This window comes from Kitasatospora sp. NPDC086009, from assembly GCF_044540385.1.
Taxonomy (GTDB): Bacteria; Actinomycetota; Actinomycetes; order Streptomycetales; family Streptomycetaceae; genus Kitasatospora.
The window spans coordinates 1-55,323 of record NZ_JBITSA010000029.1; the positions used below are offsets into that span (position 1 = coordinate 1).

Genomic DNA, 55,323 nt, shown 5'->3' on the forward strand with positions numbered 1-55,323 from the left:
GCAGGACGCGCAGGTCAGAACGGGTCTGCCGGACCCGGCCGCCGGGGTGAACCAGCTGAGCCGGCTCACCCACGTCGCCGGGCCCGGAACCCCCCCCCCCCCCCCCCCCCCCCCCCCCCCCCCGCCCCCCCCCCCCCCCCCCGCCCCCCCCCCCCCCCCCCCCCCCCCCCCCCGGCGGGGGCCCCCCCCCCCCCCCGCCGCGCCCCCCCCGGGGGGGGGGGCGGGGGGGGCCCCCGCGCCGGGGCGGCGGCGGAGGCGGCGCGGGGCGCCGCCCGGGCTGGGTCAGCGGGAGGCGCGCAGCTCCGGGAGCTGGAGCAGCTCGGTCTCCTCGTCCGGGGTCAGGTCCACCACGGTCGGCTCGACGCCCTCCGGCTCGGCGTCCTGGTCCGCGTCGGCCGGTACGGCGTCGGCCAGCCCGGCCTCGGGGTCGAGGTCGGCCGGCTCGACCGAGGGCCGCACCCGGTCCGGGAGGGCGGCCGGCGGCACGGCCCTGACCGCGGCCACCGCCTCGTCGCCCACCACGTCCGCCAGGTCGGCGCGCTCGCCCAGCTCGGCGACGCTGCCCAGGGCCGGCGCCGGGGCCGCCGGACGGCCGGCCGCTCCCGAGCGGCCGAAGAAGCTGAAGCCCTGCCCACGGGCCTGCTGCGGGCGCGGGCGCTGCCGCTCGGCCGCCACCACGGGAGCGCTGGGCGTCCCACCCAGCTGGCCCACCGTCGCCGTCAGCGCGGGCCGCGGCGCGGGCGCCGGAGCGACGGCTGCCGGGGCGGCCGCCGCGGGCACCGACGCGGCCGGCGTGGGGACGGCCGGAGCCACCGGAGCCGGCACCGGACGGGCGGGCGCCACCGGCGCGGACGCCGGGACGGTCGCCGGCGCGGTGCGGGCCCGCAGCGCGACCTCCGCACCGGCCGCGCGCTCACGCTGGGCGTCCCGGGCCGCCGCCTGCCGCTGCAGCTGCCGCAGCACGGCCGCGGCGCGGACGAACGCGGCCGGACTGGCCGGGTACTTGGGGCGGGCGGCGGCGAGGGCCCGCTGGGCCGCCTCGGCCTCCTTGAGCGCCTGCTCGGCGACCGCCACGGCGCGCTCGCGCAGCAGCCTGGCGATCTCCGTCTCGGCCTTGGCCAGCCGCGACTTCTCGGCCGTCAGCCGCCGCCCGAAGCGGGTGGCCCGCTCCTCGGCGACCTCCGCCGCGTACTCGGCCTCGGCGAGCTGCTCCTCGAAGCGCTCCTCGGCCCGGAGCCGCTGCGCGACGGACACCTCGGCGGCCGCCCGGGCGGCCCGGTCGCGCTGGCGCAGCAGCACGGCGATCCCGAGCGAGGCCAGCACGGCGGCGACGCCCACCGAGCGGACCAGGACGGTGTCCTGACTGAAGAGCAGCGCGGCCACCGCGGCGACGATGAGCACGCCGGCGGCGGTGGGAGGAAGGATCCGGCCGAGGACGGAGGAATGACGGTGGCGTCCGCGAGACATGCCAAGAAACTAGCGTGCGAATTGGGGCCGTGTCAGCCCAGGGTCCGCTTTGGCCCTTGACACTGCGCAAGCTTTACCGCTCGTACCCGGGCCCTCACCCAAGATCACCGAAGCGGGTCCGCTCAGCGGTGCGAGGTCGCCGCCGGCCCGCTCGGGTCGTCGTGGTCCTCCGGCAGCTTGCACACGTGCTGCAGCCAGAGCGCCGCCGCGATCACCGCCACCCCGGCCAGCACCGCGAAGCCGGCCGTGACGGCCTGGTCCTGGCGGGCCTGCACGTCCAGTTCGCCGAGCAGGTAGATGCCCGCGCCCGCGTAGACGCCGGTGACCACCGACGAGACCAGCGCGCTCGCCTGCGCCAGCACCACCGCCCGGGCGGCGCCCAGCGGGTCGACGCCCTTCGCCCCGGGCTGGCGCTCGCGCGCCGCCTTCAGCCGGGAGCGCAGCGAGATCGCCGTGGCGAGCAGGATCACCGCCACCGCGGCCAGCACCACCGGAGCCGCACCCGGCACCGCGGGCAGGGTGTCCAGGGAGGCCCACAGCTTGGCACCGGCCCAGGACAGCGCCGTGGTCGCGGCGGTGATGCCGACCAGCAGACGGAGGCGAAGCAGCTTCACTCGGACGTGGTCCTTCCCGGGGTTGCGGTGTCGGGCGGCCGCCCCCGGGCCCGGCCCTGCTCCCCCCGGCCGACGGCTGGGAGGCGCCCCGACCCGGCGACGGGGCGGGGCGGACGGTACGACGGCGCCAGGCCACCGTACCGGGCCCGGGCGGGCGGGCACCCGCGCGGATGGCGGACACCTACTCGTACGGCCGGGACCTCGTCCGAGTTCCCGGCCGTACGGGCCGGCGGGGCCTACTCCGGCAGGGTCAGCCCGATGTCCTCGCGCCGCCGGACGCCCTGGGCGTCGGCGCCGCCGAGCGCCTGGAGCAGCGCGGCGACCTGGCCGTGGCCGGGCACCTCGGCCTCCGGCTGGGCGTCCAGCCAGGGGGCGAGCACGAAGGCCCGCTCGTGCGAGCGCGGGTGCGGCAGCAGCAGCTGCGGGTCGTCGCTGGTGACGCCCTCGTAGGCCAGGATGTCGACGTCCAGCGTCCGCGGGCCCCAGCGCACGGTGCGGACCCGGCCGAAGGCGTCCTCGATCGCGTTGCCGCGCTCCAGCAGGTCGCGCGGGGGCAGGGTGGTGCGCAGCACCACCACCGCGTTGTAGTAGTTGGGCTGCTCGTCGGGGCCGCCGAGGGCCTCTGTCTCGTACACGCCGGAGACGGCCTTGATCTTGAGCCCGGGGGTGTCGGCGAGGGCGTCCACGGCGCCCTGGAGGGTGTCCAGGCGGTTGCCCAGGTTGGAGCCGAGGGCGATCACGGCGCAGCGCTGGCTGTGCAGCGTGGCGTCGGCCGAGTCCACCCGGTTCTCCAGGTCGAACGTGCTCGGCGAGGCGGTCGGGTCGCTGGTGCTCATCGGGCTTCCCCTACAACTGGAACGGGCTCTGCGGCTGGCACGGGGTACGCGGTGCGGGTCATGCGCGGCCCCGGTGGATGGTCACGGTCACGTCGTCGAACGGCACGGTGATCGGGGCGTCGGGCTTGTGCACGGTGACCTCGACCTCCTCGACCGCCTCGTGCGCCAGGCACTGGTCCGCGATGCGCTGCGCCAGGGTCTCGATCAGGTCGACCGGCTCGCCGGCGATGATCGCGGTGACCTCCTCGGCCACGACGCCGTAGTGCGCCGTGCGGGTGAGGTCGTCGCCGGACGCGGCGGGGCGGGTGTCCAGGTGGAGCACGAGGTCCACCACGAAGGTCTGGCCCTCGACGCGCTCGCGCTCGAAGACACCGTGGTGACCCCGGGCACGCAGGCCCCGCAGGGTGACGCGGTCCAGCAAACGAATCACTGCTCCCACTCGGACGGGCCCTGCCCCGGAAAGCGGGGGGAAGGCAGGGCGGAGGCGGACACGACGGCCGCCACTGCGTTTCGAATCTACCCGCGAGCGCCGACAACGCCTGACCGTCCTACCCGGCACGAACCGACGCCACGCACGCCGGATCGGCGATTGACGTGAACGTTCGGTGGCTCTCCGGGAATTCCCGGGCCGCCTCCGGCGGGCATTTCGCCGGCGGCCCCCGGTTCAGTCCTCGTCCTCGTCGTCCCCGCTGGTCAGAACGGGTGAACCGTGGTGGGACCAGAGCTTCCAGCCCGCCGGGGTGCGGCGGAAGAGATTGGTCGAGACGACCTTTCCGCCGACCAGCGGGCCGAGTTCGCCCTCCTCCTCCGCCTCGCCGCCGGAAAGGATGTTCTCGGTGCACGTGACAAGGGCCACATCCCCCTGAACCTCGGCCTCGACGTCGGTCAGGATGAACTGGATGTACTCCGTGTTCGCCATGATCAACATGTAGGAGCGGGTCACCTGGGCCCGCCCGCGCAGCACCGGCCAGCCGGGGTGCACGCAGACCACGCCGCCCTTGTCGTCGGCCTCGTCGGCCCCCAGCCAGGCCTCCTCGACGGCCTCCAGATCGCCGTTCTCCAACGCCTCGTACAGCGCCCGGTTGGCCTCCAGTACGGCCTCCCGGTCCGCTTCCCGGGCGCGCTGACCCGCGGTCTCGCCGCTCACCCTGCCGTCACCTGCCACAGACCCTCCCGTTTCACCTGCCGCTCCGGCCCGCCGACGGGCCGGAGGGGTCCTGCCGGGCCGCCCGCTGCCAGGCGGCGACCACCCGGACGGCGTCCGCCGTGCCGGCCACGTCGTGCACCCGCACCGCCCAGGCCCCGGCCCCGGCCGACAGCACCGACACCGCGGCGGTCGCGTCGTCGCGCTCCCTGGCCGGGCGCAGTTCCCCGGTTTCCGGGTCGGCGAGCAGCGTACCCAGGAACCGCTTGCGCGATGCGGCGACGAGGACGGGACGGCCGAGCGCGGTGAGCGCCGGGAGCCCGCCGAGCAGGGCCCAGTTGTGCTCGGCGGTCTTGGCGAAGCCCAGGCCCGGGTCCAGGATCAGCTGCTCCTCCTTGACGCCGGCCGCCAGCAGCGCGTCCATCCGGGCCGTGAGCTCGCCGACCACGTCCGCGACCACGTCGCCGTAGACGGCCAGGCTGTCCATGTCGGCGGACTGCCCGCGCCAGTGCATCACCACGAAGGGCACGCCGGTCTCGGCCACCACCCGGGCCATCGCGGGGTCGGCCAGGCCACCGGAGACGTCGTTGATGATCCGGGCACCGGCCGCGACGGCCCGCTCCGCGACGGAGGCGCGCATGGTGTCGACCGAGACGACCACCCCGGAGTCGGCCAGCTCGCGCACCACCGGCAGCACCCGGCCCAGCTCCTCCTCCTCGGGCACCCGCTGCGAGCCGGGGCGGGTGGACTCGCCGCCGACGTCCACCAGGTCCGCGCCGCGGGCCCGGAGCGCCAGGCCGTGGGCGATGGCCCGGGCGGGGTCGTGCCACATCCCGCCGTCCGAGAAGGAGTCGGGGGTCACATTGACCACGCCCATCACGGAGCAGCGGTCGAGCCGCGGCAGTCCGGCAGGCAGCGAGAAGGACAGCGAAGTGCTCATAACCCCATTATCAGTTCAAGTCCCCGCTCCCCCGGAGACGACCGGACCCCCGCCGGGTCTCCGACGGGGGTCCGGGGGCGGGCGCCGGCCTACGCGGCCTCGGTGACCTCAGGGCGGCCCGGGGCCGGCAGCGGGCCCTGGCGCTGCGGCTTGCGGCCGAAGCGCGGCATGCCGAGGGTGATGAAGGCCTCCGCCTGCATCGCGGCGAACCCGATCCGGGGCAGGTCCCGGGTGTTCGGGAAGACCAGGAACCGCGGCTCCCACTCGGGCTGGAACTTGGCGTTGAACTTGTACAGCGACTCGATCTGGAACCAGCGCGACAGGAACACCAGCAGCCCGCGCCAGGCCCGCAGCACCGGGCCGGCGCCGATCCGCTCACCGCGCGCCAGGGCCGAGCGGAACATCGCGAAGTTGAGCGAGACCCGGCGCACGCCCATCGCCGGCACCGCCTGCAGCGCGGCGACGATCAGCAGCTCGTTCAGACCGGGGTCGGCGGCGCGGTCGCGACGCATCAGCTCCAGCGAGATGCCGTCCGGCCCCCAGGGCACGAAGTGCAGCACGGCCTTCAGGTCGTCGCCGTCCTCGCCCTCCTCCGGCGCCTTGTGCGCGGTGACCACCACGCAGGCGTCGTCGCCCGGGTCGCCGAAGCGGCCGAGGGCCATCGAGAAGCCGCGCTCGGTGTCGGTGCCGCGCCAGCGGGAGGCGGCGTCGGCGATCCGGTACTTCTCGTCCGGCGTGAGGTCGGCGACCCGCCGCACCTGGCAGGAGTAGCCGTTGCGCTCGATCCGCTTGACCATCTGGCGCACGTTGCGCATCGCCCGGCCTGCGAGTGAGAACGTCCCGGTGTCGACGATCGCCTCGTCACCCAGCTCCAGCGCGTCCAGCCCCGCCTCGCGGGTCCAGACCTCGCCGCCCACCTCGCTGCAGCCCATCACGGCCGGCACCCAGGCGTGCTCGCGGGCCTCGGTCATGAAGACCTTGATCGCACCCGGCCAGGCCTCGACGTCGCCGACCGGGTCACCGGAGGCGAGCATCACGCCGGAGACCACCCGGTAGGAGATCGCCGCCTTGCCGGAGGGCGAGAACAGCACGCTCTTGTCCCGGCGCAGCGCGAAGTAGCCGAGCGAGTCGCGCTCGCCGTGCCGGTCGAGCAGCGCGCGGACCTTCTCCTCGTCCTCGGCGGTCAGCTCCGGCTTGGGCTTCTCCGGCCGCAGCGCCAGGTAGGCGGTGGTGAAGGCGGTGATCAGGCCCAGCCCGCCGAGCAGGTAGGCGACCTGGTCGGAGACCCGGTCCGAGCTGTAGTCGACCGGCCCTTCGAAGCCGAACAGTCCGTACCCGACGTGCTCAAGCCGGTGGAACAGGCTCGGGTCACCGATCTCGTACCCGGTCCGGGTGGAGACCACCAGCAGGCCGAGCGCGACGCTGATCGCCCCCATCACGACCAGGTTGACCACCGCCCGCCAGCGGGTCCGGGGGTCGGCCTTGGCGTAGAACTCGCGCCGGTGCACCAGCATCACCGCGAACAGCACCAGCGAGACGACCGCCGGGCCGATCTGGTGCCAGCGCAGGATGTGCAGCGCCGCGCCGACCGGCAGCAGCACGCAGACGGCCCGCCAGGCCCGCCGCTTGCGGCGGCGCAGGGCGTGGGCGAGCAGCACCAGCAGCAGGCCGACCATCAGCGTGCCGGCCGCGGCCAGGGTCGTGGTGCCGCCGGGCAGCTGCCCCGCGAAGTCGTGCACCTTGGTGTGCCGGAGCTTGGGGAACACCGCGCTGGCGGTGTCCACCAGACCGATCAGCAGACAGGCGTAGCCGACCGCGCCGGGGAGCCAGGCCCGGGGGACGGAGGCCGCTTGGGTACGAAGCGTCTGCAGGCCGCGGCGGCGGGGCGGCTGCTCGGGGCTCGGCTCAACGGACACGGGAACGCTCATGGAAGCTCAGCGTAGAGGCTGCGGACTGCAGTCCTGTCACTCCGGGGGAGGAGTTGTGAGGGACCTTCATGCCTTTTCCTTCATCGGGCAATGCGCACACCAAACATCCGGCAACGGAGGGTAAACCGGTGTTCGGCGGACGCTGTGGTTGAGCCGAGGGGTGGGCGCCGGAGCCTTCCCGCCGCGTGGCGCGACGGACCCCCGCATACCCGGTACGTACGGTGGACGCCGCGTTCCGGGGGACCGGTTGCGTCGGATCGCCCCGGACTCCGCCTGCCCCGACGTCCGGACAGCCTAGCCGCGATGGCCGTGGCTGACGCACCGCCAGACGATGAAGCCTGCACCGAGAGTTTCCCACCGGAAGGCCGACGGCATGGAACTGACCAGCGACGCGCTGGTGAACTCGCTGCTCGCGCTCGGCGCGGCGGCCCTGCTCACCACCCTCTGGCTCTGGCCCCGGCTGGCCCGGCAGCGCCCGCTCCCGGTGCTCGGGCGGATCGGTCTGCTGACCGTCACTCAGGTCTCGGTGCTCGCGGTGCTGGCGCTGTCGGTCAACAACTCGTTCGGCTTCTACACCTCATGGGACGACCTGCTCAGCCCCGGCGGCGCCAAGCTCGCGCTCACCAGCAGCGAGCGCCACCACAGCGGCACCCCGGTCTCCGACGCGCTGGTCCAGCCGACCGAGGAGGGCGGCCTGGAGACCGTGACCGATCTGCCCAAGGGCCCCCCGGAGGAGGTCGGCAAGATCGAATCGGTCCGGGTGGCGGGCAAGGAGACCGGCCTCTCCGACCAGATGTTCGTCTACCTGCCGCCCGAGTACTTCGACCCGAACCTCGCCATGGTGCGCTTCCCGGTGCTGCTGACCATCGCCGGCTTCCCCGGCACCACCATGCACCTGCTCAAGGACCTGCCCGTCCCGCAGACCGCCTGGGAGCTGCGCAAGGGCGGCAAGATGGCCCCCACGATCATCGTGATGGCCCGGCCGAGCGTCGCCCCGCCGCGCGACACCGAGTGCGTCGACGTCCCCGGCGGCCCGCGCGCCGAGTCCTGGTTCGCCAAGGACGTGCCCGAGGCGCTGCGCTCGGCGTACCGGGTCAGCCGCTCGCCCTCGTCCTGGGGCGTGCTCGGCTTCTCGACCGGCGGCAGCTGCGCGATGCGGCTCGCGATGCGATACCCGGACGTCTACGGCAACGGCGTGGGGATGCACGGCGACTTCAAGGTCGCCGAGGACCAATTCACCGGCGGCAACCTCTTCGGCGGCGACAAGGCGCTGGCCGACCAGAGCGACCTCGGCTGGCGGCTGCAGAACCTCCCCGCGCCGAACCTCTCGCTGCTGGTGATCAGCACCCGCAAGGAGACCGACTACCCGGAGACGGTGAAGTTCGTCGACCTCGCCCAGCAGGTCGCGGCCGCCAATCCGCAGTTCAAGGTCGAGTCGCTCTACCTGGACGACGGCGGCCACAACTTCGACAGCTGGATCCGCGAGCTCCCGGCCGCACTGGAGTGGATGAGCGCCCGGCTCACCTGGACCTGACCGCCGGCGGCGACGGCCGCCGGACGAGTGGTTACCGGCCGGTCGGGCCGGTCCGCCGCCACCACGGGGAACGTATCGCGACCGCCCGGCCGAACGGCCCGGGTGGACACCTGATCCGTGCAGGAGGCCCCATGCTCAGCACCCGATCGCTCTTCGCCGAGATCTACCGCAACGACGAGGCCTATCAGCTCTTCTGCAGCATCGCGGCCGGCGGCGAGGACCAGGGCGGCTGGGAGAACGAGCGGATCACCGCCCTCACCCGCGACCCGGTCCTCGCCCCCAAGATCGCCCGGCACGGCGCCGACGAGCGCAAGCACGGCCGGATCTTCACCCAGCTGCTGCACAAGCGCGGCCTGCCCAGGATCGACGTCCCCGCCGAGGCCGACTACTGCATGCTGCTGGAGCGCCAGGGCGTCGGCCTCTCGCACGAGCGGCTGAACAGCGAGGTGCCGCTGGCCGAGCGGGAGATCATCACCTACCTGGCGCACAGCCGGGTGACCGAGCAGCGCGCGGCCGAGCAGATGCGCCAGCTGGTCAAGGTGTACGGCGACGATCCGGATCTCGGCCGGGCGATGCGGATGATCTCCGCGGACGAGGACAACCACCTCGCCTACTGCCACGAGGAGCTGCTGCGGCTGGTCGCCGAGGGCCACGGCCCGTACGTCCGGCACACCCTGGAGACCAGCGCGCGCGGCGAGATCCGCACCCACCGGGACGTCGGGCTCGCCGTGACGGCCCGGATGGCGCGGATCCTCGGGTGGCCGCGCTGGCAGCGCGCCGTGGTGACGGCGGGCGTCCACGTGCTCTACCTGTACGACCGGGCGTTCGGCTGGCGGCGGATGGTGACCCTGCGGATGCCCCGGCGCCGCAACGCCCTGGGCACCCCGGCCCCGCCGCACGCGGAGCACCAGCTGCTCTGAGCCGACGGGGCCGCAGGGCCGCTAGCGACCGATGATCAGGCTCATCGCCTCGGCCCGGGTGGCCGGGTCGCGCAGCTGGCCCCGCACGCAGGAGGTGATGGTCTTGGCGCCGGGCTTGCGGATGCCGCGCATCGACATGCACATGTGCTCGCACTCGATCACGACGATCGCGCCGCGCGGTTCGAGGATCCGCATCAGCGCGTCCGCGACCTGGCTGGTGAGCCGCTCCTGCACCTGCGGACGGCGGGCGTAGACGTCGACCAGCCGGGCCAGCTTGGACAGGCCGGTGATCTTGCCGTTGACCGACGGGATGTAGCCGACGTGCGCGACGCCCCGGAACGGCACCAGGTGGTGCTCGCAGACCGAGGTCAGCTCGATGTCCTTGACCAGCACCATCTCGTCGTGGCCGAGGTCGAAGGTGGTGGTGAGGACGTCCTCCGGCTCCTGCCAGAGGCCCGCGAATATCTCCTTGTACGCCCTGGCGACCCGGGCCGGGGTCTCCAGCAGACCCTCGCGGTCCGGGTCCTCGCCCACCGCGAGGAGCAGCTCGCGGATGGCGTTCTCGGCCCGCTTCTGGTCGAAGGTCCCGACGGCGGACGGACCGTCGAGCGTCACCGGGTCGATCATGCGGGCCTCGCTAACTAGGGGGACGACTTGGCTGAACAGCACGGATGCCGCGCCTCCAGAGTACAAACCCTGGTGGCGCGGCATCCATTCCGTCCCTGTGCTGGCGCGATCAGCCCTCGGCGGGCGGCTCCACCGGCAGCGGCGGGAGCTTCACCACGTCGACCGGAGCGGCCTCGACGGCGGCGGCGCCGTTGGTCAGCGCCAGCTCCTTCGGGGACTGCACCGGCGGCCGGGTGGACGGCGTACGACGGGACGAGCCCGTCCAGGCCGGCCGGGCCGGGCGCTTGACGATCGGGGCGAAGATCTCGGCGATCTGCTCCTTGTTCAGGGTCTCCTTCTCCAGGAGCTCCAGAACCAGGTTGTCGAGCACGTCGCGGTTCTCGACCAGGATCTCCCAGGCCTCGTTGTGCGCGTTCTCGATGAGCTTCTTCACCTCTTCGTCCACCAGCCCGGCGACCTCTTCCGAGTAGTCGCGCTGGTGGCCCATCTCGCGGCCCAGGAACGGCTCCGAGTTGTCCGAACCGAACTTGATCGCGCCGAGCCGCTCGGTCATCCCGTACTGGGTGACCATGGCCCGCGCGGTCGCGGTGGCCTTCTCGATGTCGTTCGAGGCGCCGGTGGTCGGGTCGTGGAAGACCAGCTCCTCCGCCGCGCGCCCGCCCAGCATGTACGCCAGCTGGTCGAGCATCTCGTTGCGGGTGGTGGAGTACTTGTCCTCGTCCGGCAGCACCATGGTGTAGCCGAGCGCCCGGCCGCGGGACAGGATGGTGATCTTGTGCACCGGGTCCGCGTTGGGAGAAGCCGCCGCGACCAGGGCGTGACCGCCCTCGTGGTACGCGGTGATCTTCTTCTCCTTCTCGGACATGATCCGGGTCCGCTTCTGCGGTCCGGCCACGACGCGGTCGATCGCCTCGTCCAGCGTGAAGTTGTCGACCAGCTTCTTGTCCGAGCGGGCGGTCAGCAGCGCCGCCTCGTTCAGGACGTTGGCCAGGTCGGCACCGGTGAAGCCGGGGGTGCGCTTGGCGACGGCCCTGAGGTCGACGTCCGGCGCGACCGGCTTGCCCTTCTGGTGCACCTTGAGGATGTCCAGACGGCCCTGGAGGTCGGGGCGCTCGACCGCGATCTGCCGGTCGAAGCGGCCCGGGCGCAGCAGCGCCGGGTCCAGGATGTCGGGGCGGTTGGTGGCCGCGATGAGGATCACGCCGCCCTTGACGTCGAAGCCGTCCATCTCGACCAGCAGCTGGTTGAGGGTCTGCTCGCGCTCGTCGTGACCGCCGCCGAGACCCGCACCGCGGTGCCGGCCGACGGCGTCGATCTCGTCGACGAAGACGATCGCCGGAGCGTTCGCCTTGGCCTGCTCGAAGAGGTCGCGGACGCGGCTGGCGCCGACACCCACGAACATCTCCACGAAGTCCGAGCCGGAGATCGAGTAGAACGGGACCCCGGCCTCGCCCGCGACGGCACGCGCCAGCAGGGTCTTGCCGGTACCGGGCGGGCCGTAGAGCAGCACGCCCTTCGGGATCTTGGCGCCGACCGCCTGGAACTTGGCCGGCTCCTGCAGGAACTCCTTGATCTCGTGGAGCTCCTCCACCGCCTCGTCCGCACCGGCGACGTCCGAGAACGTCGTCTTCGGCGTGTCCTTGGTGAGCAGCTTGGCCTTCGACTTGCCGAACTGCATGACGCGGGACCCGCCGCCCTGCATCTGGTTCATCAGGAACAGGAAGACCAGAACGATGATCACGATGGGCAGCATCGACAGCAGGAGGCTGACGAAGGTGCTCTGCTTCTCCGGGCTGACGGTGTAGCCCTCGGAGAGCGAGTTCTGGTCGTTGTCGTTGATCTGGGCCTGGAGCTTGTCGGCGAGCGCGACACCCTGGTCGCCGATGTACGAGGCCTGGAACTTGCTGCCGGACGGGGTCTTGCCCGTGCCGGCGTTGGACAGCGTGGCGCCGTCCTTCAGTTGGATCTTGATCGTGTTCGAGTCACCAGTGGTGATCTGCGCCGACTTGACCTGCTTGGCGTCGATCGCTGCGACGACCTGCCCGGTGTCCACCGTCTTGTAGCCGTTCGAGTCAGAAACGACCTGCATCAGCACGATGACGGCGAGGACGGCCAGCACGATCCACATGATCGGCGCACGGAAGTATCGCTTGACGTCCATCCATGCGGGGCGTTGCCGCCCCGTCCCTCCTGCCACTCGACGGCGCCGCGGGGCCTGGGCCGCCGGCGCATCCGGTTCTGCTCATGTGAAGAGCGGTTTTATTGGACCGTACCGCAGTCCGACCCGCCGGTGGCGGGAGCACAGCGACACGACCTACTTCTATTTCCCCCGATGCAACGGGCGGGAACGGTCCACTGTTCCCGTCCGTAGCCCGAACGGGCCCCGAAACCCTCAGCCGCCGTAGACGTGCGGGGCGAGGGTGCCGATGAAGGGGAGGTTGCGCAGCTTCTCCGCGTAGTCGAGCCCGTAGCCGACCACGAACTCGTTGGGAATGTCGAACCCGACGTACTTGACGTCGATCTCGACCTTGGCCGCGTCGGGCTTGCGCAGCAGCGTGCAGACCTCGAGCGAGGCCGGGCCGCGCGAGCCCAGGTTGCCCAGCAGCCAGGACAGCGTCAGCCCGGAGTCGATGATGTCCTCGACGATCAGGACGTCACGGCCGGCGATGTCGGTGTCGAGGTCCTTGAGGATCCGCACCACACCGGAGGACTTGGTGCCCATCCCGTACGAGGAGACGGCCATCCAGTCCATGGTCACCTGCGAGTGCAGGGCCCGGGCGAGGTCGGCCATCACCATCACGGCACCCTTGAGGACGCCGACGATCAGCAGGTCCTTGCCTGCGTAGTCCCGGTCGATGCGCTCGGCCAGCTCCAGGAGCTTGGCGTCGATCTCGTCCTTGCTGATGAGCACCTTCGCGAGGTCAGCGCCCATGTCGTTCTGGTCCACCGGGGATACGTCCTCAAACGTTCGGGGTCTGGATGGCCGGCGGCCCGGCGCCCCGGGAGCATGCCTGCCCGTCAGTCGCCCTGCCGCCGAAAGACCAGCGTGCCACACCTACGGGTGGCTTCGACGCCCCCGGGTAGGTGCAACGGCCCCTGGCCGCGCCAACCGGTGACCAGCAGATCGATCGTTTCGAGGTGGCGCGCGAAGAGGTCCCCGGCCGGGCAGCCCGCCCGCAGCGCGGCCCTGCGCAGTACCCGGCGGCGCACCGCGGGCGGCAGTTCGGCCAGCTTCCCGACGTCCAGGGTGCCCTCGCCGGTACGGAGATCGCGCTCGGCGAGCGCGGCCCACTGGTCCAGCGCGTCGGCGTCGTCGCGGAACAGCCGGGCGGTCCGGGCCAGCGCCTCGACCACGCCGCCGCCCAGGTGCTTCTCCAGCACCGGCAGGACCTCGTGCCGCACCCGGGAGCGGGTGTAGGCGGGGTCACAGTTGTGCGGGTCGTCCCAGACCGGGATCGCCTGGGCGGAACAGGCCTGGCGGGTGGCGGCCCGGTCGAGCTCCAGCAGCGGGCGGCGGTAGCGGCCCTTCTGGGCCGGCATGCCGGCCAGCGAGCGGGCACCGGAGCCGCGGGCGAGGCCCAGCAGGACCGTCTCCGCCTGGTCGTCGCGGGTGTGGCCGAGCAGGACGGCCACGGCGCCGTGACGCTCGGCGGCGGCGTCCAGGGCGGCGTAGCGGGCGTCCCGGGCGGCGGCCTCGGGGCCGCCGGCGCGGCCGACCCGGACCGGCACGGCCTCGACCGGGTCGAGCCCGAGCGAGCGGAGCCGCTCGGCGACCTGGGCGGCGCGGTCGGCGGAGCCGTTCTGGAGACCGTGGTCGACGGTGACGGCGCCGACCCGCAGGCCCAGCTTGGGGGCCTCGAAGGCGGCCGCGATGGCCAGCGCCATCGAGTCGGCGCCGCCGCTGACGGCGACCAGGACCAGCGGCGAGCCGGGCGCGGCCGGGGTGCGCGGCAGACCGGACGGGTGGCGGTGGGCGTTGCCGATCAGGGTGGTCCCGACGGCGGCGCCGACCAGCGGCGCACCGCTGGGGCGCTCGCGGGGCTCGCGGGGTGCGGCGAAGGTGGTGCCGGCCTCGGCGGCGAGGTCGGTGAGCGTGCGGCGTACGGCCAGGCGTATCGCGGCGACAGCGGGGTGTGGGCCCACGGCGGACGACTCCTTGACGGAGGGGACAGGACGGCGGTGGGCGCGGCGGGGGCCGCGCATCTGTGAGCGCCGTGTTACCGGGCGCTCACAGATGGTGGCAGAAAGGAGGCACCCGCTACGCCACCCGCGCCACCGGTACGACCACCGTCCCACGTACGGGTGAATGGAGAAACGTATCTTCACCCGCCATCTGCACGATTGGACCACTCGTACGAACGGCTTTGACCGCTGCCGACCGCCTCCGGCCCCGCCCGGAGCGCGCGCACGGAGAGCGACCGGGGCGAGTCCCCCGGCCGCCCGGGCCGAAGGGACGCTCCGGCGGGCGAGTCACCTCGCGACGCGGGCCACCCAGGCGGCGGGGTCGTGGATCTCGTCCTTGGTGGGCAGGGTGTTCGGGGACGTCCAGACCCGGTTGAAGCCGTCCATCCCGACCTGCTCCACCACGCCCCGCACGAAGACCGCGCCGTCCTGGTACTGGCGGAGCTTGGCGTCCATGCCGAGCAGTCGGCGCAGCACCAGGTCGAGCCGGTTGGCACCGCGGTCCCGGCGCTGCTGGAACTTCTCCCGGATCTCGGCCACGCTCGGCACCACGGCCGGGCCCACGCCGTCCATCACCACGTCCGCATGGCCCTCCAGCAGCGACATCACGGCCGTCAGACGGCCGAGGATCTCGCGCTGGGACGGCGACTGGACGATCTCCAGCAGTCCGGTCGATCCGGCCCCCTCGCCCCGCCCGCCGAGGCCGGGCAGGCCGCCGAGCGTGCCCGCCGCGTCCCGCAGCCGGTCCAGCAGCGCCCCCGGGTCGACGTCCGTCTCGGCCAGGAAGGACTGCACCTCGGACTGGATGTGGTCGCGCAGCCACGGCACCGCGGTGAACTGGGTGCGGTGGGTCTCCTCGTGCAGGCAGACCCAGAGCCGGAAGTCGGCCGGGTTCACGTCCAGCTCCCGCTCGACGTGCACGATGTTCGGCGCCACCAGCAGCAGCCGGCCCGGGCCGGGGCCCTCGGGGCCCAGCCGGGGCTTGTCGAAGAGCGCGGCCGGGCTGTCCGGCGCCTCCAGCGAGGACTCGGCCGGGGCGAAGGTCTCGTACTGGCCGAGCACCTTGGTCGCCAGGAACGCCAGCAGGGCGCCGACCTCGATGCCGGTGGCCTTCTCCCCCACCGCGCCGAGGACCCCGGCCGCGGCGCTGCCGCTCCGGCGGGCCTGGAGCTTCTCCACCAGGGGCTGGACCACCGTCCGGAAGCCCGCGACGTTGGCCCGCACCCAACCGGGGCGGTCCACGATGAGCACCGGGGTCGCGGTGGCCGCACCGAGGCTGCTGGAGCGCATGCCCGTGAACGCCCGGACGTGCTCCTCCGCCTCCAGGGCGTGCCTGCGCAGTTCGGCGACCACGGCCGCCGCCTCCGCGCGGCTCACCTCCGGCCCCGGCCGTACCAGCCTGGTCGCGGTTGCGACCGCGAGATTCCAGTCGACCATGTCAGCACCGCCGCTCGCGCTCGTCATGCCCTCACCGTACGTGCTCCGGCCCATCGGGGGGAGCCACGGGAGCCCACGTCCTGCCGGACGGGTGCCCGGGACGGCCGGACTCCGGGCGGCGGCCGTACGGGGCCGAACCCCCCGCCGGTGCACGGGGATCGGCCCCGGTCGACGTCGCCGCGGGTGACTCAGTGGCAGCCGCAGGCCGCCAGTCTGGCCACGACGCGGTCCATCGCGGCGCGGGCGGTGTCGGCGGCCGCGGTGGTCTTCGTCATCACGGCGAAGGCGAGCAGCCGGCCTTCGGCGTCCACCACCGTGCCGGCCAGGGTGTTGACGCCGTTCAGGCTGCCGGTCTTGGCCCGGACCAGGCCGGCCGCCTCGGCCGCGCCGGAGCCGGCGCCGAAGCGCTTGCCGAGGGTGCCGGTGAATCCGGCGATCGGCAGGCCGGTGAGCACCGGACGCAGCGTCGGGTGCTGCTCCGAGGAGGCCAGCGCGAGCAGCTGGACGAGGACGGCGGGCGGGATCGCGTTGCCCGTGCTCAGCCCGCTGCCGTCGCCCAGCACCACCCCGGTCATCGGCACGCCGAGCCGGGCGAGTTCCTGGGTGACGGCGGTGGCGGCGCCCTCGAAGCTGGCCGGCTGGTGCGCGGCGAGCGCGGCCTGACGGGCGATCGCCTCGGCGAGGGTGTTGTCGGAGGTGGTGAGCAGGCGCTCGACCAGCCGGGCGACGGTCGGCGAATCGACCCGGCCGAGGACCGGCGCGGTGGCGGCCGCGGGGGCGGCGGCGGGCTTGGCCTTGCCGTCCACGGTGATGCCCTGGGCCCTCAGTTGGGCGGCGAAGGCGTCGGCGGCCTGGCCGGCCGGGTCGGCCACCCGGGCCGGCGCGTCCTCACGGCTCTTCGGGTCGACCTTGCCCTCGTCGATCATCAGCGGGGTGACCAGCGCGATGTTGGCGGCGTCGTAGTTCTTGTGCTGGGGGCTGCCCGCGTAGAGCGAGAGGTCGTAGTCCAGCTTGACGGCGGTGGTGCCGGCGGCCTTGAGGGCGGCGGCGGTCTGCCGGGCCAGGGCCTCCAGGGAGGCGGGGGCGGTGTCGGCGTCGGCGGGCGCGCCGCCGATCTGCACCTGGTCGGCGGGCAGCGCGGTGAGGGTCGGGTCACCACCACCCACGAGGGTGATCTCGCCGGGGTTCGCACCCTTGACGACCCGGGTGGCCAACCGGGTGTCCCCCGGGATCAGCGAGAGCGCCGCGACGGTGGTCGCCAGCTTGGTGGTGGAGGCCGGGGTGGCGGGCGCGTTCTCCCCCGAGCCGTAGAGCACCCGGCCGTCCGCCGCGTCCGCGACGGCGAAGCTGACGGTGCCCAGGTTGCGGTCCGCGAGCGCGGCGGCGAGCGCCTGCTGGAGCCCCTGGGCGGTCGGCAGCGCGGCGCCCGGTCCGGCCTCGGCCGAGGCCAGGACGGCCCCCGCGACCGGGGCCGGGCGGCCGGCGGCCGGGGTGGCGGGCGTCCCCGTGGGCGAACCGGCGGGCCCGGCGGGCGGGGTGCCGGGCGGCGGGGTGGTGGACGGCCCGGCGGCCCCGGTCGGGCCGGTCGGCTCCGCCGCTCCCACCCGGTTCCGGCCCTGGTCGCCGCCGCGGTCGTGCCCGCGGTCACCGTCCCCGCCGCCGTGCTTCTTCCCGTCCTCGCCGTGGCCCGCGCTGTGCCCGCCGGCCGGAGGGGAGGGCTGGGCGTACGCGCCGCCGCCCGAACCCAGCACCGTGCCGGCGACCAGTAGTGCCGCCCCGAACAACCCTGCGGCCGTCCCCCTGCGGCGGTCTCCCGCCCCGACCACTGCTCCCACCGACCGGCCCCTTTCCTGAGCACCCGCTCCCGTAGGAGACACTTGGATTCTGTCAGTCCCTACCTTGGAGGAACCGTTGGAGTTCGACGTCCTTATCGAAATCCCTAAGGGCTCGCGCAACAAGTACGAGGTCGACCACGAGAGCGGTCGCCTTCGTCTTGACCGGATGCTGTTCACCTCGACGCGCTACCCGGCCGACTACGGCTATGTCGAGGGCACCCTGGCGGACGACGGCGACCCCCTGGACGCCCTGGTCATCCTGGAGGAGCCGACCTTCCCCGGTTGCCTGATCAAGTGCCGCGTCATCGGCATGTTCAAGATGACGGACGAGGCCGGCGGCGACGACAAGCTGCTCTGCGTCCCGGCGACCGACCCCCGCTGGGAGCACCTGCAGGACATCCACCACGTGTCGGAGTTCGACCGTCTGGAGATCCAGCACTTCTTCGAGGTCTACAAGGACCTGGAGCCCGGCAAGTCCGTCGAGGGCGCCAACTGGGTCGGCCGCGCCGAGGCCGAGGCCGAGGTCACCGCGTCGATCAAGCGGCTTGCGGAGCAGGGCGGTCACTGAGCCCTCGTACCGATCTCGTTCGCAGGGCGGTTCGAGGTAGGTCGGGGCGGTCGGAGGCCGGGGTTCGCGGATTCGTCCGCGACCCCGGCCTTCGCCGTTCCCGGCCGCGCCCGGAGGCTCCCGCGCCGCTCCCGGACCGGCTTTGCCGACACTCTGTCGGCATGACGGGAACTCAGGTTAGGCTAACCGGGGCCCGTTCCGATCCCTGGAGGCCGCATGCCCACGCCCGAGCAGCCCGTCCCGTTCTCCACCGTGCTCCGCACCGCCAGCAGCGAGGAGCACGAGGCCGCGGAGCAGTCGCCCTTCATGAGCCGCCTGCTGGGCGGACGGCTCGGCGTCGACGCCTACGCCGACCTCACGGGCCAGCTCTGGTACGTCTACCGGGCCCTGGAGGGCCGGACCGCCGAGCTGGCGGACCACCCGGTGGCCGGACCGTTCATCGACCGGGCCCTGCTGCGCACCGCCGCCATCGAGCGCGACCTGGAGCACCTGCGCGGGCCCGGCTGGCGCGAGGGGCTGGCGCCGCTGCCCGCCACCGCCGCGTACGTGGCCCGGGTGGAGGAGCTGGCGGCCGAGTGGCCGGCCGGGTACATCGCGCACCACTACACCCGCTACCTCGGCGACCTGTCGGGCGGTCAGATCATCCGCGGCATCGCCGAGAAGACCTGGGGCTTCGAGCGCAAGGGCGACGGCGTGCGCTTCTACGTGTTCGAGGAGGTCGACAACCCGGCCGCCTTCAAGCGCGACTACCGGGCCAAGCTGGACGCCGCCGGGCTCGCGCTGGACGACATCGAGCGCCGCCGGGTGGTCGAGGAGTGCAAGCGCGCCTTCGTGCTCAACGGCGCGATCTTCCACGACCTGGACGGGCGTTACCCACTGAGCGCCTGACCACCGCCGCGCGGGAACGTCCCCGCACCGGTGCGCCCGCGCCCGACCGGACGGCGAAGCACCGGGCCCCGGCGAGCGGTTGCGCACCGGGGCCCGGTGCGCGCCGGGCCCCGGTCAGGCGTCGTCGTCGAGCCGGAAACCGACCTTCAGACCGACCTGGTAGTGCTGGATCCGGCCCTCCGCCAGGTGCCCCCGGACCTGCGTCACCTCGAACCAGTCGAGGTTGCGCAGCGTCCGGGAGGCCCGCTCCACCCCGTTGCGGATGGCGGCGTCGATGCTCTCGGTCGAAGACCCGACGATCTCGGTCACCCGGTAGACGTGCTCGCTCATGACGGACTCCCTCACCTGTGCGACGGCCCCCGTCCACCGTGCACCGCCACCGGCCGGTCCGCACTCCGGCGCCCGCCGGGCGGGCCCGGGGCCCGTCCTCGGGAGCGCGGCTCCGCCCCGTGCCGGGGACCCGGGCACGGGCCTAGAAGGCCGCCCGGATCTCGCCCACCGGCACCCCGCCGCCGAGCAGCGGCGCGGCCGCGATCCGCTCCACCGTGCCGTCCGCCGTGGTCACCCCGAGCCGGCGCAGCGCGGCCGCCAGGACCGGCCCGCGGGCCCGCTCGGCACCGTCGTCGATCTTGAAGGCGAGAGCCCGGCCGTCCGGCAGCGCCACCGCCTGCACGGCCTCGGCCCCCATCTTGGACAGCGCGCCCGGCACCGCCCGCATCAGCCAGGTGTCGGCCCGGCGGGTGCCGGCCACGTACTCGGGGTGGGCGCGCATGGCGTCGGCCACCCGGCGCTGCGGCGTCCCCGGCTCGGCCCCCAGCAGCGCCCGGTAGCCGCGGGCCAGGCCGGTCAGGCTGACAGCCAGCAGCGGGGCGCCGCAGCCGTCCACCCCGGCGTGCGCCGCCGGCTCGCCGGTGGCCTCCGCCATGGCCTCGCGGGCCAGCACCTGGAGGGGGTGCGCCGGGTCGAGGTAGCTCTCGGTCGGCCAGTCGTTGGCGACGCAGGCGGCCAGCCAGCCGGCGTGCTTGCCGGAGCAGTCCATCAGGATCGGTGCGCGCCCGCCGCCGGACCGCAGGTGCAGCTCGGCCTCGGTCTCGTCGAGCGGCAGGTCGGCCGGGGTCCGCAGGGCGGACTCGTCCAGCCCCGCGTCACCCAGGATCCGCCGTACGCCGTCCAGGTGAAACGATTCCGCGGAGTGGCTGGAGGCGGCCAGCGCCAGCAGCTCGCCCTCGATCGCCAGGCCCGCCCGCAGGGTGGCCACCGCCTGGAACGGCTTGGCGCACGAACGCGGGAAGACCGGGGCGTCGGGGTCGCCCAGCGCGAAGTCCACCGAGCCGTCGGCGGCGAGCAGGACCAGCGATCCGTGGTGCCGGCCCTCGGTGAAGCCGGAGCGTATGACCTCGGCGAGCACGGGCAGGGCGACGGAGTGGGACATGGCGGAAGCCTTCCGGGGTGAGGGTGGGCCGGGGGCGAGCCGGACCGCACGCACCCGCCCCGGACACCTCACCCGGTCAGAGCGGGCCGCCCGCGAGCAGGTCGTCGACCCGCGCTTCCCCATCACGGTACCTGCGGGTGATCTCGGCACTGCAGCCGTCCGCCGTCCGCAGCAGCAGCTGCCGCCGGCCGGACACCTCGCGCTCGTGCGCGCGCAACCGGTCCAGCGCGGCCAGCAGCTCCTCGGGCGGGTGCGCGGCCAGGTCGGCCAGCTGGACATCGCCCATCAGGGCGTCCGCCTCCAGCTGGGACTGCTGGCCGCGGGGCGGCCCCAGGGTGACGTGCCGGGCGGAGCGGCGGACCGTCGACGGGGCATCGGTGAGGATGGCCGGCAGCCGGTCCAGCAGCGCGCCGCCCGCCGGGCTCTCACCCCCGGCCGCCACCAGGAGCGCGCCCGGCCGGCGGTCGAGTTCGGCCCGCAGGATGTCCATCCGACCATGCAGCAGGCGCCGCAGATAGGAGAGGTCCGCCTCCTGCTCCAGGGTCTCCCGGCGCAGGGTGCGCAGCTGCTCCAGGCCCAACCGCCCCAGATCGGGCTCACCCTCCGTACCCGCTGCCGGGCCGGAGGAGCCCCCCACCGGCTCCGGCCCCTCGGGTGTCTGCCCGGACCGGCCCCGTGCCGTGCTGCTCGCGTCCATCAACCAACCACCTGCCGTCGTCCGATCCCGCCCGCTCGCGGCACCCCGTCGCCTGCCGCCGGTCCGACCCGTGCCCCGGGCGGGCCGTCGCGCGTACCCGCCGCGCACACCCGTCCGATGGCACGCGCGATCGCCCCCGAAAGGTTCCCGCCCCCGCCGATGCCACCCCACGGGGCGACACCACCAGAACGCCTGACCTACCGACTCGACCACCCGGCCGAACGGACCCGGCGCGGCGGACCTCTGGCGCCCCGGACCCTCGTACCGCCCCAGCGTGCCACCCCGCCCACCGCCGGTGCACCGCCCGTGCACCCGAACGGCCCCCTGGCGAACGGGGGTGGCTGATATGACCGGGGCTTTTCGCAGCGAGAGCGGCATCCCCTGGCGCGCAGGCGCGCACCACCCAGCGCGTACGGGCCTTGCGCACGCCCCTCAGGGGGCCGCCGGAACGCGCCGCCCGCTCCGGCACAATGGCCGCATGCGAGCAGTGGTGCAGCGAGTGACCGAGGCCAGGGTGACGGTGGCCGGCGAGACCGTCGGCGCGATCGAGGGACCGGGGCTCTGCGTCCTGGTCGGCGTCACCCACGAGGACACCCCCGCCAAGGCGGCCCAACTGGCCCGCAAGCTCTGGACGCTACGACTGCTGGAGCCGGGCGAGGCCCGGGCCGACGGGGTCGAGCAGTCCTGCTCGGACCTGGGCGCGCCGCTCCTGGTGATCAGCCAGTTCACCCTCTACGGGGACGCCCGCAAGGGCCGCCGCCCCACCTGGAACGCCGCCGCCCCCGGCCCGGTCGCCGAGCCGCTGGTGGACGAGGTGGTCGCCCAGCTGCGCGCCCTGGGCGCCAAGGTCGAGACCGGCCGCTTCGGCGCGGACATGCGGGTCGCACTGGTGAACGACGGCCCGTTCACCGTCCTGGTCGAGGTCTGACCGGACCGGGGCCCGACCGGCCCGGCTACTGCGGGACGATCACGTCCTGCGTCCCCGGCACCGTCCCGGCCAGCAGCACCGCGTCCACCGGGACGTTCCGCTTGACGACCGCCAGCGCGATCGGCCCCAGCTCGTGGTGGCGCGCCGAGGACGTCACGAAGCCCAGTGCCCGGCCGTCCGGGTCCGAGGCGAGCCGCACCTCGGTACCGTGCGGGGGCAGCGTCTCCTCGGTGCCGTCCAGGTGCAGGAAGACCAGCCGGCGCGGCGGCCGGCCCAGGTTGTGCACCCGGGCGACCGTCTCCTGGCCGCGGTAGCAGCCCTTCTGCAGGTGGACGGCGGTCGTCAGCCAGTCCACCTCGTGCGGGATGGTCCGGTGGTCGGTCTCGAAGCCGAGCCGCGGCCGGTGGCCCTCGATCCGCAGCGCCTCGTACGCCCAGATCCCGGCCGCCGGGCCGTAGCCCCCGGTCAGCGCCGCCAGCTCGGCACGCGGCAGGAAGAGGTCCCGCCCGTAGGCCAGCTCGCGGACCGCCGCCGCGCCGTCCGCCGCGGCGGTGGAGCCGGCCGGCAGGTGGACCACCGCGTAGTCGGCGGTCGCGTCGGCGACCTCGACCCGGTAGAAGAACTTCATGCTCTCCAGGTAGCCGAGCAGCGCCTGCGCCGTGCCCGGCTCGACGTGCGCCCAGGTGGTGGTGCCGTCGTCGACCACGTACAGGGCGTGCTCGACGTGTCCGTTCGGGGAGAGCACCAGCGCCTCGGTGGCCTGCTGCACGGGCAGCTCGCTGACGTGCTGGGTGAGCAGCAGGTGCAGCCAGGCCAGCCGGTCGTCGCCGGTCACGGTGATCACGCCGCGGTGGGAGAGGTCCACGAAGCCGCTGCCCCGCGCGAGGTTGCGTTGCTCGCGGAAGATGTCGCCGTAGTGGGCGGCCACACCCTCGTCGGTTCCCCCGGCGGGGACGGCACCGGGCAGCGCAAGCAGCGGGCTCTTCATACCGGCCAGCTTACGGCCGGTCCTCGGCGAGCTTGGCGGTGCAGTCGGCGCAGCGGCCGAAGATGGCGAAATGCTTGAGGTCGGTGTCGAAGCCGTGCCGCTCGCGCAGGCTCTCGATCAGCGGCCGGGCGATCTCGGTACCGGTCTCGGTGACCTTCTCGCAGTCCCGGCAGACCAGGTGGAGGTGGTGGTGACGGCCCGCCAGGTGGTACGTCGGAGCGCCGTGGCCGAGGTGCGCGTGCGACACCAGGCCGAGCTCCTCCAGCAGCTCCAGGGTCCGGTAGACGGTGGAGATGTTGATGCCGCTGGCCGTCCGGCGGACGTGCCCGAGGATGTCGTCCGGGGTCGCGTGGTCGAGCACGTCGACCGCCTCCAGGACGAGCTGGCGCTGGGGCGTGAGGCGGTAGCCGCGCTGACGCAGATCGGCCTTCCAGTCGCCGGAGAGCTGCCAGTCTGTGGTGCCGGTGTCCGCCACGGTGCTGTCCCTGCCAAGGTCGGGGGTCCTGATGCAAGTGTAGGGACCGGCCGTCGGCCGGTCCCTACCTCGTGCGCGGTGGGCTGTGGGCTGTGCCCGGCGGTGAGCCGTGCTCAGCGGTGAGCCGTGCTCAGCGGAAGAAGGCGATGCCGTCGTCCGGCAGGTCGTTGATGTCCTTGATCAACTGGGCCGGGCTGAGCACCTTCTTCAGCTGCGCCGACATGTACGGGCGCAGCGGCACGTTCGGGGCGGCCTTCTCGCCGACCCAGAGCAGCTCCTCGTTGACGAAGCCGAAGAGACGCTTGCCGCCCGAGTACTCCGGCGAGCCCTCGATCCGGGCCACCGCGTCGGTGGAGACGTCGATCTGCGGCTTGCCGTCGGCCAGCTCGCCGTACCAGATCTCCACGGCGCCGTCGTCCCGGACGGAGGAGATCTCGATCCCGCGGACACCGCTGGTGCCGTGCTGGTTGCTGGTCACGCGCCAGAACGCGTGCTCGTTCTCCAGCGGGCGGACCTTCTCGCCCTCGCTGTCCAGCACCCAGGTGCGGGAGCGGAACTCCAGGAACGGCCGGCCGTCGTGCCGGAAGACGATCTCCTGGCCGAAGTTGCACTTCTCCGCACCGGCGGCCTCCTCGCCGGGCAGCGGCGCGTAGACGCCCGCGCCCTCCCAGGTGCCGAGGAGGAAGGCGAGCGGGACGACGTCCTTGTGGAGGTCAGAGGGGATCTCGATCATGTTCCTGGTCGCTGTCGTCGACGATGTGGGGCAGCTTCAACCGTACGGCAGCCGGACTCAGCGCTGGCCCTGGTACAGCTTCATCACCGAGAAGATGGCGAACCAGGTGATCAGCACGGCCATGAGGGCCAGCAGACCGTCGAAGAAGATTTCCAGACCGGACACGGGGGGCTCCCAGGGCGGCGACAGTGTGGTGGATTTTGCTGGCGCTCACTCTATCCGCCGGGTGACGACGGGTCTCGGTGAGCCCCACCACGTCGGCATTTCGCCGGGATCTAGGGTGGCGGCATGTCCTCCGATACGAAGTCCGACTCGAAGAAGCTCGTCATCAAGGTCACCGCCGGTGCGGACGCGCCGGAGCGCTGCTCGCAGGCCTTCACGGTGGCGGCGGTGGCCGTCGCCAGCGGGATCGAGGTCTCGCTCTGGCTGACCGGCGAGTCGTCCTGGTTCGCCCTGCCGGGGCGGGCGGCGGAGTTCGAGCTGCCGCACGCGGCGCCGCTGCCGGACCTGCTGGAGTCGATCCTGGCGGCCGGCACCGTCACCCTCTGCACGCAGTGCGCGGCCCGGCGCGGGATCGAGCAGAAGGACACCGTCGAGGGCGTCCGGATCGCGGGCGCGCAGGTCTTCGTCAGCGAGATCATGGCGGACGGCGTGCAGGCCCTCGTCTACTGATCCGGCCCCCGCCGCCCCTCGTGGTCCGGGTGGTCCCGGTCGTGACCGGGGTCGTCCCACTTCGGGTCCTCCCAGCGCGGGTCGTTCCACCAGTCGTCCTCGGGGTCCCGCTTGTTCGCGAACACCGCGGCGGCGGGCGGGATCACCATCGCGACCACGCACATGCCGATCGCGGCCGGGACGGACCAGAACCGGACCACGCCCCAGGCCAGGACGAACAGCCCCAGGCAGACGCCCATCATGGCGAAGTAGTAGCGATGCCGCCGGCTCCCCTGCACGCTTCCACCGTACGACCGAGGGCCCCTGCGGAAGCAGGGGCCCTCGGGATCGGATCCGGCCGTTTCGGGCCGGATCCGGCGCACTCGGTCACCCGGAGCGCTCGGCGTGCGAAGCGCACGCGGGGCGCTCGGAGCGGGGTCAGAGCGCTCAGACGGCGATGGCGACCTCGGTCAGGTTGCCCTGGGAGGCGACCACCTGGCGGTCCACGGTCTGCCCCGGGACGAGCGCGCGCAGCGTCCACTTGCCCGGGCGGGCGAAGAACCGGAACTGGCCGGTCGCCGAGGTGGGCACCTCGGCCGTGAACTCGCCGCCCTCGTCGAGCAGCCGGACGTAGCCGTTCACCGGCTCGCCGTCTCGGGTCACGGAACCCTGGATGATCGTCTCGTTCGCCACGTCAACTCCTGCCAGGTCCGGCCCACCGGCCTTCGCACCGCACATGTCTTGTCTTCCCTTCAGCCTTACGGGTGGAGCCGGCGGTTCAGTTGCCGAGCTCGATCGGCACGCCGACGAGGCTGCCGTACTCGGTCCAGGAGCCGTCGTAGTTCTTCACGTTCTCCTGGCCGAGCAGCTCGTGCAGCACGAACCAGGTGAGCGCGGAGCGCTCGCCGATGCGGCAGTAGGCGATGGTGTCCTTGGCCAGGTCGATGCCCTCGGCCTCGTACAGGGCCTTCAGCTCGTCGTCGCTCTTGAAGGTGCCGTCGTCGTTGGCGTTCTTGGCCCACGGGATGTTGCGGGCGCTCGGCACGTGGCCGGGGCGCTGCGACTGCTCCTGCGGGAGGTGGGCCGGGGCGAGCAGCTTGCCGGAGAACTCGTCGGGCGAGCGGACGTCGACCAGGTTGAGGGTGCCGATGGCGGCGATCACGTCGTCGCGGAAGGCACGGATCGAGGAGTCGACGGCCTGCGCCTTGTACTCGGTCGCGGGGCGGGCCGGCACCTCGGCGACCAGGTCGCGGGAGTCCAGCTCCCACTTCTTGCGGCCGCCGTCCAGCAGGCGGACATCGCCGTGGCCGTACAGCTTGAAGTACCAGTAGGCGTACGAGGCGAACCAGTTGTTGTTGCCGCCGTAGAGCACCACGATGTCGTCGTTGGCGATGCCCTTGGCGCTCAGCAGCGCCTCGAAGCCGGCCTGGTCGATGAAGTCGCGGCGGACCGGGTCCTGGAGGTCGCTCTTCCAGTCGATCCGGACGGCGTTGCGGATGTGGTTCTTGTCGTAGGCGGAGGTGTCTTCGTCGACCTCGACGATGACAACCTTCGGGTCGTCCAGGCGGGCCTGGACCCAGTCGGCGTCGACCAGGACGTCGCTGCGGCTCATGGTGGTGTTCTCCATCCGAGGGCGGTTTGCGGAAGGTGCTGCTGCGGGTGCTCGTCGGCGGCCGTTCCGAATTCATGTCCGAATGATGGGACGAACCAGGGAGGCGCACTGTTCCGAGCGGTGGTCTGCGGTGTGCAGCGGGAACGGGCGGTACGGGGTACCGGGCCAGATCACCGGGAAAATCGGCGGCGGGCGGGAAATGCCCTGCAAAGACGCCGAGTTAGCGCATTCGACACAGACAGGCGGCCACGCGGCACAGGTCTACCGCCCGCCGCTTCGTGAGGTCCGTCTGTCGCTTCATGCCGACGATGCTAGGGACACGGGGCACCCGCTGTCACCAGCGTATCGAATACTGAGACGAGATGGCTCAGATAACGAGATTTGACCTTTCCATGGTGGGCGGGAACCGGCCAACCGCCGTTCGGGGCATCCAGGGGGGACGGTCGGGGGCGGGAAGCACACCGCTCCACGGTCGGCGCTGGACAGCGCGTCTCGCGGAGCGGAACAGGCGCAAGGGGTACGGGGTACGGGGCATGGCGGTACGGGGCATGGCGGTGCGGGCCGGTGGCGCGGCAGGCGGTGCGGGCCGGCGCTGCGGCCGGCGTCAGCCGATCAGGGTCACGCCGTCGCCTTGGAAGGACAGCTGGAGGCCCTCCTCCTTCGGGGTCACCCCGGACAGCTTCAGCCCGGCCGGGAGCTGGTCGAGGGTGAAACTGACCGGATCCACCTTCTGGTTGGTCAGGCCCGCCACCATCGCGGCCACCCCGCTGAGCTGGAACCCGTCCGTCGTGACGGTGTTGCCCTGGCTGTGCACCGAACCCTCGCCGACCGCGAGCGGGCCCAGCGCCGCCTTGATCCTGCCCGGCCCGCCGTACGACAGGCTCAACCGGGCGTTGGGGGCCACCGGCAGCTTCCCGGCGGCGGGCACCATCTCGGCGGCGGGCGGCAGCAGCTGGGCGAGGTCGGCGTAGGAGATCAGGCCACTGCCGCTGCCCTTGGCCACCGTGGCGCTGCGCAGGCTGTCGCTCACCGCGACGCCGGACAGCCGGGCCTCGAAGGAGTGCAGCGCCACCTGGCGGGTGCCGTCACCGACGGTCAGCCCGTCGGCCGAGATCCGGAGGTCGTCCACCTTCTTCGACAGCAGATCGGTGAGGAACGGGACGTCGCCGATCGACACGTCCGGCCGATGGCTCATCCGGCCGCTCTTCACCAGTTGCTCGGCGACCTCGTCCTCGGCCAGGCCCACGGCGATCCGGTCCGCGCCCACCAGCAGGCCGGAAAGGACCACCAAACCGATCGTCGCCTTCAGCCAACCGCGCATCGCTCTCCCCCGTCGTCGCCCGCCGCTGTCGTCGTACGCGTCGTTCTCTTCGTCGATCTCGTCTTACCGGTCGGTCCGGTCCTACTCGTCGGTCCGGACGGGCGCCACCGGGCCCGCGAGCGCCCCGCCCGGCCGGCCGCCGCGACGGCCGCGCTCGCACGACCGTACGACGCCCGGTTCCGGACCATGGTTCCGGAACCGGGCGTCGCGGGGCGTGCCGCCGGACCTCAGCCCGCCAGCAGCCGGGTGGCGATCCAGATCAGCGGCGAGGCCACCGCCAGCGGCAGGGCCACGCCCGCCGTCATGTGCACGAAGCGGGACGGGAAGTCGTACCCGGCCACCCGGCGGCCGACCAGGGCGCCCAGACCCGCCAGCACGCCCAGCGCCAACGGGGCGCCGACGACCAGGCCGAACACCACGGCCGCCAGCAGTCCGAGCACCGGGCCCAACTGCTTCGGACTGGGCAGCGGCGCCGCGGCCAGCACGGTGGCCAGCGCGACAGCGCCGACCGCCGCCGGCACCCAGTCCGCCAGCAGCAGCGCGGTGCAGAGCACCGTCACCACGCTGGCCGAACCGAGCACGGTGAGCGCGTAGAACCGCTCCTTCGGGTCCGAGGGGCGGAACGTCTGGAGCACCAGGACCAGCAGGAAGAACCCGCCCAGGGTGCCGACGACGGCTGCCGCCCCGCCGTCCGAGTCGGCCAGCAGAACCGCCACGTCGGCGGTGAGACCGGCCAGCACGGCGAGGGCGATGCCCTGACGGGCCGGCCACATGCCGTTCAGCCGGAACCAGCCGGCCGCGGTCAGCACCTGGAGCAGCGCGACGACCAGCGCCAGCGCCGGCTGCCCGATCGCCGCGCCCCCGGCCAGCAGCGCGGCCGCACCGGAGGTGATCAGGGCGGGCTGCAGGCCCGGGTCGATGATCGGCGAACCGGTCCGGACGGGCGCGGCGGAACCGGGCGCGACCGGTCCGGGCACGGCGGTGCCTGGTCGACCCGGCACACCGCCGTGCGGGGCACCGGCGCGGCGGCGGCCGGTGGGGGCACCGGGGCCGTCGGCGGGAGCCGTCGGGCGCTTGAGCGTCATGGTCGGCGGGTCGAGGACGGGCGCCGGGGCCGGGGCGGGGGCCGGGTTCGCGGCCGGGGCCGGCGCGGGCGGCATCACGCCCGACACCACCACCGGTGGGAGCAGCGTCGTCGCCGCGTCGTCCATCGGCGGGACGGGCGGGAGCAGGGCCGTCACCGCGTCGTCGACGGGCGGCTGGGCGTAGGGCTGCTGCCCGAGCGGCGGCTGCCCGTACGGCTGCGGCTGTTGCCCGTACGGCGGTCCGGCCTGCTGCGGTCCGCCCGGCCGGGCCTGCTGACGCTGCTGCCCGTACGGCTGCGGCTGTTGCCCGTACGGCGGTCCGGCCTGCTGCTGTCCGCCCGGCCGGGCCTGCTGACGCTGCTGCCCGTACGGCTGCTGCGGAGGCCGGGGCTGTCCGTACGGCGGAGGCTGCATGGGCTGCTGCTGCCCGTACGGCTGCTGGGTCGGCTGCTGCGCGGGGCCGCCGCCGTACGGCGGCGGCTGCCCGGGAGCACCGGCCGGCGGCCGGCTCCCCGGGTGCTCCGGCTGCCCGGGTGCCCGGCCCGCGGCGGGGTCGGGGGCGGGGGCGGGGGCGGGGGCGTACGGCCGGGCCACCTGCTCCTGCGGCTCCGGCGCGTACCCCTGCTGGGGGGCGTACGGATGCTGGGACTGCGCCTGCGGATGCGGCGGCTGCTGCGGATGCTGTGGCTGCTGCCAGCCGCCCGGGCCGGTGCCCTGCGGGCCGCCGTTCACGTTGTTCGGGTCCGTCACGCCGCTCACCCTCCCGCGAACGGCGGGAGCACCTCGACCGTGCCGCCCTCGGTGAGGGACACCGTCGCGTGGTCACGGCCGCCGACGGGAGAGCCGTCGACCAGGTAGGAGCAGTGTCCGAGCAGCCGGCCGAGCTTCGGCCGGTCGGCGTGCCGCGTCCTGGCCGCCGCGAGTGCCTCCGCCAGGGTCGCCGCCTGGTACGGCTCCTCGGCCAGCCCGGCCTCCGACTTCGCCGCCGCCCAGTAGCGGATCGTCCCGCTCACCCGAGCGGCGCCCGCTGGTTCGGTGGTCGCGCCCATGGCAACCCCTTCTCGTCGTCCTCGCCCGGGCCCGGTGCCCCGGGCGGGTCCCCACCGGCGGCCGAACACCACTCGAAAGAGGTACGCGTACGGTGCCGCCGATACGCGTCCCATGATGGCGTGTCCGCCGACCCGACCGGCAATCGCCCTGGCCGCGCGGGTGCCGGCGCCCGCGCGACGCTGTGGTCAGGCTCACCCCCGGCGTGCCCGAAAAGGCCGAACGGCCGCTTTCGAGCCCTCCCGGCGAGAGAGCAGGTCGGCTATCCTCGACCCCTGAGGGATCCGGGCAGAGTCGCCCCCGGATCCTTTCGTGCTTTCAGGACGCCAGTACGGACGTTCTTGCGATTCGTCGGCCCACCCCCGGCGCGGAGCAGGAACCGCCCCGCCATTCCCGGCACAACGACGTACCGGGACCAGGACGGGGTGTCGGATCCCGGCTCCGGGCCGCCGCCCGGTACGGGACAGACCGGAAGGTTCACGGGATGGGCAGGGCAGAAACGGTGCACCAGGGGTTGCGGGACCTCCGACGCACGCCTCGTTCTGCCGTGCACGCCGGTGAATCCTCCGGTGGACGCCTGGCCTCCTCCCCCACCTCCCTCGCGTCGCCCGCCGCCGCCCCACCCGGGGCCCGCGCGCGACACCTCCTCGCACGTGCGCCAACCGGCTGTGGCGGCAGCCGTCACGCGACCGCGACGACCCGGAAAGGGGACTACCGGGTATGAGTTCTCTGCTCCTCCTCACCAACGCGCTGCAACCCTCCGCGGAGGTACTGCCGGCCCTCGGCCTGCTGCTCCACAACGTCCGGGTGGCGCCCGCCGAGGGCTCCGCCCTGGTGGACACCCCCAGCGCGGACGTCATCCTGGTCGACGGCCGGCGGGACCTGCCGCAGATCCGCAGCCTCTGCCAGCTGCTCCGCTCCACCGGCATCGGCTCACCGCTGATCCTGGTGGTCACCGAGGGCGGCCTGGCCGCCGTCACCGCGGAGTGGGGCATCGACGACGTCCTGCTGGACACCGCCGGCCCCGCCGAGGTGGAGGCCCGGCTGCGGCTCGCCCTCGGCCGCCTCCAGGTGACCACCGACGACAGCCCGATGGAGATCCGCAACGGCGACCTCTCGGTCGACGAGGCCACCTACTCCGCCAAGCTCAAGGGCCGGGTGCTCGACCTCACCTTCAAGGAGTTCGAGCTGCTCAAGTACCTCGCGCAGCACCCCGGCCGGGTCTTCACCCGGGCGCAGCTGCTCCAGGAGGTCTGGGGCTACGACTACTTCGGCGGCACCCGGACGGTCGACGTCCACGTCCGGCGCCTGCGGGCCAAGCTCGGCGTCGAGAACGAGCAGCTGATCGGCACCGTGCGCAACGTCGGCTACCGCTTCGTCGTCCCGGAGAAGCCGGACAAGGGCGAACGGCCGGACCTCGCGCAGCGCTCCTCGGCCTCGCTGGAGGCCTGACCGTCGGCCGGGCGGCCGACCGCCGCCCGGCCTGTCCGGATTCGCCCCGCGCTGTCCTGCCGGCATCCGCCGGGCAGCCGAGGTACCACTGCCCGGGCGGACGCCACACGCGTAGACTCCTCCCGTGGCCAAAGTGACGCGCGACGATGTAGCCCGACTGGCTGGTACCTCGACCGCGGTCGTCAGCTACGTCATCAACAACGGGCCGCGCCCGGTCGCGCCCGCGACCAAGGAGAAGGTGCTCGCGGCGATCGAGCAGCTCGGCTACCGGCCGAACAGCGTCGCCCAGGCGATGGCCTCCCGCCGCACCAACCTGATCGGCATGGTCGTCCCCGACGCCCGCCAGCCGTTCTTCGCCGAGATGGCGCACGCCGTGGAACGCGCCGCCTCCGAGCGCGGCAAGCTCGTCCTGATCGGCAACTCCGACTACGTGGACGACCGCGAGGTGCACTACGTCCGCGCCTTCCTCGGCATGCGGGTCTCCGGCCTGATCCTGGTCAGCCAGGGCCCCTCGCAGCGGGCGGCCGAGGAGTTCGCCGCGATGGAGGGCGCCAAGGTGGTGCTCCTGCACCGCCGGCCCGAGGCGATCGACGACGTCGCGGTGGTCACCGACGACGTGGCCGGCGCCGAGGCCGTCGTCCGCCACCTGCTGGAGGAGCACGGGCACCCGTACGTGGCCTGCTTCGGCGGCCCGGTCGAGTCCCCCGCCCCCGGCGACCCGGTCATCGACCACGTCGAGGGCTGGCAGCGCGCCATGGACGCCCACGGCCTGCCCACCGAACCGCACCTGATCGACGCGCCCTTCCACCGCTACGGCGCCTACGAGGTCGCGCTCGGCCTGCTGGGCTCGGCCGAGCGGCCGCCCGCCGTCTTCTGTTCCACCGACGACCAGGCGATCGGCGTGCTGCGGGCCGCCCGCGAGCTCGGCCTGCGGGTCCCGGAGGACCTCGCGGTGGCCGGCTTCGACGACGTGCCCGAGGCCGCCTTCGCCGACCCGCCGCTGACCACCGTCGCCTCCGACCGCGACGCGATGGCCCGGGCCGCGGTGGACCTCGTCCTCGACGACTCGCTGATGGTGCCCGGCTCGGACACCGAGCGGGTCCGGAAGTTCCCGTCGCGCCTGGTCATCCGCCGTTCCTGCGGCTGCCGGCCGAGCGCGCCGCAGGAGACTCGGCCGTCCTAGCGGCGGTCCCGGCCTGACCAGGCTTTATGAGAAGTCAACGGGCTTCTCGGGGGCTTCTGACCCCGTTCTCATCGGATCCTCATCCGGCGGGCGGACGTTGGTCGGCATGAGCGATCAGCAGCACGGCAGCGAGCAGTACGACCCGTACCGGGCCCCGCACCCCGCTGAGGGACAGCTCGTCCAGGGCACCGTCCTCGACAGCACGACCACCGGGTACCCGGCCGCCGGCAACCCCTCGGTCGGCACCCCGCCCCCTCCCCCGCCCGCGGCCCCGCCGATGCCGCCGGCGCCCCCGGCCGCCGACGGACCGACGTCCCACGGCGGGCACGGCGGCCGCGGCAGGCGCGGCCTCCTGCGCGGCCGGGTCGCGCTGGTCACCGCCGTCGCGGCGGTCGCCGCCGTCCTCGGCGGGGTGACCGGCGGTGTGGTCGCCGCCCAGGAACACGGCTCGGCCACCCGGACCGGCACCATCGCCAGCCCGGTCTCCGCCCGCTCGGACGGCAGCGCCGACGTCGCCGCGATCGCCTCGGCCGTCTCGCCGAGCGTCGTCCAGATCACCGTGAAGACCGCGAACGGCACCGCCACCGGCACCGGCGTGGTGCTCGACAAGGACGGCCGGATCCTCACCAACTACCACGTCGTCTCCGGCGCCTCCGACGGCGGCCAGGTCACCGTCACCTTCAAGGACGGCTCCACCGCCAAGGCCACCGTCACCGGCACCGACAAGTCCCTGGACGCCGCCGTGATCACCGCGAGCGGCGCCAAGGACCTCAGCCCCGCCACCCTCGGCGACTCCTCCACCGTCGGGGTCGGTGACGCGGTCGTCGCCATCGGCAACCCGGAGGGCCTCACCGGCACCGTCACCTCCGGCATCATCAGCGCCGAGAACCGCGAGGTCACCGTCCAGGTCGACGAGGGCACCACCAGCGGCAACGGCGGCTTCGGCTTCCCGAACCTGCCCGGTCTGCGCGGCAGCACCCCGCAGCAGAACAGTGGTGAGACCGCGACCTACAAGGCCTTCCAGACCGACGCCGCGCTCAACCCCGGCAACTCCGGCGGCCCGCTGATCAACGCGAACGGCCAGGTCATCGGCATCAACTCGGCGATGTACTCGGCCGGCGGCTCCAGCTCCACGGCCGGCGGCGGCACCGCCGGCAGCGTCGGCCTCGGGTTCGCCATCCCGATCAACGACATCAAGCGGGTGCTGCCCGAGCTGCAGGCCGGGCAGAACATCTAGACGGACAATTACTCCGAGCAGGTCACCGCAGCACCCCAGCAGCACCCCAGCAGCACTCCAGCAGGCTCCCGACAGGCTCTCCGCCGACGAGAGACGACGAGAAAGGGCAACCGCCCATGACCCCGGCCGCCGACGACCGCACCCCCGCCGAGCCCGGACCGGCCTCCGCCCGGCTCCTCGTGGTCGACGACGAACCCGCCCTCCGGGACGCCCTGGAGAGCAGCCTCGCCTTCGAGGGCTACGAGGTCGCCACCGCCACCGACGGCTACGAGGCGCTGGAGACCGTCGAACGGGAGAAGCCCGACCTCGTCCTGCTGGACATCATGATGCCCCGGATGGACGGCCTCACCGCCGTCCGCCGGATGCGCTCGCGCGGCGACACCGTCCCGGTCCTGATGCTCACCGCCCGCGACGCCGTCGGCGACCGGGTCACCGGCCTGGACGTCGGCGCCGACGACTACCTCGCCAAGCCCTTCGAACTCGACGAACTGCTCGCCCGGGTCCGCGCCCTGCTCCGCCGCAACGCCCTCGCCACCGAGGCCGCCGCCCGCGCCGCGGCCGTCGAGGACGACAGCGAGGTCCTGGCCTTCGCCGACCTCCGGATGAACACCGCCACCCGCGAGGTCACCCGGGCCGGCAGGCCGGTCGAGCTGACCCGCACCGAGTTCATGCTGCTGGAGATGTTCCTCTCGCACCCCCGCCAGGTGCTCACCCGCGAGCAGATCCTCAAGGCGGTCTGGGGCTTCGACTTCGAGCCCTCCTCCAACTCCCTGGACGTCTACGTGATGTACCTGCGCCGCAAGACCGAGCAGGGCGGCATGCCCCGGATCATCCAGACCGTACGCGGCGTCGGCTACGCCCTCCGCCCGGCCGCCGGCACCACGGCGTGAGCGACACCGCCACCCCGCCCCCGCCCCTGCTACCGCCCCGCGTCCACCGCCGGCAGCGGCTCGCCCACTGGTACCGCGCCCAGTCCCTGCGCAGCCGGCTCACCTTCCTGACGGCGGCGGCGGTGGCGGTGGCGATCGCCCTGTCGGCGCTGGCCTGCTGGTTCATCGTGGAGAAGCAGCTGTACGGGCAGGTGCGCAACGACCTGCGCAGCGTCCAACTACCGAAGGTCCGGCTCCCGGCGTACTGCCCCACCACTCCGGAAGAGGCTCTCAAGCAGGCCGCCCTGCCCTTCCCGCGCAACGGCGGCTCGCAGCAGGACCCGCCCAACTTCGCGTTCCGGGACACCCAGCTCGTCATGACCGACCCGGCCGGGGTCTGCCTGCCGCTCGGTGCCACCAGGGCAATCGCCCTCCAGCCGGACGATGCCAAGGTCCTCCAACTGCCGCCGAACCAGTCGATCTTCCGCAGCGGCCACTACACCAACGGCGCTCCCGCCCTGGTCCGGGTGTTCTGGGTCGGCACCGACAGGCCCGACGGACCACCCGTCCTGGTCATGATCGCCGCACCCACCGAACCGGTCGAGGAGTCCCTGCAGAACCTCGCGCTGATCCTCGGGGGCGTGGCCCTCGGCGGCATCATCCTCGCCGGGGTCGCCGGCCGGTTCGTGGCCCGCTCGGCGCTCAAGCCCGTCGACCGGCTCACCGACGTGGTCGAGCACATCGCCCGCACCGAGGAGGTCGGCAGCACGATCCCCGTGCACGGCAGCGACGAGATCGCCCGGCTCTCCGCCTCGTTCAACTCGATGAGCACCGCGCTCGCCAACTCCCGCGACCGCCAGACGCGGCTGATCGCCGACGCCGGGCACGAGCTCCGCACCCCGCTCACCTCACTGCGCACCAACGTCGACCTGATGATCCGCAGCGACGACACCGGCCGTCCGCTGCCCGCCGCGACCAGGACCAAGCTGCTCGGCAACATGAAGGCGCAGATGCAGGAGCTCACCGTCCTGATCGGCGACCTGCTCCAGCTCTCCCGCCCCGACACGCCGAAACCGGGCCGCATCCTGGCGGTGGTCGCCCTGCACGAGATCGCCGACCGGGCCGTCGCCCGGGCGAAGCTGCGCGGTCCGGGGCTGGTCTTCGAGACCGACGTCGAGCCGTGGTTCGTCCAGGGCGACGCCGCCGCGCTGGAGCGCGCCGTGATCAACCTGCTGGACAACGCGGTCAAGTACAGCCCGCCCGGTGCCGCGATCGACGTCCGGCTCCACCAGGGCGTGCTGACCGTCCGGGACCACGGCCCCGGGATCCCGTCGGACGAGCTGCCGTACGTCTTCGACCGCTTCTGGCGCTCGCCGTCCTCGCGCCAGCTCCCCGGGTCCGGTCTGGGGCTGTCGATCGTCGCGCAGAGCGTGCGGGAGGCGGGCGGCGAGGTGTCGCTCGGCCCGGCGCACGACGGGGGCCCGGGCGCCCTGGCCACCGTCCGGCTGCCGGGCGGCCCCTCGGCCGGCTAGCGGCCGGGCCCGGACGGACGGAACGGGCGGGGCGCCCCGACAGCGCCCCGCCCGTTCCTCCGCCGGCTCCGGTCAGTCGTTGTCGACGCCCGGGCCGATGACCTTGATGCGGTCCTGCGCCGGCGCCTTCAGCGGCGCGGCCGCCGAGCTGTTGGCACCGAGGTAGGCGGCGAAGACGTCCAGGTCGGAGGCGCCGACCAGCTTGTCGGTGCCGGCCGCGAAGGCCGGGAAGCCGTCGCCGCCGCCGGCCAGGAACTCGTTGGCCGCGACACGGTACTTGGCGGCCGGGTCGATCGCCGCACCGTTCAGCCGGATCGAGTCCACGAGCACCCGGTCCGCACCGGCCTTGCGCATGTCCAGGGTGTAGGTCAGGCCCTTGGAGGACTGCAGGACCTTCGGCGAGGCCGCGTTGGCACCGCTCACCTGCTGCTGGAGCAGCTGGACCAGCTGGGCGCCGGTCAGCGTCTTGACCTGCATCATGTTGGTGAACGGCTGGACGGTGAACGCCTCGCCGTAGGTCACCACGCCGTCGCCCTCGGCCCCACTCGCCTTGTAGACCAGGTCCGAGCGGATGCCGCCGGGGTTCATGAAGGCGAGCTGCGCCCCGCCCTTGTCGGCGGGCGCCAGACCGGCCAGCTGGGCGTCGGCGATCACGTCACCGAGCGGCTTCTCCAGGTCGCTGTTGCCGCGGCCGTTGATGTCCGAGGCGATGTAGCCCAGCGGACGGTTGGCGATCGGCGCGGCCAGCTTGGAGTAGTGGTCGATCAGCGCCGTCATGTCCGGGGCCTTCTCGACCGTGCGGCGCACGATGTGGTTCTCGGCCTTGACCGAGGGGCGCACGATGGTGCCCGTGGTCTTGTCGAGCTTCAGGTCGATCTCGGTGTAGAGCCGGCCGAAGGAGGCGGCGCTGGTCACCGAGCGCGGCACGCCCTGCGGGTCGGGGATGGTGCAGGCGTAGGCGTTGTGGGTGTGACCGGTGACGATGGCGCCGATCGCCGGGTCCAGGTTCTTGGCGATGTCGACGATCGGGCCGGAGATGCCCTCGCCGGCGGCGCCGCAGTCGTAGTTGTAGGTGCTGCTGGCCGGCAGCCCGCCCTCGTGGATCAGGGCGACGATCGAGTTCACGCCCTGCTTCTTCAGCTCGGCCGCGTACTTGTTGATCGTGTCGACCTCGTCGCCGAACTTCAGGCCCTTGACGCCCTCGGCGGTGACGATGTTCGGCGTGCCCTCCAGGGTCGCGCCGATGAAGCCGACCTTGACGCCCTGCGACCTGGTCACCCAGTACGGGGCCAGGATCGGCTTGCCGGTCTTCTCGTTGGTGACGTTGGCGGCCAGGTAGTTGAAGTTGGCGCCCTTGAACTTGCGCCCCTCCTCGTAGCAGCCGTCCACCGGGTGGCAGCCGCCGTCCTGGAGGCGGATGAGCTCCTTGGAGCCCTCGTCGAACTCGTGGTTGCCGACCGCCGTGACGTCCAGGCCGAGCTTGTCCATCGCCTCGATGGTCGGCTCGTCGTGGAAGAGCGCCGAGGTCAGCGGGGAGGCTCCGACGATGTCACCGGCGGCGACGGTGATCGAGTCGTCCGCCGGGATCCGGGCCTGGCGCAGCGCGGTGGCCAGGTACTCGATGCCGCCGGCCGGGGTGTTGACCGGCTGGCCGGTCGCCGGGTCGATCTCCCGGATGGTGCCGGACGAACCGGCCGGGGGCTCCAGGTTGCCGTGGAAATCGTTGATCGCCAGCAGCTGGAGGTTGACGGTCTTGTGACGCTTGGCGTCCGCGGCCTGGGCGGCGGTCGGCATGGCCACGGTGCCGACGAGGCCGGCCGCGGCGACGGCGGCCAGAACGGCACGTCGGGATCTGACGGTGAGCATGAAGGTCCCCTGCACCTTGAGAGAGCGCCCGGCGGTCGACATGCGTGGACGGGCGACGGGAGGCGTTGCGCCAGTGCAGCCTAGAGTCAACGCGCGTAGCTGTCAGGACCCTGGACGTAACGACAGGGTTACCTGCTGACGAACCGTCGCCGCACGGCGGGCCGCCGGCCGGGCGCGCCGAAGCGGCCCGGAGCCGGACCGGACTGACACGGCGGGGGCTCCGGCGCACGCCGGAGCGGGGTTCAGAGACCTGGTTCGGACGCCAACTGGCGCTCTGCACGGGTCCGCTCGGCGACCGTGTCCTCCGTCATCGCGCGGTCGGTGTAGACCAATGGCCGCTCTGCCTCGGTGATGATGTGCTTCACCACCTGGACGTTGCCGTTGACGTCCCAGACCGCGATGCCGGGCGAGAGTGTGGGGATGATCTCAACCGCCCAGCGCGGCAGACCCAGCACCCGGCCGGTGGCTCTCGCCTCCTCGGCCTTCTGCATGTAGATCGTCCGGGTGGAGGCCATCTTGAGGATCGCCGAGGCCTCCTTGGCGGCCGCGCCGTCCACCACGTCGGACAGGTGGTGCACCACCGCCACGAAGGAGAGACCGAGCCGGCGCCCGAACTTCAGCAGACGCTGGAACAGCTGGGCGACGAAGGGGCTGTTGATGATGTGCCAGGCCTCTTCCACCAGGAAGATCCGCTTGCGCCGGTCCGGCCTGATCCAGGTGTGCTCCAGCCAGACGCCGACGATCGCCATCAGGATCGGCATCGCGATCGAGTTCCGGTCGATGTGCGACAGGTCGAACACGATCAGCGGCGCGTCCAGGTCGATGCCGTCGGTGGTCGGCCCGTCGAACATGCCGCGCAGGTCACCGTCGACCAGCCGGTCCAGCACCAGGGCCACGTCCAGGCCCCAGGACTGCACCTCGTCCACCCCGACCCCGAGCGACTCCACCGAGGCCAGCTCGGGACTGCGCAGGGTGTCGATGATGTCGTCCAGCACCGGCTGCCGGTCGGTCACCGAGGCGATCACATGGGCGTGCGCCGCCTTCAGCGCGAACCCCGCCCGCTCCTCCAGCCCGCGCCCCATCGCCACCTCGACGATGGTGCGCAGCAGCGACAGCTGGCCGGTCTGGGTGATCGCCGGGTCCAGCGGGTTGAGCTTCACCCCGCCGTCCCGGGCCGCCATCGGGTCGAGCCGGATCGACTTTATGCCCAGCGCGTTGGCGATCAGGTTCCACTCGCCGACGCCGTCCTCGCCCTGCGCGTCCAGCACCACCACCTGCCGGTCGCGGAACCGCAGCTGGCGCAGCACGTACGTCTTCTCCAGCGCGGACTTGCCGTTGCCCGACTCCCCGAGCACCAGCCAGTGCGGAGCCGGCAGCTGCTGCCCGTACAGCTGGAAGGGGTCGTAGACGTAGCCCTTGCCGCTGTACACCTCGCGGCCGATGATCACGCCGGAGTCACCCAGCCCCGGCGCGGCGGTGGGCAGGTAGACCGCCTGCGCCTGGCCGGTGGAGGTGCGCACCGGCAGCCGGGTGGTCTCCACCTTGCCGAACATCAGGCTGGTGAACGCGTCGGTGAGGTTGCCGATCGCCATGCGGGGCCTCCAGGTGGATCAGCGGCGGATGCCGGTGGCGAACGGCAGGGTGTTGACGAACGCCCGGTGGTGCTCGCGGTCGCACCACTCCAGCTTGAGGTAGCTCTTGCCGGCCGAGGCACGGATGGTCCGCTTGTCGCGGGCCAGCGCCTCCGGGTTGCGCGAGGAGACGGTGATGTAGCCGACCAGGTTGACCCCGGCCGCGCCGGAGGCCAGGTCGTCACCGCGCTGGTCGACCCGGCCGGTGTGGGCCAGGTCGCGCGGGTCGACCGTCCGGTTCATCTTCGCGGCGCGGCTCGCCTCCGCCTCGTCGTTGGTCTTCTCGGTGAGCATCCGCTCGATCGCGACGTCGGTGGGCTCCAGGTCCATCGTCACCGCGACCGTCCGGATCACGTCCGGGGTGTGCACCAGCAGCGGAGCCAGGAAGTTGACGCCCACCGGGGTCAGCGGCCACTCCTTGATCCACGCGGTGGCGTGGCACCAGGGCGCGCGGGTCGCCGACTCGCGGGTCTTCGCCTCCAGGTACTGCGGGTTCGTCGCGTCCAGCTCGGCCGGCCAGGCGTTGCGCCGGGACATCGCCTGGATGTGGTCGATCGGGTGGTCCGGGTCGTACATCGAGTGCAGCAGCGAGGAGAGCCGCGCCTGCCCGAGCGGCTGGCGCACCCGGATGTCGGCCTCCGCCAGCCGGGCGCAGATGTCCGTCAGCTCACGGGCCATCACCGCGGCCAGGCCCTCGTCGTCCCGGGCCCGCCGCCCGGTCGCCGTCCGGCCCATCGCGTGCGCCTCGGCAGCCAGGTCACGGGTGTAGTGCATGCAGGCCACCAGGTACGCCCGGTGCTGCTCGGAGGAGGTCGACACCATCGACTGCAGCTGGTCGTACGAATCCTTCAGCCAGCCCGGCGCGTTGTGGTCGCCGCGCCGCTCCACGTCCTTGGCGTGCGCGTCCGGGTCCGCCGGCAGCGTACGGGCCAGGATCTGCAGCCGCGTCACGAAGCCGTCGCCGTTGGCGACGTGCTTCAGCAGCGTGCCGAACCGGTCGACCAGGGCCTCCTGGTCCTCCGAGTCGCGCAGGCCGACGCCCGGGCCCTCGATCTCGATCGCGGCCGTCACCGTCCGCCGCTCCAGGTGCATCAGCACCCCGACCTCGTCCGGCCCGAACGGCGCGGCCAGCCAGCGCAACCGCCCCACCCCGGGCGGCGGGCCGACCTCGACCTCCCGCCCGTCCATCCGGGTCCCGGCGTCCATCACGTCCGACTTCCACACCGCCCGGCCGCTGCGGACCGTCCGGCGGTAGGTGCGGTTGATCTCCACCCACTTGTAGAACGTCCGGCGCCGGTACGGCACGTACACCGCCGCGATCGCCAGCAGGGGCAGACCGACCAGACCCGCGATGCGCAGCGGCAGGATCGGCATCAGCAGACCCCAGAGCATGCCGAGGAACGCCCCGAAGATGATCAGGACGATCTCGCCGGACTCCCGGTTGCGGCCGATCGGCGCGTTCGGGCGGGCCTTGCCGATCAGGTAGGTGCGGCGCTGGTGCACGTACGGCTGGGCGTACTGGGCGCCGTACTGGCCGAGCGGTTCGCTGCTCACTTACCCGTCACCCTCCCTTCGCTGGATTGCTGTCGCGGGTCGAGGCCGAGGCCGGCGAGGCCTGCGGCGGCGGCGCGGGGGACCGCGTGGCGTGGGCGGCGATGCCCGGCGCGACCGAGCCGCCGCCCACCCCCGGGCTGCCGCCGCCCCCCTGCGCGCCGCGGTCGCCGTGCGTGCTGATGCCCTGCTTCACCAGGTTCGCCGTGCCGTTGATCATCGCCGACCCGGCCGACACCGCGCTGGCCCGGGCATGGCGCATGCTCATGATCTCGTCGCCGAAGCCCGGCACGAAACGGTAGACGGAGGCGCTCGCGAAGATCGAGAGGAAGAGGATCGCCAGGCCGGACAGCACCCGGGCGAAGTCGTCGTTGGCCCCTGCGCCGGTGGCCACCGCGCCGGCCAGCCCGAGGATGATCACGATGATCGGCTTCGCCAGGTCCACCGCCAGCATCACCCCGGCCCAACGGCGCACGTGCTTCCACAGCTGCTTGTCGACCAGCCCCGCGTACACCGCCGTCCCCAGCAGCGCGCCCACGTACAGCATCGCCGCCCGGATCAGCAGCTCGACCCAGAGCACCGCCGCCGCCAGCACGGCCACCAGCGACACGATGATCAGGATCAGCGGGCCGCCGCCCATGTCACCCTTCTCCAGGGTGTCCGCGAACCCGCCCAGGTACGTCCCGGTGTCGGACTTCGTCCCCACCGCGATCGCCGTGGTCAGCCCGTCCGTCGCGCTCACCACGGTGTACAGGATCAGCGGCGTGAACGCGGAGGCCACCACGGTCAGCCACAGGAAGCCGATCGCCTCCGAGATCGCCGTCGTCAGGGGCGCGCCGCGCACCGCCCGCTTCGTCACCGCCAGCAGCCAGAGCACCAGCGTGATGATCGTCGAGGCGGCGAACACCACCGCGTACTGCTGCAGGAACGACGCGTTGGTGAAGTCCACCTGCGTCGTCCCGTCGATGGCCCCCGACAGCTTCCGCACCACCCAGGACGCCGCCTGCGCACACCCCTTCGCCAGGGCCCCGAGCGGATCGGTGACACTCCCGACGGTCCCTGAGCCGGGGAGGGAGGCCCCACCGCCCGGCTTGTCCACGCAAAGGATTCCGTTGCCGGAGATCGGAAGATCGGGACAGTTCGTACTGGCGCTGGGGGACGGCGTCGCCGTCGGCGACGGCTCCGCGAAGGCCCGCTGCGCCGTCAGCAGCGCGGCCACCTGCACGGCGGCCAGCGCCCCCGCGAACGCGCCGGCCCGGCGGGCACCGGGGCGCACGGCGGAGGGGGCGACAGGACCTGCGGCACGGCGCCGCGGAGTGGACTCAACGGGCATAGCGGAAACCCCCGAACTGCTGGACGGCGCCGGTGATCTCCTCGGCGGTGGCGGCCTGCTGGTCGCCCGGCATCGGGGCTGGGCCCGGCCGGCTTGCGTAGTCGGCGAGCTTCCAGTCACTGCCCGCCCAGCGCAGGGTCAGGGTGAGGGTGAACCAGTTCTCCATGACCGGCTGGACGGAGCGCTCGCCGGCGAGCCCGGTGAGGCCCGTGCACCAGACCTCGACCTTGGCCTCGCCGTCGCTGTAACCCACCTGCTTGGCACCCACCGGGACGGTGCGGCTGACGAAGGTGAGCCCCTTCGGCGCGCGGCCCTGGGCGTCGAGGCCGTAGCGGGCCGCGGTGTCCCCGCCGAACCCCTGGTCCAGGCGGGTCTGGAGGGCCGTGACGGCCGACGGGTCGGCGATGGTGGCCACGATGGTGTGGCGGCTGTCGGTGCGGAACATGTCGGCCGAGCCGATGGCGACCGCGTAGTTGGTGGCGGCCGACTGCGCGCCCTGGTCGGTGTGCGGGAAGCCGCCGGCGATCCCGTTGGTCGTGGTGCCGACGGGCTGCTCCCCGCTGGATGCCGGCCCGGCGCCGGAGGCGGCCGTGGGGGCGACGCCGTCGGCCGAGCGGGCGGGCCCGGAGCCGGGGTCGGCCTTGCCGCGGTTGGCGATGGAGATCGCCACCACCAGCAGGGTCACGACCACCAGGACGGCCAGCAGGGTCCGCAGCGGTCGGGGCTGACGGGCGGTCGGCTGGGACGAGGGCTGTTCGCCGACCGGCAGCCGCGTACGGGTGTGCGGCTGGTCGTCGGACAACGGCACGGCGGCCCTCCTGGTGCTGGGAGCCGGGGAGGCTCCGGGGGCCCCTCCGCCCGTGGGCGGGCGCGGAGGGAGGGGTGGTGGGGTGGACTCCCGACGGGGGCTCCGACGGAACCGGCGGCCGGGCGGGCGGACAGCCGTGCCGCCCACGCGCGCCCGAACTGTCCGATCGTCAGATGGCCATGCCGTAAACAATGGTGAACAGAGTGCCAAGTGATCCAATGATGAACACGCCGGTCAGCCCGGCGATGATCAGTCCCTTGCCCTGTTCGGCACCGAAGCTGTCCCGCATCGCGGTCGCGCCGATCCGCTGCTTGGCCGCGCCCCAGACGGCCAGGCCGAGGCAGGCCAGGATCGCCACGGCCATGACGACCTCGACCATCACCCGGGCCTCCGACCCGAGACTCGCGAACGGGCCCCAGTCCGGGGCGATCCCGCCGATGATGGTGTCGATATTCGGCTTCTTAGGAGGGTCTTCGGCCAGGTGGCCGATCGCGAGTCTGTCCACGCTGCTCAGGTTCATTTCCATCTCACCGCCCGATCAGGCAAATTCAAGGGCCCAGACCCCGTCCGCGCGAAGGGTCGGTACCTATTCTTGGCCAGATCTGATGTCGACTTGGCTGCTTCTCGCGGATTGGTCGTGCGGCACCGGACACGTACGCGAGGATGTCCACCGTACGAAGGATAGCGCTCACTCTTTGTATCTCTGATGATTGCGGTGAGCAACGCCTTCCGGGACACTTCGACTGACGATTCGTCGGGATGGTGCTGATGGTACTCCGGAAGGCCGGTACGGCCGCCGCCGCTGCGGGAGTTGTAGCGGTCGGCTTCATCGGGCTGGTCACGGTTGCGACGTATGCGGCCAGTGGTGCGCCGCAGCAGTCGGCCAATCGCGCCACGCTCTCCCCGGGCACCGTTCCGGCGGCCTACCAGGGGCCGATCCAGCAGTGGGGCTCGCTCTGCCCGGAGATCTCCCCGCCGATGCTCGCGGCGCAGCTGTACCAGGAAAGCGGCTTTGACCCGGGCGCCCGATCGCCGGTCGGCGCGCAGGGAATGGCGCAGTTCATGCCGGCCACTTGGGGAACATACGGCACGGACGGCAACAATGACGGCAAGAAGGATGTCTGGGACCCGCTGGACGCGATCGCCTCGGCCGCCACGTTCGACTGCGCACTCGCCGACGACGTGGCCAAGGTCCCGGGCGACCGCCAGGCCAACCTGCTGGCCGCCTACAACGCCGGTCCGTACGCGGTCACGAAGTACGGCGGGATCCCGCCGTACAAGGAGACCCAGGGCTATGTGAAGAACATCCAGGCCATGGCCCGCAGCTTCACCGCGCCGACCGCGCCGGTGGCCGTCTCCCAGCAGTCGGCCGGGGCGATCTACTTCGCCCAGACCAAGCTCGGTACCCCGTACCTGTGGGGCGGCGAGGGTCTGCCCTCGCAGAACGGGCGGTTCGACTGCTCCGGGCTGACCCAGGCGGCGTACGCCAGCGTGGGCATCACGCTCCCCCGGGTCGCCAACGACCAGTGGTACGCCGGGCAGCACCCCTCGCGCGACCAGCTCCGCCCGGGGGACCTGGTGTTCTGGGCGACCGACCTGGGCGACCCGCGCACCATCCACCACGTCGGCATCTACGTCGGTGGCGGTTACATGATCAACGCCCCGCACACCGGCGCGGTGATCCGCTACGACAAGATCGACAGCAAGGAGTACATCGGCGCCACCCGGGTCACCTCGGACGGCGCCGAGGCGCTGCCGGTCCGCAACACCGACGGCAGCATCACCGGCCCCAGCCGCCCGGGCACCCCGGACTCGCCGGCCCCGTCGGCCCCCGCCGCCCCGGCCAACCAGGCCGCCCCCGCGCCGCCGTCCGCCCTCGGCGCGCCAGGCTCCGCGGCGTCCCGCCGGGCGGTCGCGGCCGGCCCCTCCCCGACAGGTGCAGGTCAAAACGCTGCAAAGAGCTGAACCCTCCGGGCCGCCGGGTGTGAGTGCGCTGTGGACGCTGAGTCAAGTTTCCATAACCGCGCGTTTCCGTGGAACGCTGTGCACCGGTTATGACGTTGTGTTCGTTGGCTCCACGTCAGCTCCCTGAACAGGGCGGGGACGGCGGGCCACGGCCGGATCGAACAGGTGCTGCGGAACCAGAAGGAGGTGCGGCGTGTCGACGCCGCTTGCCGACACGACCAACCCCGACCTCGGACTGCTCTACGCCGTCAACGGCCTGGCCAAGCGCTCCCCGCAGTGGTTGGACCACTCGGTCTCCTGGATCGGCGAGTACGGCATCCTGATCGGCCTGGCCCTGCTGGGGCTGGTCGGCTGGCTCCAGGCGCGACGCCGCCCGGACGCCCCGGTGGCCGTCGCCGGCCTGCTCTGGGCGCCGCTCGCGGTCGCCCTCGCCGAGCTGGCGAACCTGCCGATCGCCGCCATCGTCAACCGCCCGCGGCCGTTCGTCGACCACGCCGGGCTCGACGTGCTGGTGGAGGGCAAGGAGGGCACCCACTCCTTCGTGAGCGACCACTCGACGATGTCGATGGGCATCGCGGTCGCCCTGTTCCTGGTGAACCGGCGGCTGGGCTGGATCGCCGGCGGCCTCGCGCTGCTGCAGGGCTTCTGCCGGATGTACATGGGCGTCCACTACCCCACCGACGTGATCGGCGGCTTCGCGCTCGCCACCGCGGTGGTCCTGCTGCTGGCGCCGATCGCGATGGCCGTGCTGGTCCCGCTCTGCCACGCGCTGAGCCGCACCGCCGTCGCCCCGCTGATCCGGGCACCGCAGTCCGGCAACCGCCCGCGCGGCGGCCGACGGGGGCGGGCGGGTGGCACCGTGACGTCCGGCGAGCAGCCGCCGGAGTCCGACCTCGCGGCCTAGCGGGCAGGGCCGGACGAGGCCGCCGGGGCCGCGTCCGGCTGGCGCCAGACCGTCGTCCGGCCGGCGCTAGACCGTCGTCAGGCCGGTGCCGGTCCCGGCCAGGTGGTCGGCGGCCTCGCGTCTGGTCAGGTCCCGGGAACGGCGGGCCGGTGAGAACCAGCCGCACGCGCAGGTCGCGAAGCAGAAGGAACCGCGCTCGCTGATCTCGACGCGGTGCTCGGGCATCCGGGCGGCGCCGGGCTCGGCCGGCAGCTCACTGTGCACGTGCTTCACCGTAACGCGCCCGGGACCCGGCGCGCGACGCCCGCCGTGCGCCGGGTGCCACGTAACCCTTCGATGCCCAACTCGTTTGCCCGGAAAGAGCTCTGCCCACCCGGTGGTGGTGGCCGGCGGGGCAGTCGGGGCCCGAGGGGGTTGTCGCGAGGATGAAGATGACCGACCAGCAGCGCAGCGGCCGGCGGCACGGTCGCCCACTGCCCCACCTGCGCTCGGCGGCCGGCGCCGCCGTGCTCGCCGCCGCGCTCGCCGGGCTGGCCGGCTGCTCGGGCGCCGCCGCCGACTCCGGCGGCTCGGCCGACCAGAAGGCGGGCGCCGACCGGCTCTCCGCCGACCCGGTGACGGCCGTCCGCAGCGCCGCCGACATCACCGGCCGGACGGGCTCCGCGCACACCGCGACCGAACTGGTCACCGAGTCGGCCGAGAAGAAGGCCGTCTTCACCGGCACCGGCGGCTACGACTACGTGAAGCGGATCGGGCGGCTGGAGGTCGCGGTGCCACCCGGCGCGGCGACCACCGGGAAGATCGTCGAGGTGGTCCTGCCGGGCACCGTCTACCTGCAGAACAGCGGCGCCAAGGTGCCCGAGGGCAAGTGGGTCAAGCTCGACGTGCGCCAGCTGCCGGACGGCAACCTGGTCAGCAGCGGCGCCACCGAACCGGCCTCCGCCGCGGGTGCGCTGCGCGGGGCGCAGAAGGCGGACCTGGTCGGCACCGAGACCGTCGACGGAGTCCCGCTGAAGCACTACCGGGGCACCCTGGACCTCGCCAAGGCCGCGGACGCGACCGGCGGCCGGGGCGGGGACGGCCTGCGGATGGGCTCCCAGACCTTCACGGTCAAGGACGTCCCGTACGACGCCTGGCTGGACGAGCAGGGGCGGCTGCACAAGGTGGTCGAGATCTTCACCTTCGCCGGCGTGGCCGGGTCCAAGGAGGCGAAGGACCAGGTGAAGGTGACGTCGACCACCGCACTGTCGGACTTCGGCAAACCGGTGGAGGCGGCCGAGCCGCCCGCCGCCGACATCTACGCGATGAAGCCCACGGAAAGCCCGAAGTAGCCGGCGGCGGGGACGCCGCCGGATCGGGTGGGCCACCCCGGGCAGCGCGGCCCACCCGTTTCGGCGGCGCCGAGATGGCCCGTCCGTGCCATGTGGACGGGCTGCGAAGTGCCTAGGCTGGACATCGGGTGGCTGCCGCCCGGGCTGGCGAGGCGCTGAAGGGGTGGTGCAGGTGGTGTCGTCCACGGGCGGCCGCAGCGGCGGCCACGAGGACGCGGCCCTCGACGAGATCGACCTGGCCGGCGAGCTGATGATCGCCGCCACGGCCAGCGACGGCGACCGGCTCCCGCCGGAGCGGATCGACGAGGTGCTGCTGCTGGACCGGCCCGACGGCGCCGCGGCCGCCGACCGACCGTCGGAGTCGGGGCCCCGGACGCCCCAGGAGCGGGCGCCCGGACGCGCCGGCCGACGCTCCGGAGCCGGGCCCGCGGCGGGCCCCGGAACCGGCCGCCAGGGCAGCTCCTAGGCCCCCGGCTCCGGCCGAGGGGCTAGCTGCGCAGCAGCCGGCCGATGGCGGCGGTGGCCTCCGCCACCTTGGCGTCCAGCTCGGCGCCGCCCTCCTCGGCGGCCGCGGCGACGCAGTGCCGCAGGTGCTCCTCCAGCAGGGACAGCGCGAAGGACTGCAGGGCCTTGGTGCCGGCCGACACCTGGGTCAGCACGTCGATGCAGTAGACGTCCTCGTCGACCATCCGCTGGAGGCCGCGGATCTGGCCCTCGATCCGGCGCAGGCGCTTGAGGTGGGCGTCCTTCTGGGCGCTGTACCCGTGCGGACCGTGTCCGCCGTGCCCACCGTGCTGTGCGGGCGCCTCCGGAGCGGCCGGCCCGGCGGCGGCGCCGTGCGGCTCGCCCCCCGGCGCCTGGTCCGGGTCGGTGCGCGCTTCCGTCGTGGTCATCGGCCCGCCTTCGTCTGGATGCCTGGGTGGCTGCGTCGGCCTCCAGTGTCCAACACCGGGGCCGGTCGTGGTGTTCCTCCAGCGCGGTCCACGGCCCGGAGCGGCCCCGGAGCGGCCCCAGAGCGGCCCCAGGCGGGCTCCGGGCGGGGTCCGGCCGGGCTCCGGGGCCGGGCCGGAGGCTGGTTCCCCCGTCCGGGCCACACCCCGCTGTTCCGCGCGCACGACAGGGGCAAACCGCGCGAGGTTCCGTCAGACTGGGGGCTCACGTCCGCACATGGGTGTGCGGGCCGGGTGCACCACTACGGCGACCAAACGGAAGCGGAGGATCCGCCTCCCCTCGCACCACCCCGTTTGCGCAATTGCGCTTGGTTGCACCTAGCATCGTTCAGTCCCTACCCCGCACATCGGAGATTTCCGTGCGTTTTAGCCTGACCCCGAAGGAGACGAGTTTCTACGACATGTTCGCCGCGGCCGCGGAGAACCTCGTCGTGGGATCGAAGCTCCTGCTGGAACTGCTGGGATCAGACGTGTCGGCCCGCGCGGAGATCGTCGAGCGCATGCGCGCCGCCGAGCACGCCGGGGACGACACCACCCATGCGGTCTTCCACCAGCTGAACTCCTCGTTCATCACGCCCTTCGACCGCGAGGACATCTACAGCCTCGCCTCGTCGCTGGACGACATCATGGACTTCATGGAGGAGGCCGTCGACCTGGTCGTCCTCTACGACATCCAGACCCTGCCCAAGGGCATCGAACAGCAGATCGAGGTGCTGGCGCGCGCCGCCGAGCTCACCGCCGAGGCGATGCCGAACCTGCGCACCATGTCCAACCTCACCGAGTACTGGATCGAGGTCAACCGGCTGGAGAACCAGGCCGACCAGATCCACCGCAAGCTGCTCGCCCACCTGTTCTCCGGCCAGTACGACGCCATCGAGGTGCTCAAGCTCAAGCAGGTCGTGGACGTCCTTGAGGAGGCGGCGGACGCGTTCGAGCACGTCGCCAACACGGTGGAGACCATCGCCGTCAAGGAGTCCTGACCCCCGTGGACCTGGCTGCACTCATCGCCGTCCTCGGCGTTGCGTTCTTCTTCACCTACACCAACGGCTTCCACGACTCCGCGAACGCCATCGCCACCTCGGTCTCCACCCGGGCCCTCACCCCGCGGGCCGCGCTCGCGATGGCCGCGGTGATGAACCTGGCCGGCGCCTTCCTCGGCAGCGGCGTGGCGCACACTGTCTCCAAGGGCATCATCGCCACCCCGACCGGCAACCAGGGCATGGCGATCCTGTTCGCCGCCCTCGTCGGCGCGATCGCCTGGAACCTGGTCACCTGGTACTTCGGCCTGCCGTCCTCCTCCTCCCACGCGCTGTTCGGCGGCATGGTCGGGGCGGCCCTGGCCGGCGGCACCGAGGTGATCTGGAGCGGCGTCCTCGACAAGATCGTCATCCCGATGATCGTCTCGCCGATCGTCGGCCTGGTCGGCGGCTACCTGGTCATGCTGGCGATCCTGTGGATCTTCCGGCGGGCCAACCCGCACCGCGCCAAGCGCAACTTCCGGGTCGCGCAGACCGCGTCGGCCGCCGCCATGGCCCTCGCGCACGGTCTGCAGGACGCCCAGAAGACCATGGGCATCGTGGTCATGGCGCTCACCATCTCGGGCCACCACGACAGCAGTGACATCCCGGTCTGGGTGAAGATCTCCTGCGCCACGATGCTCTCGCTGGGCACCTACGCGGGCGGCTGGCGGATCATGCGGACCCTCGGCCGCAAGATCATCGAGCTGGACCCGCCGCAGGGCTTCGCCGCCGAGGCCACCGCCTCGACGGTCATGTACATCACCTCGTTCGTCTTCAAGGCGCCGATCTCCACCACCCACGTGATCACCTCGGCGATCATGGGCGTGGGCGCCACCAAGCGGATCCGCGCGGTCCGCTGGGGCGTCGCGAAGAACATCGTGCTCGGCTGGTTCATCACGATGCCGGCCGCCGCGATCGTCGCGGCGCTGATGTACTGGTTCGTCCACCTGTTCTGGGGCTGACGCCCCGGGCCGGGCAGGACGCGCCGGCGGACATGGCAAGGGCCCGCCCCCACGTCTCGGGGGCGGGCCCTTCCTCATACTTCGCGGCGGCACCGCCATGCAGCACCACGAAGCAGCTCTGGCTCCGGGCGGTCTAGCCGAAGCGGCCGGAGATGTAGTCCTCGGTCGCCTGCACGGACGGGTTGGAGAAGATCCGCTGGGTGTCGTCCAGCTCGATCAGCTTGCCCGGCTGGCCGACCCCGGCGAGGTTGAAGAAGGCGGTGCGGTCGCTGACGCGGGCCGCCTGCTGCATGTTGTGCGTCACGATCACGATCGTGAACTGGGACTTCAGCTCGCCGATCAGGTCCTCGATGGCGAGGGTGGAGATCGGGTCGAGCGCCGAGCAGGGCTCGTCCATCAGCAGGACCTGCGGCTCGACCGCGATGGCGCGGGCGATGCAGAGGCGCTGCTGCTGACCGCCGGAGAGGCCGGCACCCGGCTTGTTCAGCCGGTCCTTGACCTCGTTCCACAGGTTGGCGCCCTTGAGGGACTTCTCCACCACGCCGTCCAGGACGGACTTCTTGCGGACGCCCGCGAGCTTCAGCCCGGCGATCACGTTGTCGTAGATCGACATCGTCGGGAACGGGTTCGGCCGCTGGAAGACCATGCCGACCGCCCGGCGGACGGCGACCGGGTCGACGTGCGAGCCGTAGAGGTTCTCGTCGTCCAGGAGCACCTTGCCCTCGACACGGGCGCCGGGGATCACCTCGTGCATCCGGTTGAGGGTCCGCAGGAAGGTGGACTTGCCGCAGCCCGAGGGGCCGATGAAGGCCGTCACCGAGCGGGGCTCGATGCTCATCGAGATGTCCTCGATGGCCTTGGTGGTGCCGTAGAAGGCGGACAGTCCGCTGACGTCGATGCGCTTGGCCATGATCGTTACTTCTCTCGCCCGCGGCCGGGGGCCGCTAATGAATTCTGGGTCGTACGTCAGTCGGGCGCTCAGCGTCCGCCCTTGGGCGAACGCCAGCGTGCGATGCCCCGGGCGATGAGGTTGAGCCCCATCACGAAGGCGATCAGCACCAGCGCCGCGCCCCAGGCACGGGCGTAGCCGTAGTCGTTGTTCACCACCGCGTACTGCTGCCAGATGTACATCGGCAGCGACTGCTGCGGCCCGTTGAACGGGTCACTGTTGATGAAGTCCGCGCCGAAGACCAGCATCATCACCGGGGCGGTCTCGCCCGTGATGCGGGCGACCGCGAGCATCAGACCGGTGGTGATGCCGCCGATCGCGGTGGGGAGGACGATCCGCAGGATGGTCTTCCACTTCGGCACGCCGAGGGCGTACGACGCCTCGCGCAGCTCGTTCGGGACGAGCTTCAGCATCTCCTCGGTGGAACGGACCACGACCGGCATCATCAGGATCGCCAGCGCGAGGGAGCCCGAGAAGCCCGAGTAGGAGAAGCCGAGGGCGATGTTCCACAGGGACAGGATGAACAGACCGGCGACGATCGACGGGACACCCGTCATGACGTCGACGAAGAAGGTGACCGCCTTGGCGAGCCGGCCCCGGCCGTACTCGACCAGGTAGACGGCGGTCAGCAGACCGATCGGGGCGGCCATCGCGGTGGCCAGCAGGACCTGCTCGATGGTGCCGATCAGCGCGTGGTAGATGCCGCCGCCGGGGCCCGAGTAGCGGACGCCCTTCATCGAGTGCGTCAGGAAGTTGCCGTTCACCACCTCCGCGCCCTGCTGGACGGTGTAGATGGTGAGCGCGGCCAGCGGCACCACGGCCAGGATGAAGGCGACCCAGACCACCGAGGTGGCGAAGCGGTCCTTGGCCTGGCGGCGGCCCTCGACCCGGGCGGCGAGCCCGTAGCTGATCCCCAGGAACAGCAGCGCCGAGATGAGGCCCCACTGCAGGTGGCTCTCCAGCCCGCCGACCGCGCCGATCCCGCAGCCGAGCGCGATCGAGCCGGCGGCGACGGCGGCCGGGGTCCACCTGGGCAGGCGGTTGGAGGTCAGCGGGCGGCCGACCGGGCGGGTGTCCGCCGGAACGGACGTGGTCGCGGCGCTCATGCGTTGGCCCCCGAGTACTCCTTGCGGCGGGCGACGATCAGCCGCGCGGCACCGTTCACCACGAGGGTGATCACGAACAGGACGAGGCCGGAGGCCATCAGCGCGTCCCGGCCGAAGGGCTGGGCCTCGGCGAACTTCAGCGCGATGTTCTGCGCGAAGGTGCCACCGCCCGGGTCGAGCAGGTGGAGCGAGAGGACGTTGTTGGAGGAGAGCACCACCGCGACCGCGATGGTCTCGCCGAGCGCACGGCCGAGGCCGAGCATCGAGGCCGAGATGATGCCGGGGCGGCCGAACGGCAGCACCGCGGTGCGGATCATCTCCCAGCGGGTCGCGCCGAGCGCGAGCGCCGCCTCCTCGTGCATCCGAGGCACCTGCCGGAAGACCTCCCGGGTCACCGCGGTGATGATCGGCAGGATCATGATGGCCAGCAGGATGCCCACGGTGAACAGCGTGCGCGGCACGGTGCCGACCCGGGACTGGTCGAAGACGTACGTCCAGCCGAGGTACTCGTCCAGCCAGCTGGTCAGCCCGTAGAGGTGCGGCACCAGGAAGAGCGCGCCCCAGAGGCCGTAGATGATGCTGGGCACGGCGGCCAGCAGGTCCACCAGGTAGGCGAACGGCTGGGCGATCCGGCGCGGCGCGTAGTGCGAGATGAACAGCGCGATCCCGATGGCCACCGGGACGGCGATCGCCATCGCGAGCGCCGCGCTGATGATGGTGCCGAACGCCAGGACGGCGATGCCGAAGACGGGCTTCGCGGCGTCCGGCGTCCACTCGAAGGTGGTGAGGAAGTTGCCCTCGTTCTTGCTCAGCGCGATGCCCGCGCGCCAGGTCAGGAAGCCTGCGATGGCGGCCATGATGACCAGCAGCAGGATGCCCGACCCACGGGCGGCGTTCATGAAGATCTTGTCGCCGAGCCGGCTGTCACGCTTGCGGCGTTCCCTGCCTCGCGGGGCGGCAGGGGAGGATGAAGTCATGTGGTCTACTCCGGTCTGGTGGTGCTGCCCCGAGGGGGCGGCACCCTGGCGGCGGTGCCCCGGACGTGCTCATGGCGAAGTCGTGCTGTCCGGCGGAGCGGCCCCGGCCCCCTCGTCCACGGGGCCGCTCCGCCGGAGGTCGGGCTGGATCAGGCCAGGGTCGGGATGACCGCGTTGACCTTGTCCGTCAGCTCCTTCGGGAGCGCGACGTAGCCGGTGTCGCCGACCGCCTTCTGACCGGCGTCGCTGGCGGCGTAGGTCAGGAACGCCTTCAGCGCGTCGAGGGTCTCGGCCTTGTTGCCCTTGTCGCAGACGATCTCGTAGGTGACCAGGACGATCGGGTAGGAACCCTCCTCCTTGGTGCCGTAGTCGAGGGTCAGCGCCAGGTCGCTGCCGGTGCCAGCGATCTTCGCCTTGGCGAAGGTGGTGGCGGCGTTGGCGGCGGTGGCCTCGACCGGCTTGGAGGCGCCGGTGGCGATCGCGGCGCTCTTCAGGTTGTTGCTCTGCGCGTAGGACAGCTCGGCGTAGCTGATCGAGTTCTTGACCTGCTTCACCTGGGCCGCGACACCGGCGGAGCCGTTCGCGCCCTGGCCGCCCTTGCCGGCCCAGGCCTTGGCGGCCGGGTAGCTCCAGGCGCCGTTGGAGACCTTGGCGAAGTACTTGGTCAGGTTCTCGTTGGTGCCCGAGTCGTCCGTGCGGTGGACGGCCTGGATGTCGGCGTCCGGCAGCTTGGCGCCCGGGTTCAGCGCGGCGATCGCCGGGTCGTTCCACTTGGTGATCTGCGAGTCGAAGATCTTGGCGGTGGTCGCGCCGTCCAGGACCAGGTTGTCGACGCCGTCCACGTTGTAGACGATCGAGATCAGACCCGCGACGAGCGGCAGGTTGATGCCCTGGCCACCGGTGCAGACCTTCTTGCTGTCCTCGACCTCGGCCGGCTTCAGCGGCGAGTCGGAACCGGCGAACTGGATCTTGCCCTGGTTGAACTGCTGGACACCCGCGCCCGAGCCGCCGCCGCCGTAGTTGATGCTGGAGCCGGAGCACGCGGCGCCGAAGTTGTTCTTCCAGACGTCGATCGCGTTGCCCTGCGCGGTGGAACCCGCGGAGATCAGGGCGGCGGGCTTGCTGCCACAGGCGATCGCGGGAGCCGAGGCGGAGCCGCTGCCGCCGGACGCGTTGGTGTTGTTCTCGTCCGAACCGCAGGCGGCGAGCGACAGCGAGCTGACGAGCGCCATGGCACCGATGGCGAGGGCCTTGGAGCGGCCGTTCCGCTGGAGCTTCACAGGGGTGTCCCTTTCTGTGGCATTGCCCGGCACGCGGACCGTACGAGGTCGGCGGGGCGCGGGTTTTGCTGTGGTCCGGGGCCCGTGCGGCCCTCCGGTAACCCCGAAGTTAAGCCGGGTAAGTGACACGTCAGCCGGTCGGAAGTGAACGGGGAGTGAACCTCGGACGGATGACAGGAAACTACGTCAGGTAGTAACGGTTGCGTCACGAGCAGGGCGCGGGAAGATCACTGCCGACGTTCCGTCACCGGTCCGGCCAGGAGGGCGGGCCCGGCTACGAGGACCGGACCGGCCGCGCGCCGAGCATCCCGAGCAGCGCGTCCACCAGCACCCGGTCGCGCTCGTGCGTCAGCCTGGCCCTGGCCTTCCCCGCCGGCAGCCACTCCAGCCGGTCCACCTCCCGGTTCGGCCGGAACTCCCCGGCCGCCGGCACCGCCGCCCAGTACCGGACCTCCTTCGGCCGCCCCTGCGCCAGGTAGTGCTGCGTCGGCAGCTCGTCCCCCAGCACGCAGGAGAACCCGGTCTCCTC

Annotated in this window: 56 protein-coding genes (1 of these 56 only partly in view); 17 read left to right on the plus strand and 39 right to left on the minus strand. The window is 72.6% G+C overall.

The window, feature by feature from the left end; translation table 11 throughout:
• Positions 1-282 precede the first annotated feature (282 nt).
• The 7 genes from ACIF6L_RS36400 to ACIF6L_RS36430 all read right to left on the minus strand — a co-directional run bounded on the left by ACIF6L_RS36400 (position 283) and on the right by ACIF6L_RS36430 (position 6,929).
• On the minus strand, positions 283-1,467 hold the full coding sequence (locus ACIF6L_RS36400; protein WP_396488887.1) for a hypothetical protein: 1,185 nt from the start codon (positions 1,465-1,467) through the stop codon (positions 283-285).
• A 122-nt stretch (positions 1,468-1,589) separates the two neighbouring features.
• On the minus strand, positions 1,590-2,081 hold the full coding sequence (locus ACIF6L_RS36405; RefSeq protein WP_396488889.1) for a DUF3180 domain-containing protein: 492 nt from the start codon (positions 2,079-2,081) through the stop codon (positions 1,590-1,592).
• A 236-nt stretch (positions 2,082-2,317) separates the two neighbouring features.
• Positions 2,318-2,917, minus strand: coding sequence for a 2-amino-4-hydroxy-6-hydroxymethyldihydropteridine diphosphokinase (folK, locus tag ACIF6L_RS36410; RefSeq protein ID WP_329489129.1), 600 nt, complete (start codon positions 2,915-2,917; stop codon positions 2,318-2,320).
• 58 nt (positions 2,918-2,975) lie between these two features.
• Positions 2,976-3,335, minus strand: coding sequence for a dihydroneopterin aldolase (gene folB, locus ACIF6L_RS36415; RefSeq protein ID WP_329492204.1), 360 nt, complete (start codon positions 3,333-3,335; stop codon positions 2,976-2,978).
• A gap of 246 nt (positions 3,336-3,581) precedes the next feature.
• Positions 3,582-4,064, minus strand: coding sequence for a nuclear transport factor 2 family protein (locus ACIF6L_RS36420; protein WP_329489128.1), 483 nt, complete (start codon positions 4,062-4,064; stop codon positions 3,582-3,584).
• A 31-nt stretch (positions 4,065-4,095) separates the two neighbouring features.
• Complete coding sequence (gene folP, locus ACIF6L_RS36425; protein WP_329489127.1) at positions 4,096-5,001, minus strand: dihydropteroate synthase; 906 nt, start codon at positions 4,999-5,001, stop codon at positions 4,096-4,098.
• A gap of 89 nt (positions 5,002-5,090) precedes the next feature.
• Entirely contained in the window at positions 5,091-6,929 is a 1,839-nt protein-coding gene (locus ACIF6L_RS36430) for a phosphatidylglycerol lysyltransferase domain-containing protein (RefSeq protein ID WP_396488890.1), read from the minus strand.
• A gap of 373 nt (positions 6,930-7,302) precedes the next feature.
• Between ACIF6L_RS36430 and ACIF6L_RS36435 the strand changes: the two genes are divergently transcribed.
• Both ACIF6L_RS36435 and ACIF6L_RS36440 read left to right on the plus strand, forming a co-directional pair.
• Entirely contained in the window at positions 7,303-8,463 is a 1,161-nt protein-coding gene (locus ACIF6L_RS36435) for an alpha/beta hydrolase-fold protein (RefSeq protein WP_329489125.1), read from the plus strand.
• 131 nt (positions 8,464-8,594) lie between these two features.
• Positions 8,595-9,383 carry a ferritin-like domain-containing protein gene (locus ACIF6L_RS36440; RefSeq protein WP_396488893.1) on the plus strand — a complete coding sequence of 263 codons (789 nt, stop codon included), beginning with the start codon at positions 8,595-8,597 and terminating at the stop codon, positions 9,381-9,383.
• 21 nt (positions 9,384-9,404) lie between these two features.
• Here the strand turns inward: ACIF6L_RS36440 and folE are convergent, their stop codons facing one another.
• From folE to dacB, 6 genes are all read right to left on the minus strand, one after another.
• Entirely contained in the window at positions 9,405-10,010 is a 606-nt protein-coding gene (gene folE, locus ACIF6L_RS36445; protein WP_329489123.1) for a GTP cyclohydrolase I FolE, read from the minus strand.
• A 109-nt stretch (positions 10,011-10,119) separates the two neighbouring features.
• A complete protein-coding gene (gene ftsH / locus ACIF6L_RS36450; protein WP_359803834.1) occupies positions 10,120-12,171 on the minus strand; it encodes an ATP-dependent zinc metalloprotease FtsH in 2,052 nt (683 codons plus the stop codon).
• A gap of 231 nt (positions 12,172-12,402) precedes the next feature.
• Positions 12,403-12,957 carry a hypoxanthine phosphoribosyltransferase gene (gene hpt / locus ACIF6L_RS36455; RefSeq protein WP_030059589.1) on the minus strand — a complete coding sequence of 185 codons (555 nt, stop codon included), beginning with the start codon at positions 12,955-12,957 and terminating at the stop codon, positions 12,403-12,405.
• 71 nt (positions 12,958-13,028) lie between these two features.
• A complete protein-coding gene (gene tilS, locus ACIF6L_RS36460; protein ID WP_329489121.1) occupies positions 13,029-14,153 on the minus strand; it encodes a tRNA lysidine(34) synthetase TilS in 1,125 nt (374 codons plus the stop codon).
• 327 nt (positions 14,154-14,480) lie between these two features.
• Positions 14,481-15,656 (minus strand): zinc-dependent metalloprotease, encoded by a 1,176-nt coding sequence (locus tag ACIF6L_RS36465; RefSeq protein WP_396488895.1) that lies wholly within the window; start codon positions 15,654-15,656, stop codon positions 14,481-14,483.
• A gap of 161 nt (positions 15,657-15,817) precedes the next feature.
• Entirely contained in the window at positions 15,818-17,464 is a 1,647-nt protein-coding gene (gene dacB / locus ACIF6L_RS36470) for a D-alanyl-D-alanine carboxypeptidase/D-alanyl-D-alanine-endopeptidase (protein WP_396488897.1), read from the minus strand.
• Positions 17,465-17,540: 76 nt separating this feature from the next.
• Here dacB and ACIF6L_RS36475 point away from each other — a divergent pair, with 76 nt between their 5' ends.
• Positions 17,541-18,032, plus strand: coding sequence for an inorganic diphosphatase (locus ACIF6L_RS36475; protein WP_329492202.1), 492 nt, complete (start codon positions 17,541-17,543; stop codon positions 18,030-18,032).
• Positions 18,033-18,248: 216 nt separating this feature from the next.
• A complete protein-coding gene (locus ACIF6L_RS36480; protein ID WP_396488899.1) occupies positions 18,249-18,920 on the plus strand; it encodes a heme oxygenase (biliverdin-producing) in 672 nt (223 codons plus the stop codon).
• A 114-nt stretch (positions 18,921-19,034) separates the two neighbouring features.
• Here the strand turns inward: ACIF6L_RS36480 and ACIF6L_RS36485 are convergent, their stop codons facing one another.
• From ACIF6L_RS36485 to ACIF6L_RS36495, 3 genes are all read right to left on the minus strand, one after another.
• Positions 19,035-19,250: a dodecin gene (locus tag ACIF6L_RS36485; protein ID WP_329489112.1), complete on the minus strand. Its 216-nt coding sequence runs from the start codon at positions 19,248-19,250 to the stop codon at positions 19,035-19,037.
• Between the two features lie 142 nt (positions 19,251-19,392).
• Positions 19,393-20,352 carry an asparaginase gene (locus ACIF6L_RS36490; protein WP_359835494.1) on the minus strand — a complete coding sequence of 320 codons (960 nt, stop codon included), beginning with the start codon at positions 20,350-20,352 and terminating at the stop codon, positions 19,393-19,395.
• A 76-nt stretch (positions 20,353-20,428) separates the two neighbouring features.
• Positions 20,429-21,049: an ABC transporter substrate-binding protein gene (locus ACIF6L_RS36495; protein WP_380385488.1), complete on the minus strand. Its 621-nt coding sequence runs from the start codon at positions 21,047-21,049 to the stop codon at positions 20,429-20,431.
• A gap of 478 nt (positions 21,050-21,527) precedes the next feature.
• Here ACIF6L_RS36495 and dtd point away from each other — a divergent pair, with 478 nt between their 5' ends.
• Positions 21,528-21,977 (plus strand): D-aminoacyl-tRNA deacylase, encoded by a 450-nt coding sequence (dtd, locus tag ACIF6L_RS36500; RefSeq protein WP_396488901.1) that lies wholly within the window; start codon positions 21,528-21,530, stop codon positions 21,975-21,977.
• A 25-nt stretch (positions 21,978-22,002) separates the two neighbouring features.
• On the opposite strand, the gene ACIF6L_RS36505 is transcribed toward dtd, so the two are convergent.
• The 3 genes from ACIF6L_RS36505 to ACIF6L_RS36515 form a co-directional block, all read right to left on the minus strand.
• Positions 22,003-22,965, minus strand: coding sequence for a YgfZ/GcvT domain-containing protein (locus ACIF6L_RS36505; RefSeq protein WP_396488903.1), 963 nt, complete (start codon positions 22,963-22,965; stop codon positions 22,003-22,005).
• Positions 22,966-22,975: 10 nt separating this feature from the next.
• Positions 22,976-23,440, minus strand: a complete 465-nt coding sequence (locus ACIF6L_RS36510; protein WP_359803843.1) for a Fur family transcriptional regulator — start codon at positions 23,438-23,440, stop codon at positions 22,976-22,978.
• 130 nt (positions 23,441-23,570) lie between these two features.
• Complete coding sequence (locus ACIF6L_RS36515) at positions 23,571-24,173, minus strand: FABP family protein (RefSeq protein WP_396488905.1); 603 nt, start codon at positions 24,171-24,173, stop codon at positions 23,571-23,573.
• A 288-nt stretch (positions 24,174-24,461) separates the two neighbouring features.
• On the opposite strand from ACIF6L_RS36515, the gene ACIF6L_RS36520 reads away from it, so the two are divergent.
• Positions 24,462-24,845, plus strand: coding sequence for a DsrE family protein (locus ACIF6L_RS36520; protein ID WP_329489105.1), 384 nt, complete (start codon positions 24,462-24,464; stop codon positions 24,843-24,845).
• Here the strand turns inward: ACIF6L_RS36520 and ACIF6L_RS36525 are convergent.
• From ACIF6L_RS36525 to ACIF6L_RS36555, 7 genes are all read right to left on the minus strand, one after another.
• The gene (locus ACIF6L_RS36525; RefSeq protein ID WP_380385530.1) at positions 24,839-25,087 is read right to left on the minus strand and encodes a hypothetical protein; all 249 of its coding nucleotides are present in this window, start codon (positions 25,085-25,087) and stop codon (positions 24,839-24,841) included. The genes ACIF6L_RS36520 and ACIF6L_RS36525 overlap by 7 nt on opposite strands.
• A gap of 184 nt (positions 25,088-25,271) precedes the next feature.
• Positions 25,272-25,562: a DUF1416 domain-containing protein gene (locus tag ACIF6L_RS36530; protein WP_093861460.1), complete on the minus strand. Its 291-nt coding sequence runs from the start codon at positions 25,560-25,562 to the stop codon at positions 25,272-25,274.
• A gap of 40 nt (positions 25,563-25,602) precedes the next feature.
• Entirely contained in the window at positions 25,603-26,436 is an 834-nt protein-coding gene (locus tag ACIF6L_RS36535) for a sulfurtransferase (protein ID WP_352293668.1), read from the minus strand.
• Positions 26,437-26,656: 220 nt separating this feature from the next.
• Positions 26,657-26,737 carry an Ms5788A family Cys-rich leader peptide gene (locus ACIF6L_RS36540; protein WP_350517234.1) on the minus strand — a complete coding sequence of 27 codons (81 nt, stop codon included), beginning with the start codon at positions 26,735-26,737 and terminating at the stop codon, positions 26,657-26,659.
• 303 nt (positions 26,738-27,040) lie between these two features.
• Positions 27,041-27,757 carry a DUF2993 domain-containing protein gene (locus tag ACIF6L_RS36545; protein ID WP_359803844.1) on the minus strand — a complete coding sequence of 239 codons (717 nt, stop codon included), beginning with the start codon at positions 27,755-27,757 and terminating at the stop codon, positions 27,041-27,043.
• Positions 27,758-27,984: 227 nt separating this feature from the next.
• A complete protein-coding gene (locus ACIF6L_RS36550) occupies positions 27,985-29,592 on the minus strand; it encodes a hypothetical protein (RefSeq protein ID WP_396488906.1) in 1,608 nt (535 codons plus the stop codon).
• Positions 29,593-29,597: 5 nt separating this feature from the next.
• On the minus strand, positions 29,598-29,891 hold the full coding sequence (locus ACIF6L_RS36555; protein ID WP_359803846.1) for a MoaD/ThiS family protein: 294 nt from the start codon (positions 29,889-29,891) through the stop codon (positions 29,598-29,600).
• A 718-nt stretch (positions 29,892-30,609) separates the two neighbouring features.
• On the opposite strand from ACIF6L_RS36555, the gene ACIF6L_RS36560 reads away from it, so the two are divergent.
• From ACIF6L_RS36560 to ACIF6L_RS36580, 5 genes are all read left to right on the plus strand, one after another.
• A complete protein-coding gene (locus ACIF6L_RS36560; RefSeq protein WP_329489099.1) occupies positions 30,610-31,341 on the plus strand; it encodes a response regulator transcription factor in 732 nt (243 codons plus the stop codon).
• Between the two features lie 124 nt (positions 31,342-31,465).
• Positions 31,466-32,524: a LacI family DNA-binding transcriptional regulator gene (locus ACIF6L_RS36565; RefSeq protein WP_359803847.1), complete on the plus strand. Its 1,059-nt coding sequence runs from the start codon at positions 31,466-31,468 to the stop codon at positions 32,522-32,524.
• Between the two features lie 106 nt (positions 32,525-32,630).
• Positions 32,631-33,761 carry a S1C family serine protease gene (locus ACIF6L_RS36570; protein WP_396488908.1) on the plus strand — a complete coding sequence of 377 codons (1,131 nt, stop codon included), beginning with the start codon at positions 32,631-32,633 and terminating at the stop codon, positions 33,759-33,761.
• Between the two features lie 116 nt (positions 33,762-33,877).
• Entirely contained in the window at positions 33,878-34,651 is a 774-nt protein-coding gene (locus ACIF6L_RS36575) for a response regulator transcription factor (protein WP_329489096.1), read from the plus strand.
• A complete protein-coding gene (locus ACIF6L_RS36580) occupies positions 34,648-36,162 on the plus strand; it encodes a sensor histidine kinase (RefSeq protein WP_396488910.1) in 1,515 nt (504 codons plus the stop codon). The genes ACIF6L_RS36575 and ACIF6L_RS36580 overlap by 4 nt, the downstream gene beginning before the upstream one ends.
• Positions 36,163-36,234: 72 nt before the next feature.
• Here ACIF6L_RS36580 and ACIF6L_RS36585 read toward each other — a convergent pair whose 3' ends face one another.
• The 6 genes from ACIF6L_RS36585 to ACIF6L_RS36610 form a co-directional block, all read right to left on the minus strand.
• Entirely contained in the window at positions 36,235-38,028 is a 1,794-nt protein-coding gene (locus tag ACIF6L_RS36585; RefSeq protein WP_396488912.1) for a bifunctional metallophosphatase/5'-nucleotidase, read from the minus strand.
• Positions 38,029-38,270: 242 nt separating this feature from the next.
• Positions 38,271-39,620 (minus strand): ATP-binding protein, encoded by a 1,350-nt coding sequence (locus tag ACIF6L_RS36590; RefSeq protein ID WP_329489094.1) that lies wholly within the window; start codon positions 39,618-39,620, stop codon positions 38,271-38,273.
• Positions 39,621-39,638: 18 nt separating this feature from the next.
• Entirely contained in the window at positions 39,639-41,213 is a 1,575-nt protein-coding gene (locus tag ACIF6L_RS36595) for an SCO6880 family protein (RefSeq protein ID WP_396488914.1), read from the minus strand.
• A gap of 7 nt (positions 41,214-41,220) precedes the next feature.
• Positions 41,221-42,486, minus strand: a complete 1,266-nt coding sequence (locus ACIF6L_RS36600) for a hypothetical protein (RefSeq protein ID WP_396492653.1) — start codon at positions 42,484-42,486, stop codon at positions 41,221-41,223.
• A gap of 46 nt (positions 42,487-42,532) precedes the next feature.
• Entirely contained in the window at positions 42,533-43,351 is an 819-nt protein-coding gene (locus tag ACIF6L_RS36605; RefSeq protein WP_396488917.1) for a hypothetical protein, read from the minus strand.
• A gap of 169 nt (positions 43,352-43,520) precedes the next feature.
• Positions 43,521-43,871 (minus strand): hypothetical protein, encoded by a 351-nt coding sequence (locus tag ACIF6L_RS36610; RefSeq protein WP_329489090.1) that lies wholly within the window; start codon positions 43,869-43,871, stop codon positions 43,521-43,523.
• Positions 43,872-44,119: 248 nt separating this feature from the next.
• Between ACIF6L_RS36610 and ACIF6L_RS36615 the strand changes: the two genes are divergently transcribed.
• Both ACIF6L_RS36615 and ACIF6L_RS36620 read left to right on the plus strand, forming a co-directional pair.
• Positions 44,120-45,316 carry an NlpC/P60 family protein gene (locus ACIF6L_RS36615; protein WP_396488943.1) on the plus strand — a complete coding sequence of 399 codons (1,197 nt, stop codon included), beginning with the start codon at positions 44,120-44,122 and terminating at the stop codon, positions 45,314-45,316.
• Between the two features lie 193 nt (positions 45,317-45,509).
• Positions 45,510-46,220: a phosphatase PAP2 family protein gene (locus tag ACIF6L_RS36620; RefSeq protein WP_380385456.1), complete on the plus strand. Its 711-nt coding sequence runs from the start codon at positions 45,510-45,512 to the stop codon at positions 46,218-46,220.
• 66 nt (positions 46,221-46,286) lie between these two features.
• Here the strand turns inward: ACIF6L_RS36620 and ACIF6L_RS36625 are convergent, their stop codons facing one another.
• On the minus strand, positions 46,287-46,484 hold the full coding sequence (locus ACIF6L_RS36625; protein WP_359835480.1) for a hypothetical protein: 198 nt from the start codon (positions 46,482-46,484) through the stop codon (positions 46,287-46,289).
• 167 nt (positions 46,485-46,651) lie between these two features.
• Between ACIF6L_RS36625 and ACIF6L_RS36630 the strand changes: the two genes are divergently transcribed.
• Positions 46,652-47,551, plus strand: coding sequence for a hypothetical protein (locus ACIF6L_RS36630; RefSeq protein ID WP_396488920.1), 900 nt, complete (start codon positions 46,652-46,654; stop codon positions 47,549-47,551).
• Between the two features lie 172 nt (positions 47,552-47,723).
• On the plus strand, positions 47,724-48,017 hold the full coding sequence (locus ACIF6L_RS36635; protein ID WP_396488922.1) for a hypothetical protein: 294 nt from the start codon (positions 47,724-47,726) through the stop codon (positions 48,015-48,017).
• Between the two features lie 22 nt (positions 48,018-48,039).
• Here the strand turns inward: ACIF6L_RS36635 and ACIF6L_RS36640 are convergent, their stop codons facing one another.
• Positions 48,040-48,444: a metal-sensitive transcriptional regulator gene (locus ACIF6L_RS36640; protein ID WP_359835476.1), complete on the minus strand. Its 405-nt coding sequence runs from the start codon at positions 48,442-48,444 to the stop codon at positions 48,040-48,042.
• Between the two features lie 416 nt (positions 48,445-48,860).
• On the opposite strand from ACIF6L_RS36640, the gene ACIF6L_RS36645 reads away from it, so the two are divergent.
• Complete coding sequence (locus tag ACIF6L_RS36645; RefSeq protein WP_329489086.1) at positions 48,861-49,481, plus strand: DUF47 family protein; 621 nt, start codon at positions 48,861-48,863, stop codon at positions 49,479-49,481.
• Between the two features lie 5 nt (positions 49,482-49,486).
• A complete protein-coding gene (locus tag ACIF6L_RS36650) occupies positions 49,487-50,482 on the plus strand; it encodes an inorganic phosphate transporter (RefSeq protein ID WP_352293704.1) in 996 nt (331 codons plus the stop codon).
• A gap of 133 nt (positions 50,483-50,615) precedes the next feature.
• Here ACIF6L_RS36650 and pstB read toward each other — a convergent pair whose 3' ends face one another.
• The 5 genes from pstB to ACIF6L_RS36675 all read right to left on the minus strand — a co-directional run.
• Positions 50,616-51,392: a phosphate ABC transporter ATP-binding protein PstB gene (gene pstB, locus ACIF6L_RS36655; RefSeq protein WP_329489084.1), complete on the minus strand. Its 777-nt coding sequence runs from the start codon at positions 51,390-51,392 to the stop codon at positions 50,616-50,618.
• 68 nt (positions 51,393-51,460) lie between these two features.
• Entirely contained in the window at positions 51,461-52,537 is a 1,077-nt protein-coding gene (gene pstA / locus ACIF6L_RS36660; RefSeq protein ID WP_329489083.1) for a phosphate ABC transporter permease PstA, read from the minus strand.
• Positions 52,534-53,514: a phosphate ABC transporter permease subunit PstC gene (gene pstC / locus ACIF6L_RS36665; protein WP_329489082.1), complete on the minus strand. Its 981-nt coding sequence runs from the start codon at positions 53,512-53,514 to the stop codon at positions 52,534-52,536. Before pstC ends, pstA begins: the two co-directional genes overlap by 4 nt.
• A gap of 149 nt (positions 53,515-53,663) precedes the next feature.
• Positions 53,664-54,794, minus strand: a complete 1,131-nt coding sequence (gene pstS / locus ACIF6L_RS36670; RefSeq protein WP_359803856.1) for a phosphate ABC transporter substrate-binding protein PstS — start codon at positions 54,792-54,794, stop codon at positions 53,664-53,666.
• 274 nt (positions 54,795-55,068) lie between these two features.
• Positions 55,069-55,323, minus strand: partial view of an NUDIX hydrolase gene (locus ACIF6L_RS36675; RefSeq protein WP_380385525.1) — the 3' portion only. It continues 207 nt past the right edge of the window; the window shows 255 of its 462 coding nt (coding positions 208-462); its start codon lies off the right edge, out of view — the gene reads right to left on this strand; the stop codon is at positions 55,069-55,071.

Excerpts from the sequence above, each read along its gene's own strand:
- ACIF6L_RS36400 (WP_396488887.1), bottom strand. The coding sequence starts at position 1,467 with ATGTCTCGCGGACGCCACCGTCATTCCTCCGTCCTCGGCCGGATCCTT.
- folK (WP_329489129.1), bottom strand. The coding sequence starts at position 2,917 with ATGAGCACCAGCGACCCGACCGCCTCGCCGAGCACGTTCGACCTGGAG.
- folP (WP_329489127.1), bottom strand. The coding sequence starts at position 5,001 with ATGAGCACTTCGCTGTCCTTCTCGCTGCCTGCCGGACTGCCGCGGCTC.
- ACIF6L_RS36430 (WP_396488890.1), bottom strand. The coding sequence starts at position 6,929 with ATGAGCGTTCCCGTGTCCGTTGAGCCGAGCCCCGAGCAGCCGCCCCGC.
- ACIF6L_RS36435 (WP_329489125.1), top strand. The coding sequence starts at position 7,303 with ATGGAACTGACCAGCGACGCGCTGGTGAACTCGCTGCTCGCGCTCGGC.
- ACIF6L_RS36440 (WP_396488893.1), top strand. The coding sequence starts at position 8,595 with ATGCTCAGCACCCGATCGCTCTTCGCCGAGATCTACCGCAACGACGAG.
- folE (WP_329489123.1), bottom strand. The coding sequence starts at position 10,010 with ATGATCGACCCGGTGACGCTCGACGGTCCGTCCGCCGTCGGGACCTTC.
- ftsH (WP_359803834.1), bottom strand. The coding sequence starts at position 12,171 with ATGGACGTCAAGCGATACTTCCGTGCGCCGATCATGTGGATCGTGCTG.
- ACIF6L_RS36465 (WP_396488895.1), bottom strand. The coding sequence starts at position 15,656 with ATGACGAGCGCGAGCGGCGGTGCTGACATGGTCGACTGGAATCTCGCG.
- ACIF6L_RS36480 (WP_396488899.1), top strand. The coding sequence starts at position 18,249 with ATGCCCACGCCCGAGCAGCCCGTCCCGTTCTCCACCGTGCTCCGCACC.
- ACIF6L_RS36485 (WP_329489112.1), bottom strand. The coding sequence starts at position 19,250 with ATGAGCGAGCACGTCTACCGGGTGACCGAGATCGTCGGGTCTTCGACC.
- ACIF6L_RS36490 (WP_359835494.1), bottom strand. The coding sequence starts at position 20,352 with ATGTCCCACTCCGTCGCCCTGCCCGTGCTCGCCGAGGTCATACGCTCC.
- ACIF6L_RS36495 (WP_380385488.1), bottom strand. The coding sequence starts at position 21,049 with ATGGACGCGAGCAGCACGGCACGGGGCCGGTCCGGGCAGACACCCGAG.
- dtd (WP_396488901.1), top strand. The coding sequence starts at position 21,528 with ATGCGAGCAGTGGTGCAGCGAGTGACCGAGGCCAGGGTGACGGTGGCC.
- ACIF6L_RS36505 (WP_396488903.1), bottom strand. The coding sequence starts at position 22,965 with ATGAAGAGCCCGCTGCTTGCGCTGCCCGGTGCCGTCCCCGCCGGGGGA.
- ACIF6L_RS36515 (WP_396488905.1), bottom strand. The coding sequence starts at position 24,173 with ATGATCGAGATCCCCTCTGACCTCCACAAGGACGTCGTCCCGCTCGCC.
- ACIF6L_RS36520 (WP_329489105.1), top strand. The coding sequence starts at position 24,462 with ATGTCCTCCGATACGAAGTCCGACTCGAAGAAGCTCGTCATCAAGGTC.
- ACIF6L_RS36525 (WP_380385530.1), bottom strand. The coding sequence starts at position 25,087 with ATGATGGGCGTCTGCCTGGGGCTGTTCGTCCTGGCCTGGGGCGTGGTC.
- ACIF6L_RS36530 (WP_093861460.1), bottom strand. The coding sequence starts at position 25,562 with ATGTGCGGTGCGAAGGCCGGTGGGCCGGACCTGGCAGGAGTTGACGTG.
- ACIF6L_RS36535 (WP_352293668.1), bottom strand. The coding sequence starts at position 26,436 with ATGAGCCGCAGCGACGTCCTGGTCGACGCCGACTGGGTCCAGGCCCGC.
- ACIF6L_RS36540 (WP_350517234.1), bottom strand. The coding sequence starts at position 26,737 with ATGAAGCGACAGACGGACCTCACGAAGCGGCGGGCGGTAGACCTGTGC.
- ACIF6L_RS36545 (WP_359803844.1), bottom strand. The coding sequence starts at position 27,757 with ATGCGCGGTTGGCTGAAGGCGACGATCGGTTTGGTGGTCCTTTCCGGC.
- ACIF6L_RS36555 (WP_359803846.1), bottom strand. The coding sequence starts at position 29,891 with ATGGGCGCGACCACCGAACCAGCGGGCGCCGCTCGGGTGAGCGGGACG.
- ACIF6L_RS36560 (WP_329489099.1), top strand. The coding sequence starts at position 30,610 with ATGAGTTCTCTGCTCCTCCTCACCAACGCGCTGCAACCCTCCGCGGAG.
- ACIF6L_RS36570 (WP_396488908.1), top strand. The coding sequence starts at position 32,631 with ATGAGCGATCAGCAGCACGGCAGCGAGCAGTACGACCCGTACCGGGCC.
- ACIF6L_RS36575 (WP_329489096.1), top strand. The coding sequence starts at position 33,878 with ATGACCCCGGCCGCCGACGACCGCACCCCCGCCGAGCCCGGACCGGCC.
- ACIF6L_RS36585 (WP_396488912.1), bottom strand. The coding sequence starts at position 38,028 with ATGCTCACCGTCAGATCCCGACGTGCCGTTCTGGCCGCCGTCGCCGCG.
- ACIF6L_RS36590 (WP_329489094.1), bottom strand. The coding sequence starts at position 39,620 with ATGGCGATCGGCAACCTCACCGACGCGTTCACCAGCCTGATGTTCGGC.
- ACIF6L_RS36610 (WP_329489090.1), bottom strand. The coding sequence starts at position 43,871 with ATGAACCTGAGCAGCGTGGACAGACTCGCGATCGGCCACCTGGCCGAA.
- ACIF6L_RS36615 (WP_396488943.1), top strand. The coding sequence starts at position 44,120 with ATGGTACTCCGGAAGGCCGGTACGGCCGCCGCCGCTGCGGGAGTTGTA.
- ACIF6L_RS36630 (WP_396488920.1), top strand. The coding sequence starts at position 46,652 with ATGACCGACCAGCAGCGCAGCGGCCGGCGGCACGGTCGCCCACTGCCC.
- ACIF6L_RS36640 (WP_359835476.1), bottom strand. The coding sequence starts at position 48,444 with ATGACCACGACGGAAGCGCGCACCGACCCGGACCAGGCGCCGGGGGGC.
- pstB (WP_329489084.1), bottom strand. The coding sequence starts at position 51,392 with ATGGCCAAGCGCATCGACGTCAGCGGACTGTCCGCCTTCTACGGCACC.
- pstA (WP_329489083.1), bottom strand. The coding sequence starts at position 52,537 with ATGAGCGCCGCGACCACGTCCGTTCCGGCGGACACCCGCCCGGTCGGC.
- pstC (WP_329489082.1), bottom strand. The coding sequence starts at position 53,514 with ATGACTTCATCCTCCCCTGCCGCCCCGCGAGGCAGGGAACGCCGCAAG.